This window comes from Methyloversatilis universalis EHg5 (genome assembly GCF_000378945.1).
Classification (GTDB): domain Bacteria; phylum Pseudomonadota; class Gammaproteobacteria; order Burkholderiales; family Rhodocyclaceae; genus Methyloversatilis; species Methyloversatilis universalis_A.
This window is the reverse complement of sequence record NZ_KB900539.1, coordinates 3167425-3223024: the sequence shown is the minus strand read 5'-3', so window position 1 is coordinate 3223024 and position 55600 is coordinate 3167425. Positions and strand designations below refer to the sequence as shown.

At 66.4% G+C, this 55600-nt stretch carries 57 protein-coding genes (2 of these 57 running past the window's edge); 39 read left to right on the top strand and 18 right to left on the bottom strand.

The genetic code is table 11. The annotated features are described in order from the left end of the window. From METUNV2_RS0114800 to ribD, 4 genes are all read left to right on the top strand, one after another. A protein-coding gene (locus METUNV2_RS0114800; protein WP_018230249.1) for a LutB/LldF family L-lactate oxidation iron-sulfur protein crosses the window boundary here: on the top strand, positions 1-247 show its end. Its footprint begins 1208 nt before the window's first position; only the last 247 of its 1455 coding nucleotides appear in the window; the start codon falls outside the window, past its left edge; it ends in the stop codon at positions 245-247. Positions 248-339: 92 nt separating this feature from the next. Beyond that, complete coding sequence (locus METUNV2_RS0114795) at positions 340-1236, top strand: flagellar brake protein (protein WP_018230248.1); 897 nt, start codon at positions 340-342, stop codon at positions 1234-1236. Between the two features lie 94 nt (positions 1237-1330). Continuing rightward, positions 1331-1810 carry a transcriptional regulator NrdR gene (gene nrdR / locus METUNV2_RS0114790; protein WP_008061950.1) on the top strand — a complete coding sequence of 160 codons (480 nt, stop codon included), beginning with the start codon at positions 1331-1333 and terminating at the stop codon, positions 1808-1810. Beyond that, positions 1811-2917 carry a bifunctional diaminohydroxyphosphoribosylaminopyrimidine deaminase/5-amino-6-(5-phosphoribosylamino)uracil reductase RibD gene (gene ribD, locus METUNV2_RS0114785; RefSeq protein ID WP_018230247.1) on the top strand — a complete coding sequence of 369 codons (1107 nt, stop codon included), beginning with the start codon at positions 1811-1813 and terminating at the stop codon, positions 2915-2917. It begins immediately after the preceding gene. Between the two features lie 39 nt (positions 2918-2956). Here the strand turns inward: ribD and METUNV2_RS0114780 are convergent, their stop codons facing one another. Next, a complete protein-coding gene (locus tag METUNV2_RS0114780; protein WP_018230246.1) occupies positions 2957-4462 on the bottom strand; it encodes a DegQ family serine endoprotease in 1506 nt (501 codons plus the stop codon). A gap of 330 nt (positions 4463-4792) precedes the next feature. Between METUNV2_RS0114780 and folE the strand changes: the two genes are divergently transcribed. Together folE and METUNV2_RS0114765 are read left to right on the top strand one after the other, a co-directional pair. Beyond that, a complete protein-coding gene (gene folE, locus METUNV2_RS0114770) occupies positions 4793-5404 on the top strand; it encodes a GTP cyclohydrolase I FolE (protein ID WP_018230244.1) in 612 nt (203 codons plus the stop codon). Between the two features lie 557 nt (positions 5405-5961). Further along, the gene (locus tag METUNV2_RS0114765; protein ID WP_018230243.1) at positions 5962-7098 is read left to right on the top strand and encodes a porin; all 1137 of its coding nucleotides are present in this window, start codon (positions 5962-5964) and stop codon (positions 7096-7098) included. Between the two features lie 380 nt (positions 7099-7478). Here the strand turns inward: METUNV2_RS0114765 and METUNV2_RS0114760 are convergent, their stop codons facing one another. The 12 genes from METUNV2_RS0114760 to METUNV2_RS0114705 form a co-directional block, all read right to left on the bottom strand. Next, positions 7479-8804: an adenylate/guanylate cyclase domain-containing protein gene (locus tag METUNV2_RS0114760; RefSeq protein ID WP_051081936.1), complete on the bottom strand. Its 1326-nt coding sequence runs from the start codon at positions 8802-8804 to the stop codon at positions 7479-7481. Continuing rightward, the gene (locus METUNV2_RS0114755) at positions 8801-9514 is read right to left on the bottom strand and encodes a type II secretion system protein (protein ID WP_018230241.1); all 714 of its coding nucleotides are present in this window, start codon (positions 9512-9514) and stop codon (positions 8801-8803) included. Before METUNV2_RS0114755 ends, METUNV2_RS0114760 begins: the two co-directional genes overlap by 4 nt. A gap of 2 nt (positions 9515-9516) precedes the next feature. Then, complete coding sequence (locus METUNV2_RS0114750) at positions 9517-10449, bottom strand: hypothetical protein (protein ID WP_018230240.1); 933 nt, start codon at positions 10447-10449, stop codon at positions 9517-9519. Then, positions 10446-10907 carry a hypothetical protein gene (locus METUNV2_RS0114745; RefSeq protein ID WP_018230239.1) on the bottom strand — a complete coding sequence of 154 codons (462 nt, stop codon included), beginning with the start codon at positions 10905-10907 and terminating at the stop codon, positions 10446-10448. The genes METUNV2_RS0114750 and METUNV2_RS0114745 overlap by 4 nt, the downstream gene beginning before the upstream one ends. After that, a complete protein-coding gene (locus tag METUNV2_RS0114740; RefSeq protein ID WP_018230238.1) occupies positions 10904-11506 on the bottom strand; it encodes a hypothetical protein in 603 nt (200 codons plus the stop codon). Before METUNV2_RS0114740 ends, METUNV2_RS0114745 begins: the two co-directional genes overlap by 4 nt. Next, complete coding sequence (locus METUNV2_RS0114735; RefSeq protein ID WP_018230237.1) at positions 11503-13047, bottom strand: hypothetical protein; 1545 nt, start codon at positions 13045-13047, stop codon at positions 11503-11505. The genes METUNV2_RS0114740 and METUNV2_RS0114735 overlap by 4 nt, the downstream gene beginning before the upstream one ends. Continuing rightward, entirely contained in the window at positions 13047-14249 is a 1203-nt protein-coding gene (locus tag METUNV2_RS0114730) for a type II secretion system F family protein (RefSeq protein ID WP_018230236.1), read from the bottom strand. The genes METUNV2_RS0114735 and METUNV2_RS0114730 overlap by 1 nt, the downstream gene beginning before the upstream one ends. A gap of 2 nt (positions 14250-14251) precedes the next feature. Beyond that, entirely contained in the window at positions 14252-15988 is a 1737-nt protein-coding gene (locus tag METUNV2_RS0114725) for a GspE/PulE family protein (RefSeq protein WP_442921802.1), read from the bottom strand. A 4-nt stretch (positions 15989-15992) separates the two neighbouring features. Next, positions 15993-17261, bottom strand: a complete 1269-nt coding sequence (locus METUNV2_RS0114720; RefSeq protein ID WP_018230234.1) for a tetratricopeptide repeat protein — start codon at positions 17259-17261, stop codon at positions 15993-15995. Further along, positions 17258-19036 (bottom strand): type II secretion system protein GspD, encoded by a 1779-nt coding sequence (locus METUNV2_RS0114715; protein WP_018230233.1) that lies wholly within the window; start codon positions 19034-19036, stop codon positions 17258-17260. Before METUNV2_RS0114715 ends, METUNV2_RS0114720 begins: the two co-directional genes overlap by 4 nt. A gap of 116 nt (positions 19037-19152) precedes the next feature. Further along, a complete protein-coding gene (locus tag METUNV2_RS0114710) occupies positions 19153-20595 on the bottom strand; it encodes an AAA family ATPase (protein ID WP_018230232.1) in 1443 nt (480 codons plus the stop codon). A 1-nt stretch (position 20596) separates the two neighbouring features. Further along, entirely contained in the window at positions 20597-22039 is a 1443-nt protein-coding gene (locus METUNV2_RS0114705; protein ID WP_036271388.1) for a sigma-54-dependent transcriptional regulator, read from the bottom strand. Positions 22040-22146: 107 nt separating this feature from the next. Here METUNV2_RS0114705 and METUNV2_RS0114700 point away from each other — a divergent pair, with 107 nt between their 5' ends. From METUNV2_RS0114700 to METUNV2_RS0114640, 13 genes are all read left to right on the top strand, one after another. Continuing rightward, entirely contained in the window at positions 22147-22968 is an 822-nt protein-coding gene (locus tag METUNV2_RS0114700; protein WP_018230230.1) for an ABC transporter ATP-binding protein, read from the top strand. After that, on the top strand, positions 22965-23750 hold the full coding sequence (mlaE, locus tag METUNV2_RS0114695; protein ID WP_018230229.1) for a lipid asymmetry maintenance ABC transporter permease subunit MlaE: 786 nt from the start codon (positions 22965-22967) through the stop codon (positions 23748-23750). The genes METUNV2_RS0114700 and mlaE overlap by 4 nt, the downstream gene beginning before the upstream one ends. Beyond that, positions 23747-24223, top strand: coding sequence for an outer membrane lipid asymmetry maintenance protein MlaD (gene mlaD / locus METUNV2_RS0114690; protein ID WP_026188188.1), 477 nt, complete (start codon positions 23747-23749; stop codon positions 24221-24223). Before mlaE ends, mlaD begins: the two co-directional genes overlap by 4 nt. Positions 24224-24255: 32 nt before the next feature. Further along, positions 24256-25131, top strand: coding sequence for an MlaA family lipoprotein (locus tag METUNV2_RS0114685; RefSeq protein ID WP_018230228.1), 876 nt, complete (start codon positions 24256-24258; stop codon positions 25129-25131). An 86-nt stretch (positions 25132-25217) separates the two neighbouring features. Continuing rightward, a complete protein-coding gene (locus METUNV2_RS0114680) occupies positions 25218-25859 on the top strand; it encodes an MlaC/ttg2D family ABC transporter substrate-binding protein (RefSeq protein ID WP_018230227.1) in 642 nt (213 codons plus the stop codon). Next, entirely contained in the window at positions 25856-26155 is a 300-nt protein-coding gene (locus tag METUNV2_RS0114675; protein WP_018230226.1) for an STAS domain-containing protein, read from the top strand. The genes METUNV2_RS0114680 and METUNV2_RS0114675 overlap by 4 nt, the downstream gene beginning before the upstream one ends. Before the next feature lie 49 nt (positions 26156-26204). Beyond that, positions 26205-27119, top strand: a complete 915-nt coding sequence (locus tag METUNV2_RS0114670) for an ABC transporter ATP-binding protein (protein ID WP_036271212.1) — start codon at positions 26205-26207, stop codon at positions 27117-27119. Then, the gene (locus METUNV2_RS0114665; protein ID WP_018230224.1) at positions 27119-27877 is read left to right on the top strand and encodes an ABC transporter permease; all 759 of its coding nucleotides are present in this window, start codon (positions 27119-27121) and stop codon (positions 27875-27877) included. Before METUNV2_RS0114670 ends, METUNV2_RS0114665 begins: the two co-directional genes overlap by 1 nt. A gap of 2 nt (positions 27878-27879) precedes the next feature. Further along, positions 27880-28113: a BolA family protein gene (locus METUNV2_RS0114660; protein ID WP_018230223.1), complete on the top strand. Its 234-nt coding sequence runs from the start codon at positions 27880-27882 to the stop codon at positions 28111-28113. 7 nt (positions 28114-28120) lie between these two features. Then, positions 28121-29383, top strand: coding sequence for a UDP-N-acetylglucosamine 1-carboxyvinyltransferase (gene murA, locus METUNV2_RS0114655; RefSeq protein WP_018230222.1), 1263 nt, complete (start codon positions 28121-28123; stop codon positions 29381-29383). A gap of 25 nt (positions 29384-29408) precedes the next feature. Next, entirely contained in the window at positions 29409-30053 is a 645-nt protein-coding gene (hisG, locus tag METUNV2_RS0114650) for an ATP phosphoribosyltransferase (protein ID WP_018230221.1), read from the top strand. After that, positions 30050-31357: a histidinol dehydrogenase gene (hisD, locus tag METUNV2_RS0114645; RefSeq protein ID WP_018230220.1), complete on the top strand. Its 1308-nt coding sequence runs from the start codon at positions 30050-30052 to the stop codon at positions 31355-31357. The genes hisG and hisD overlap by 4 nt, the downstream gene beginning before the upstream one ends. Before the next feature lie 106 nt (positions 31358-31463). Continuing rightward, the gene (locus METUNV2_RS0114640; protein WP_018230219.1) at positions 31464-32285 is read left to right on the top strand and encodes a DUF2189 domain-containing protein; all 822 of its coding nucleotides are present in this window, start codon (positions 31464-31466) and stop codon (positions 32283-32285) included. Here METUNV2_RS0114640 and METUNV2_RS0114635 read toward each other — a convergent pair. The 3 genes from METUNV2_RS0114635 to hisC form a co-directional block, all read right to left on the bottom strand. After that, positions 32282-33016 (bottom strand): PEP-CTERM sorting domain-containing protein, encoded by a 735-nt coding sequence (locus METUNV2_RS0114635; protein ID WP_232415683.1) that lies wholly within the window; start codon positions 33014-33016, stop codon positions 32282-32284. The two genes, METUNV2_RS0114640 and METUNV2_RS0114635, sit on opposite strands and share 4 nt — an antisense overlap. A 168-nt stretch (positions 33017-33184) precedes the next feature. Further along, on the bottom strand, positions 33185-33751 hold the full coding sequence (locus METUNV2_RS0114630; protein WP_018230217.1) for a hypothetical protein: 567 nt from the start codon (positions 33749-33751) through the stop codon (positions 33185-33187). 92 nt (positions 33752-33843) lie between these two features. Next, positions 33844-34911: a histidinol-phosphate transaminase gene (gene hisC / locus METUNV2_RS0114625; RefSeq protein WP_018230216.1), complete on the bottom strand. Its 1068-nt coding sequence runs from the start codon at positions 34909-34911 to the stop codon at positions 33844-33846. A gap of 166 nt (positions 34912-35077) precedes the next feature. Here hisC and hisB point away from each other — a divergent pair, with 166 nt between their 5' ends. From hisB to tatC, 10 genes are all read left to right on the top strand, one after another. Beyond that, positions 35078-35665, top strand: coding sequence for an imidazoleglycerol-phosphate dehydratase HisB (gene hisB / locus METUNV2_RS0114620; protein ID WP_018230215.1), 588 nt, complete (start codon positions 35078-35080; stop codon positions 35663-35665). Between the two features lie 42 nt (positions 35666-35707). Further along, on the top strand, positions 35708-36343 hold the full coding sequence (hisH, locus tag METUNV2_RS0114615) for an imidazole glycerol phosphate synthase subunit HisH (protein ID WP_018230214.1): 636 nt from the start codon (positions 35708-35710) through the stop codon (positions 36341-36343). 63 nt (positions 36344-36406) lie between these two features. After that, positions 36407-37153, top strand: a complete 747-nt coding sequence (hisA, locus tag METUNV2_RS0114610; RefSeq protein WP_018230213.1) for a 1-(5-phosphoribosyl)-5-[(5-phosphoribosylamino)methylideneamino]imidazole-4-carboxamide isomerase — start codon at positions 36407-36409, stop codon at positions 37151-37153. A gap of 33 nt (positions 37154-37186) precedes the next feature. Continuing rightward, a complete protein-coding gene (gene hisF, locus METUNV2_RS0114605; protein WP_018230212.1) occupies positions 37187-37957 on the top strand; it encodes an imidazole glycerol phosphate synthase subunit HisF in 771 nt (256 codons plus the stop codon). After that, positions 37957-38346 (top strand): phosphoribosyl-AMP cyclohydrolase, encoded by a 390-nt coding sequence (gene hisI, locus METUNV2_RS0114600; protein WP_018230211.1) that lies wholly within the window; start codon positions 37957-37959, stop codon positions 38344-38346. Before hisF ends, hisI begins: the two co-directional genes overlap by 1 nt. After that, on the top strand, positions 38343-38669 hold the full coding sequence (locus METUNV2_RS0114595) for a phosphoribosyl-ATP diphosphatase (RefSeq protein ID WP_008062026.1): 327 nt from the start codon (positions 38343-38345) through the stop codon (positions 38667-38669). The genes hisI and METUNV2_RS0114595 overlap by 4 nt, the downstream gene beginning before the upstream one ends. Before the next feature lie 64 nt (positions 38670-38733). Next, positions 38734-39093: a histidine triad nucleotide-binding protein gene (locus tag METUNV2_RS0114590; protein ID WP_018230210.1), complete on the top strand. Its 360-nt coding sequence runs from the start codon at positions 38734-38736 to the stop codon at positions 39091-39093. A 3-nt stretch (positions 39094-39096) separates the two neighbouring features. Next, positions 39097-39318, top strand: a complete 222-nt coding sequence (tatA, locus tag METUNV2_RS0114585) for a Sec-independent protein translocase subunit TatA (RefSeq protein WP_008062029.1) — start codon at positions 39097-39099, stop codon at positions 39316-39318. 91 nt (positions 39319-39409) lie between these two features. Beyond that, a complete protein-coding gene (gene tatB / locus METUNV2_RS0114580; protein WP_018230209.1) occupies positions 39410-39901 on the top strand; it encodes a Sec-independent protein translocase protein TatB in 492 nt (163 codons plus the stop codon). Then, positions 39898-40653, top strand: coding sequence for a twin-arginine translocase subunit TatC (gene tatC / locus METUNV2_RS0114575; RefSeq protein WP_018230208.1), 756 nt, complete (start codon positions 39898-39900; stop codon positions 40651-40653). The genes tatB and tatC overlap by 4 nt, the downstream gene beginning before the upstream one ends. Positions 40654-40719: 66 nt before the next feature. On the opposite strand, the gene METUNV2_RS0114570 is transcribed toward tatC, so the two are convergent. Beyond that, positions 40720-41919, bottom strand: a complete 1200-nt coding sequence (locus METUNV2_RS0114570; protein ID WP_018230207.1) for a Do family serine endopeptidase — start codon at positions 41917-41919, stop codon at positions 40720-40722. A gap of 36 nt (positions 41920-41955) precedes the next feature. Between METUNV2_RS0114570 and METUNV2_RS0114565 the strand changes: the two genes are divergently transcribed. Further along, positions 41956-42702, top strand: a complete 747-nt coding sequence (locus tag METUNV2_RS0114565; protein WP_018230206.1) for a Nif3-like dinuclear metal center hexameric protein — start codon at positions 41956-41958, stop codon at positions 42700-42702. Positions 42703-42716: 14 nt separating this feature from the next. Here METUNV2_RS0114565 and METUNV2_RS0114560 read toward each other — a convergent pair whose 3' ends face one another. After that, positions 42717-44993, bottom strand: coding sequence for a type IV pilus assembly protein FimV (locus METUNV2_RS0114560; RefSeq protein ID WP_020493373.1), 2277 nt, complete (start codon positions 44991-44993; stop codon positions 42717-42719). Between the two features lie 222 nt (positions 44994-45215). Here METUNV2_RS0114560 and METUNV2_RS0114555 point away from each other — a divergent pair, with 222 nt between their 5' ends. From METUNV2_RS0114555 to METUNV2_RS0114515, 9 genes are all read left to right on the top strand, one after another. Beyond that, positions 45216-45914, top strand: coding sequence for a fumarylacetoacetate hydrolase family protein (locus METUNV2_RS0114555; RefSeq protein ID WP_018230205.1), 699 nt, complete (start codon positions 45216-45218; stop codon positions 45912-45914). Between the two features lie 195 nt (positions 45915-46109). Next, a complete protein-coding gene (gene sucC / locus METUNV2_RS0114550) occupies positions 46110-47276 on the top strand; it encodes an ADP-forming succinate--CoA ligase subunit beta (RefSeq protein WP_018230204.1) in 1167 nt (388 codons plus the stop codon). Between the two features lie 14 nt (positions 47277-47290). Next, complete coding sequence (sucD, locus tag METUNV2_RS0114545; protein ID WP_018230203.1) at positions 47291-48184, top strand: succinate--CoA ligase subunit alpha; 894 nt, start codon at positions 47291-47293, stop codon at positions 48182-48184. Positions 48185-48313: 129 nt separating this feature from the next. Next, positions 48314-49054, top strand: a complete 741-nt coding sequence (locus tag METUNV2_RS0114540; protein WP_018230202.1) for a TerC family protein — start codon at positions 48314-48316, stop codon at positions 49052-49054. Positions 49055-49064: 10 nt separating this feature from the next. Next, positions 49065-50018 carry an ornithine cyclodeaminase family protein gene (locus tag METUNV2_RS0114535; protein WP_018230201.1) on the top strand — a complete coding sequence of 318 codons (954 nt, stop codon included), beginning with the start codon at positions 49065-49067 and terminating at the stop codon, positions 50016-50018. A gap of 219 nt (positions 50019-50237) precedes the next feature. After that, positions 50238-52814, top strand: a complete 2577-nt coding sequence (locus tag METUNV2_RS0114530; RefSeq protein WP_018230200.1) for a CHASE2 domain-containing serine/threonine-protein kinase — start codon at positions 50238-50240, stop codon at positions 52812-52814. A 31-nt stretch (positions 52815-52845) separates the two neighbouring features. Beyond that, positions 52846-53619, top strand: coding sequence for a Stp1/IreP family PP2C-type Ser/Thr phosphatase (locus tag METUNV2_RS0114525; RefSeq protein ID WP_018230199.1), 774 nt, complete (start codon positions 52846-52848; stop codon positions 53617-53619). Between the two features lie 11 nt (positions 53620-53630). Beyond that, on the top strand, positions 53631-54416 hold the full coding sequence (locus tag METUNV2_RS0114520) for an FHA domain-containing protein (RefSeq protein ID WP_018230198.1): 786 nt from the start codon (positions 53631-53633) through the stop codon (positions 54414-54416). A gap of 110 nt (positions 54417-54526) precedes the next feature. Then, positions 54527-55600: the 5' portion of a CHASE2 domain-containing protein gene (locus tag METUNV2_RS0114515; protein WP_018230197.1), read on the top strand. 1164 nt of this gene lie beyond the right edge of the window; the window shows 1074 of its 2238 coding nt (coding positions 1-1074); the start codon lies at positions 54527-54529; its stop codon lies beyond the right edge, outside the window.

The window sequence follows — 55600 nt, the reverse complement described above, 5'->3', positions numbered from 1 at the left end:
GGCGCAGCCGCTGGCCGGGCAGGGGGCATCGTTCAGCCTCGGTCAGAAACTGGTGTGGCGCTTCTGGAGCGGCATCTACGCCAGCCCTGGCCGCTACCGGCTGTTGCGCTGGGCCGCCACCCGGTTGCGCCGGCTGGCGCCGCGCAGCCAGATGGGCTGGACGCAGCACCGCACGCCGCTGGTGCCGGCCGCACGCAGCCTGCACGATCTGATGAAGGCACGCGCACGCGGGCGGCCGGGTGTGTGAGCGAGGGTCGCGCGGCTGGCGCACCCACATCAAGTTCGGCGTCCGCGGGTCGATATCGCAATGGATATCACACGCTGTACGCGAGGCTTTCGATGATTCCCGTCCGCAAGAATGATGTGGTGCTGGGCAAGCCCCTGCCTTATTCGTTGTACGACCAGAACAACAAGCTGCTGATGAAGGCCGGTGTCGTCGTGCAGACGCAGAACCAGCTGGATGTGCTGAGCGAGCGCGGGCTGTATCGCGACCGGGTGGCCGCCAACATGGCGCGGATGAATGTCCGCGCCGGACAGGATGCCGAGCCGAAGACCTCGCCGGAGAAGGAAGGCATCCTGCTCGATCTGGAAGAGATCCGGATGCAGGTGGGCGACGTACTGCAGTTGCAGGCTGCCGGTGAGGACGGGCAGCGTCACGCGGTAAAGCTGCTCGGTTACGCCCGAGGACGCAGCGTGATGGTGACGCCGCCCATGGTGGATGGGGCTTATGCCATCGTGAAGCAGGATGCCGCCTTCGTCGTGCGCTTTTTCTCCGGCAAGAGCGTGTATGCCTTTCCGGCCCACGTGCTGAAGATGTCCAACACGCCCTTTCCCTATCTGCACCTCAGCTATCCGAAGAAGGTGCGCGGCATGCGGGTACGCCGCGCCCAGCGGGCCGGCGTGAAGCTCATTACCTCGGTGACCGACATGTATGGTGCGCTGTACGCCGGCACCATGCTGGACATCAGCAAGGGCGGCACGCTGCTGGCGGCGAAGGCCGCAATCGGCAGCGTGGGCGACCAGATACTGCTCAAGTTCCGTCTGCAGTTCGACGACATCGACCAGTTCGTGCACGTGCGGGCGGCCATACGTTCAGCGCAGAGGAATCCGGACGCCGACGGCGAGTCGCTGGCTTTCATCCACGGGCTGGAATTCGTTGAGGTGCAGGAATCGGACCGGTTGACGCTGTCCGCCTTCACCTACCAGAAACTGATCGAGGCGAGCGAGGCCGCCTGATCCGGCGTCTGCAAGCCGTCGTATTTCGGGCCGGATGCGGCGCAAGGTGGCATCCCGGCGTAACATTCGCGCCGTCCATGCCCGGAGCGACGCCATGAAATGCCCGTTCTGCAGCTCCCCCGATACCCAGGTGGTCGAAACCCGCGAAAGCGAGGACGGCGACATCATCCGTCGCCGGCGCCGCTGCGCACACTGCGACAAGCGCTTCACCACCTATGAGCGGGTCGAGCTGAAGATGCCGCAGATCGTCAAGAAGGACGGTCGGCGCGCCGACTACGATCGCGAAAAACTGCGTGCCAGCATGATGCTGGCGCTGCGCAAGCGGCCGGTCACCACCGAATCGGTCGATCTGGCAATGGACCGCATCGAGGAGCGCCTGCTCACCATGGGTGTGCGCGAACTGGCGACCGACCGTCTCGGCGAACTGGTGATGCGCGAACTGAAGAAGCTGGACAAGATCGGCTACATCCGCTTCGCCAGCGTCTATCGCAATTTCGAGGACGTCGATGAATTTTCCGAAGTGGTGCGCGAAGTGACCAAGCCGCCGCGCGCAACCCGCAAGACCGGAGGCTGAATGGCGCCCGATGTTGCGCTGGACGCGCGCTTCATGGCGCGTGCGCTGAAACTGGCCGCACGCGGACTGTGGACCACGTCTCCGAATCCGCGTGTGGGCTGCGTGCTGGTGAAGGACGGCCGCATCGTCGGCGAAGGCTGGCATGAGCGGGCCGGCGAGCCGCATGCCGAAGTGCATGCGCTGCGCGCCGCCGGCGATTCGGCCCGTGGCGCCACCGCCTACGTGACGCTGGAACCGTGCAGCCACCATGGCCGCACGCCGCCCTGCGCCGACGCGCTGGTGGCCGCGGGCGTCGCCCGCGTGGTCGCCGCGATGCAGGACCCGAATCCGCTGGTCGCCGGCAACGGTCTGGCGCGGCTGCGCGCAGCCGGTATCGCCACCGACTGTGGCGTACTGGAGAACGAGGCGCGCGAACTGAATATCGGTTTCGTGTCGCGCATGACCCGCGGCAGGCCCTGGGTGCGGCTGAAGACCGCCTCCACGCTGGACGGCGTGACCGCGCTGGAAAACGGGGTGAGCCAGTGGATCACCGGCCCGGCTGCGCGGCGCGACGGTCACCGCTGGCGGGCACGTGCCTGTGCGGTGCTGTCCGGCATCGGTACGGTGATGGAGGATGACCCCAGCCTGACCGTGCGCGAGGTCGACACGCCGCGTCAGCCGCTGCGCATCATCGTCGACGCGCGGCTTCAGCTCACGCCGCAGGCGAAGCTGTTCGCTGACATCGAGCGTTCGCCGCTGCTGGTGGTGTGCGCGTCGGACGACACGCCGAAGGCCCGGGCGCTGCGCGACGCCGGCGCCGAACTGCTGGTGCTGCCGAACGAAGGTGGCAAGGTGGATCTGCCGGCCATGTTCCAGGCGCTGGGCGCGCGTGGTCTCAACGAGGTGCATGCCGAATCCGGCCACAAGCTGAACGGCTCGCTGATGCGCGAAGGCTGTGTCGACGAACTGCTGATGTATCTGGCGCCCACTGTGCTCGGTCGCGGCATGGGGCTGTTCAATCTCGGCCCCTTCGACACGCTGGCTCAGCGTATCGATCTCGATATCCACGACCTGCGTGCGGTGGGCAAGGACTGGCGGGTACTGGCCCGGCCGCGGCAGGCCGCCTGAGCGCGGTTCCTGCCGGCGGCCGGAAGGGCAGGCTGACGATCAGCCTATCCGGATCGGTACGAACAGCCGGTTGTCGCCGCGCTGTATCAGCAGCGCCACCCGGCCCTTGGCCTTTTCCACCAGTCGCGCAAGTTCTTCGGCGCTGCCGACCGGCTGACCGTTGACCGCGAGGATCGCGTCACCGGGCTGTATGCCGGCCTGGGCCGCTGCGCCGCCGGCGTCGGCCACCACAACGCCGCGATTCACCCCCAGCTGCTGCGCTTCGGCACCGGTCAGCGGGCGCACCGCCAGGCCGAGACGGTCACGCAGCGGGCTGCTGTCACGGTTGCCTTCACCCTGGGCCACCAGTTCGTTGTCCGACTGTTCGCCCAGCGTGGCGCTCAGTTCGCGTTCTGCGCCCTGACGCCACACTTTCATTTTCACCGCCTTGCCCGGGGCGAGATTGCCGATCACCTTGGGCAGGTCGAAGGAATCGGACACCTCGCGGCCGTCGACCGACAGGATGACGTCGCCGGCTTGCAGGCCGGCCTTGTCCGCCGGACCGCCCTGTTCGATATTGGCCACCAGTGCACCGCGGGCGCGGTCCAGCCCGAAGCTGTCCGCCAGTTCGCGGTTGATCGGCTGGATGCTCACGCCCAGGCGCGCATGTTTGGCGCGACCGTACAGCTTGATCTGGTCCGCCACCCGCATCGCGACATCGATCGGGATGGCGAACGACAAGCCCATGAAGCCGCCGGTGCGCGAATAGATCTGCGAATTGATGCCGATCACCTCGCCATTGAGGTTGAACAGCGGGCCGCCGGAATTGCCCGGGTTGATCGCCACGTCGGTCTGGATGAAGGGCACCAGCGATTCGTCCGGCAGCGCGCGCGACTTGGCGCTGACGATGCCGGCGGTCACCGTGTTTTCGAAGCCGAAAGGCGCGCCGATGGCGGCCACCCATTCGCCGACCCGGGTGGTTTCCGCATTGCCCAGCTTCACCGCCGGCAGGTTTTTCGCTTCGATCTTGATCAGCGCTACGTCGGTGCGCTTGTCGCTGCCGATCACCTTGGCCTTGTACTCGCGTTTGTCGGTGAATTTCACCGTCACTTCGGCCGCTTCGGCGACCACGTGCGCATTGGTCAGGATGTAGCCATCCGGGCTGATGACAAAGCCTGAGCCGATGCCGCGCGGGGCCGGTGCCTCACCGCCGCTGCCCCGTTGCGGGTTCTGCGGCACCGGAATGCCGAAGCGGCGGAAGAATTCGAACATCGGGTCATTCGGATTCATTGCCGCGCGCTGGGGCACCTTGCCGACCACGCTGATATTCACCACCGAGGGCGAGGTCTGTTCGACCAGGGTGCTGAAATCGGGCAGGCCGCTCACCAGCGGTGCCGTGGCCGGTGCGGTCACGGTCGGTGCCGCCTGGGCGACCTGGGTGGCCGGCTTGGACTGGGGCGCCGCTTCGGCGGAGCGCAGCCAGTCCACTGTCGTCGCGGTTGCGCCGAGGCCGAACGCGGTGGCGGTCAGCGCTGCGAGAGCGGTACGAGACAGCTTGATCTTCATCGGATGTCCTCTCCTGACGTGTGTTTGTACGCCTGACGCTATGGTTGAACCGCCGGCGCAATCTGTGGGCGAACGATGGAGCGGGCCGGTCTGAACGCTGTTCCGGCCTCTTGCATCCGGAAACAATCGCTGCGCGCCGGGCCTTGGATACTCAACAACGGTGTGCTCAATCTGGGGAGCAAAAACGCCATATCAAGGGTCACAGTCTGCTCAAGCCTCTTGAAAAGCGCGCGACCCGCCGCCACCATGAATGGTCCGGTCCGCTCCATGCGCACGCTGGGGGGACAAGAGCCGCCCGCCGACCTCCATATATATAAGTACAGGAAGAACATGAAGAGCACAGACACCGCGCGTCCGACCCGTGAAGAAGCCGAGGCGGCCGTCCGCACCCTGATCCGCTGGACCGGCGACGATCCTGCGCGCGAGGGCCTGCTCGATACGCCCAAGCGGGTGGTCAAGGCCTACGAGGAATTCTTTGCCGGCTATGCCGAAGATCCGCGCGAAGTGCTGTCGCGCACCTTCGAGGAAGTCGAGGGTTACGACGAAGTGATCGCGCTGACCGGCATCCGCTTCGAAAGCCACTGCGAACACCATATGGTGCCTATCATCGGTACCGCCCACGTCGCCTATCTGCCGGACCGCCGTGTGGTCGGCATTTCCAAGCTGGCTCGCCTGGTCGAAGTGTTCGCCAAGCGCCTGCAGATCCAGGAAAAGATGACGGTGCAGGTGGCCGACGCACTGTATGAGGTGCTGCAGCCGCGTGGCGTGGCGGTCGTGATCGAAGCCGCCCACGAGTGCATGACCACGCGTGGCGTGCACAAGCCGGGTGTGGCCATGGTGACCAGCCGCATGCTGGGCGCCTTCCGCGAGGATGCCCGCACCCGCCGCGAATTCTTCGACCTGATCGGTCGTTCAGGTGGCAGTGGCAGCTGCGGCGTCTGATTTCGCGACTGCAGCGGTTGCGAACACAAAAGCCCGGACCGGTTCCGGGCTTTTTTGCATCTGCAGCCATCGCGGGGGCTCCTACAAAGTCCGTACATCGGCTTTCCGCTTCTGCATGCTCTGCAAAAGCGATGCGGCCGCAGAGCGCCCGCGTGATCGCACCGGATCCGGGATGCCGCTGGGCGTGACGGTCCGCCCAGGGGCCGGTATTTCCACGACAACGGCGATGCGGAAGAGGGCGGGGGGCGTGAGCCTCTTCGGCCCTGTCGAGGTCGCCAGAGCGGGCCGACGCCATTCCGCGCGATGCAGGGGCGCACTGCCGCTCTGGCATTTCCGGACTCCGGGCGCCTGTTGCGCAAAAACCACAAGACCGCGGTCGCCCGGCTACGTAATTTGACGCATGGCTTGCGGCAGACTTTGCTGCTTCGGTACAGTCCGGCACACCTTCTGAAGCTCGAAGGTGTGTAGCCCGGCAGTCCAGTGGCCATGAAGATCAATAGCTTCATGGCCAAATACGATCCGGGCACCCACTATCATCGCAAGAGGAGATTTGCGTAATGTCCAAGAAACTGCTTGCTGCTGCCATCGCCGCAGCGCTCGCCCCGGCCGCCGTGATGGCCGAAGCTTCCAACGTGACCATCTACGGTCGTATCGACTACGGCTTCATGTCGCGTGGTGGTGACAACGGCGGTGCCTCGCAGGCTACCCGCGTTGGTCGCCTGAACGACTTCGAAGACGGCATCGGCGGCACCAACCGCTTCGGTTTCCGCGGCAACGAAGACCTGGGTAACGGTCTGAAGGCCATCTACGAATTCGAATTCGGTTTCTCCGGCGACAGCGGCACCTCGTTCGGCACCACCACCAACCGTCACAGCTGGGTCGGTCTGGAAGGCTCCTTCGGTACCGTGCTCGGTGGCCGTGTTGATGGCGCCCGCTACTCCTTCGTCGGTCAGTACGACCCGTTCAAGAACCAGACCGTTGGCAACGCCGGTTCGCTGTTCGGCAAGACCTCGGGTCTCGGTCAGGCTGACCGTGCTGACAACGCCATCGTGTACATCACCCCGGAACTGGCCCCCGGCCTGAAGTTCCTGGCTGCCTACACCACGTCGCTGCTGTCGGAAGCCGGTTCGTCGGCCAAGAACACCCAAGCCATCGACATCGGTGACACCCCGCTGTACGCGATCGCCGCTCTGTACAACAACGGCCCGCTGAGCGTCACCCTCGACTACGAAAACCTGCAGATCAAGAAGAGCGGCCTTGGTGCCAGCGACCTCGAGTTCGATCTGTACGTCGCTGGCGCAAGCTACGACTTCGGCGTGGTCAAGCTGTCGGCTTACTACGAAAAGACTCAGGGCGACGACGCTCAGTCGAAGCTGCGCTCGGACGGCGACGGCTGGCTGATCGGCCTGTCGGCTCCGGTTACCTCGGCGATCACCCTGAAGGCTTCGTACGTCAAGGCTAACGACGACCGTGCCGCTCAGAGCGATTGCTCGAAGTGGGCCCTCGGCGGCGAATACGCGTTCTCGAAGCGCACCACCGCCTACGCTGGCTACGCCAAGATCGACAACGACCGCAACGCATCTTGCTCGATCTCGAAGAACGCCTCGGGTACCTCGGGTACCTCGACCGGTGGTTCGAACGGCAACGGCTACGGCGATTCCGGCTTCAACGTCGGTCTGGCCCACACCTTCTAATCGGTTTCCGATCAGAAAGTCGTGCTCAAACGGGCGCCTTCGGGCGCCCGTTTTTCATTTCAGGCGCCGGATTCGACAGAGTGCTTCGCTTTCGCCGACGGCTCATCGCGCTGGACGCAGCTGAAGGCGATCGACACCTCACGCCCTCCTGCTTGCTGAAGGCGGATCAGACTTTCCGGACGGTCGAGGGCAGTGCGGTGCGGCTAAATCCGCCCGAGTGACCTGCTGGCCTCCTCATGCTGATGAGCGGGGATAGCCGAACGGGGAAGGCGCGCGATGCGGCTGTCGCCCGGAGGGATGGCGAACGGTACGGTGGGGGCGGGTTCGCGCAGGACGAAGCGCCACGGTGAGCCGCAGCGCTGGTGGAGGACCGGGCGTGCTCAGTCGAGCACGATGTCCAGATCGGTGGTGCTGATGACCTCCTCCTCCGCACGGTGTCCGATCAGGCGGTACACCACGGTATCGCCCTTGCCCTTCAGATAGAGCGTCTGCGGCGGGTGGAAGTCGTAGCGGCTGCGCAGCCTGAGATAGGTGGCGGTGTCGACCTGCACCATGCCGGGCACGCCTTCGGTGGTGATGCGGCTGGCCAGATTGACGGTATCGCCCCACAGGTCGTAGATGAATTTCTTCTTGCCGACCACACCGGCCACGACCGGACCGGTGCCGACGCCGATGCGCAGATCCAGCAGCACACCGGTGCCGGTGGTTTGATTGCGTAGCCAGTCACGCATTTCCAGTGCCAGATCCGCGATGGCGGCGGTGTAGTCGGCGTTGTCCGAGTTCAGTCCGCCAGCCACCATATAGGCGTCGCCGATGGTCTTGATCTTCTCCAGCCCGCGCGCTTCCGCCTGTTCGTCGAAGCGCGAGAACACGCGGTTCAGCATCGAGAACACCTGTGCCGGCGTCATGCCGGCGGCAACCTGGGTGAAATTGACGATGTCGGCGAACATGACGCTCACGTCGGCGAAACCGTCGGCGATGTTCTTCTCGTTTTCCTTGAGTCGACGTGCGACCGGGCCGGGCAGGATGTTCAGCAGAAGCCGTTCCGACAACGCCTGTTCCTGTTCCAGCAGCGCGTGTGCCTCGGCCAGGCGGCGGGCGATGATCTGTTTCTGTTCGATCGCGAAGCGCAGCAGCATGAATACGATGCTGGATACGGCCAGGAAGTTGAGCGCGAAAAACACCACGCTGGTTTCCACCGGCACCAGTGCGTTACGGTAGGTTGCGGCGTCCGCCAGGTAGTAGTCGAAGAAGCCGGTCAGTGCCACCAGGAAGGCGTAGGCGAAGAACCAGGCCAGCGATTCGCGCGCGCCGATGCACAGGATGGCACCGATCGGCGCCAGCAGACCCCACAGCAGGATGCCGCTGGCGGTGATGAAGTTGCCGATGGCCCATTGCGCGGCGAAGGGCGCGAACAGAAACAGCCCGAGCTGGGTTGCGCGGAAGCTTCCGAAATTGCCGCGGTACAGGAAAACCGCCAGATTGCCCGCCAGCAGCAGCTGATAGACGAAGGGCAGCGTGGCAGACAGCTGCGGTCCCAGGCTCCAGTAGACCGCCAGCCACAGCGTCGAGGCCACGCATACCAGACCGGTCGCCAGCACCAGCAGGGACTTGTTCAGCCGTTCGTCCGCGCTGTCTTCTGGCCGGATGCCGCCGCTGCGCAGACGGGCGAGCAATGAAGCGGGGGCAGGAGTCGGGGGGGTCATGGCAGCTGTCCTGCGGTGATCATGCGGCCGAACAGCACGAAGCGCGACTCCCATTCCACCATGTCGTCGAACTCGCCACCGGGCGTGGCGCTGCTGGTGCTGCCTTCGCGCGCGTAAAGGCGGCGCGGTGCGGAGCCATCCGGCTGCGAGCTGTTGGCGTCCTCGTCACTGTTGGTGGCCGAGTCGTCGGCCACCACGGTGCCGGCTGAGGTGGTCGCGCCGCGGCCATTCTCGCCGTGCGACCACAGCGCGAAGGCGACTGCCGTGGTGGTTGCTGCATTGAATTCGCTGCCTGCAGCATCCCTCAGCAGGATCTGGATGTCGCCCGCGCTGTCCAGCCGGATGCGGTCGGCGGGTGCCTTCACCAGCGCTGGCGACACCATGTAGCCGATGCGGTTGCCCCAGCCGTCGAGCCCGCGCACGCCCAGCGTGGTCCAGGGCAGCAGGCCGCGGCTGGTTGCGCAGCTGCCGCCGCTGCGGCTCTGTTCCAGACCGTCGGCGCTGGATGCGGCCGGGCAGGGTAGCGAGCGGTTGGCCACTGCGTAGGCGGTCACTGCTTCGCGTGCTGCCTGCAGCGCTTCGCGGGTTTCGGCGATGCGGGTGCGCAGCATGGCCATCTGCAGCGCGCCGATGGCGCCGATGCTGAGCAGCGCGATGATGGTGAGCGCTACCGCGATTTCGACCAGCGTGAATCCTCGATGCTTTTTCATGTTCAGGAACAGGGCAGGGCGCAGTCGGGCAGTACGGCCAGTGTGCGCGCGATGATGCGACCGTCGATCAGGGCGATGCGCGCGTCGCTGCCCAGCATGCACAGGCGGCTGCACCACTGGTTGCGCGCCCACCATTCGGCCACCGGCGTGCCGTCGGCGTTGCGGGTACCGTCGTCAGGCATGGTCTGCGGTCGCAGCTCGGCCAGTACACGGGTGCTGGCGGTGGCGAACAGGCGGGGCGTGTCGAGTGCGATCACCCGGTCGTTGAAGTTGGCGTCCGGCAGCAGGCTGACCGCGTTCAGGCCGCTGGTGTGCGGCCGGTCGCTGCCAGCGACCGTCACGTCTTCCAGAAACTGGCCGATGTTGCCGCCCCGGCAGCCGGACACCGGGTCGGCCGCCCCGCGCAGCTGGCCGCCCAGCGCGTAGCCTGGTGCGAACACCGCGGCCGCCAGCAGGCGTCCGCTCGGCCCGGTGCTGCCGACCTCGACGATTTCGCCCGGCGTGGCCGGATTCAGCGCCGGCCGGTCCGGCGACGTTCCGCGGGTGCTGGTCTGTATGTTGTTGCTGTAGGTCGGGCTGCGCGCATACCACAGACATTCGCCGCTGCCGTCGCGGGTCTGTCCCAGACCCAGGGTACGCCAGGGCAGACGCCCGACGTGACCGGCGCAGCTGAAATCGGCCGCGCCGTCGTTGTCGAGATCCGGGCAGGGCAGGGCGCCCGGTGAATTGGCCTGACTGCCCTCGCTGTTGCCCAATGCGGCGAAGCCGACCAGCGCGTCGCGGGCGCGCGCCAGCGCGCGTTCGGTGGCCAGCGTTTCGGCGAGCCCGGGGGGCGCCGACAGCGCACGGCTCAGTGTGGTGAGCGCGAGCAGCCCGAGCAGCACCACGGCGAGGATGAGGGCGGCGCCCCGCTGCTGCTGTGGCGGGCGTTTCACCGCGACCGCCCCGGGCGGATGTCGATGACCGGGCCTTCGGCACTGGCGTGGCCGCCTTCCGAAATGGCGGCGCGCTCGCCCGGCTTCAGGCGAAGCGGCCGTCCGTCCGCGCCCTGGAGCTGCAGCACGCCATGCTCGGCGCGGCCCGGGAGGCGGGCCAGTGCATCAGCGTCGGCAGCCGCACCATTGATGAACCAGGTGCCGCGGCCGGACGAGCGGGTCACCACGCCATCCAGCTTCAGCGCGCCCACGGTGCGCGGAATGTCGTGCTCAGCGACGGCCGCATTGCGGCGTGCGTCCAGCCGGCTGCGCTCCTCTTCGCTGTAGAACAGACGGCCCAGCGCTGCGCGCGGAGCCGCTGCATTGGCCACGGGTGACGCGGATAGGTCCGCCGGCGTCTGTGCGCCAGCTCCGGCGCCGGTCAGGCAGAGCGCACAGGTGAGGGCGAGCCGCTTCATGTCGCGTCTCCATTGCGCGGGCGGAAGGTGATCCAGTCGAGCAGGCAGTCTGCGGCCAGCTGTTCACCACCGGGCGCCGCAGAGGCGGCGCGGCTCACCGTGCATTCGCGCACTCGCACGATGGCCGGCGCGGAGCGGACCAGATCGTCCAGCAGGCCGAGCAGCTGGCCTTCGTGCAGCAGCGGCATGCGGATGCGCAGCGCGCTGCTGGTTGCTTCCAGCTGGCCGGTGTCTGCCGGTGCCAGCGCAGGGTCCAGCGGGCGCTGCGGCGAAAATTCGTAATCGACCGCGCCCAGGCCGTGGCGTGCACGCGCGTCGCGTATCAGTTCGACCCAGGCCAGGCGCTGTTCCGGCCCGACCGCGCCGCGCTCGACCAGATGGCGGAAGCGATCGATCTTGGCGGCGATTTCGGCTTCTTCCGCGCGGGCCGCCGACAGCGCGCGCTGCGCTGTGTCGCGGCCAGCCTGGGCCCGGGCGTGCGACTGCCGCACTTCGGTCGACAGTTCGTTGCTGGCCCAGATGGCCGCACCGCCGGCCAGTACCATGGCCAGCGCGAGCAGTGCGCTGCCGCTGGCCTTGCGCAGGTCTTCACGCTTCATGACGGATTTACCGTGCGGCTGATGCGCAGCGAGAACGGTGGCGGGCTGCCGGCGTCGAGCTGTTCGGCACGGGTGCCGCCACGCAGCACCTGACCGGATTCCAGATCGAAGGGCTGGCGCAGCACCTGCACCTGCACGCCCGGGCGGGCACGCAGCAGCACGCCCAGCGTGTCCACCACTTCCAGCGCGCGCCGCTGCTGGCTGCCGAATTCCTGGGGCAGATGGGCCTGCACCACCAGATCGGCCCGCATGTTTCCGCCGGCGGTCATCCCGTTTCCGTTGCTTGTGCCGCTGCCGCCACTGTCGCTCACCATGCGCCATTCCAGCCGGTCCAGCGCCACCTGCGGCATCTGTTCCAGTACCTGACCGAGATCAGTCAGCAGCGTGGCAGGGTGGGCGCTGCGCTGTTCGATCTGCAGACTGCGTTCGTGCACCGCGCGCAGCGTGTCCAGCGGCACCGGCGTCGGCGGCAGCCGCTGGATGATGTCCTGGCGCTGGCGCTGGGCGCGCAGCGTATCGTCGGCCAGACGTTGCGTGTCCTGCCGAAGTTCGAGGCTGTCGAGCGCACTGTGGGTGGCGTACAGCAGGCACGCGGCCAGGGCCACCGAACCTGCGGCGCGCAGCGCGAAACGGGTAAGCCAGATGCGGTGGAAGCGCCGTTCGGTGGCGGGCGCGAACTGTTCGGCCGGTGTGCGCCGCATCAGCGCCTGCACGAACAGCGTTTCGCTGTCGGCGTCCGGCGGTGCCGGGCGCAGGCCAAGACGGGCGGCCGCCAGGCTGCTGTCTATCAGTTCGAAGCGCAGCGCGTCGTTCGAACGGCAGGCGAGCGCGAAATCGTCCACCCGTGCCGGCGGTACCAGCACCCGTACCGTGAGCGGCTCGCTGCGCGAAATCAGACGCTGGCCGAGCAGATAGGGATGCAGCCGGCGCGCCTCTTCGGCGCAGGCGCGCGGCAGGTCGTTGCTGGACAGCGCAGTCAGCGGTGTCAGGCGCGAGAAGCGCAGCCGGCCGCCCTCGAAGAAGCTCTGCCGCACGCCGGCCGGGCTGATGCCCAGCAGCAGGGTCTGGCCTTCGGTCAGACGCAGGCGTTCGAGTATGGTTTCGCCGGCCAGCGGCAGGCTGTGGATGCCGCTCAGCGCAACCTCGGCACCGCGCAGCGCGCTCAGCCAGGGTTCCAGCACCGCCGGTCGGGTCAGTGCGCAGAACAGCAGCTGTTCGTCGCGCCGGCCGGTGCGCTGGCGGCCCAGCGAGCGGGCGCAGGTGTAGGGCGTGCCGAAGAAATGCTGCGCGAGCTTGCGACGTATCAGTGCCGCCCGGTCGGCGCCGCTCACATGCGGCACGCTTTCCGCGACGAAGGCTTCGTCCACCAGATCGCACAGCATCAGGTAGAGGCTGTCGCGGCGCTGGCGCAGGAATTCACCGAACTGCGCGTGGCCGTCGGCGTCGTTGGCGAAACGTGCGCGCAGCGTCACCTCGCCGGCGCGCCATCCATAGGCGGCCAGGTGGGTGGCGTCGACATAGAGCACGTGGCGGCGCGGCATCAGATCCTCAGCTTGGTCAGCATGTCGTACACCGGGCCGAGCACCGCGAAGGCCACGCTCATCAGCAGCAGGCCGAGCACCAGCGTGAGCGCCGGCTCCATCGCGGTCTGCGCGCGCGCGATCGATTCGCGCACATCACGGGTGTAGAAATAGGACACCTCGCGCAGCGCGCGGTCGAGGGCACCGGTGCTTTCGCCGACCCGCAGCATGCGCACCACCAGCGGCGGGAACAGGCCGACGCTCTGGAAGGCGGCGGTCACGTTCTGGCCCTGGCCGATCAGCAGGCCGGCACGCATCAGCGCGTCGCGTACCGCCGCGTTGCCGACCACGTCTTCCGAGGTGCGCACCGCGTCGATGATGGGAATGCCGGCGCCGTACATCATTGCGAACATGCTGGCGAAGCGCGACAGCACCACCTTGTGCAGGATGGGCCCGATCACCGGCAGGTTGAGCTTGATCCAGTCCAGGCGCTGGCGCAGCGCCGGGTTCACGCGCAGAGCCGTCGCCAGGCCGATGACCGCAGCCAGCACCAGCACGATGAGCGCCGGCCACCAGGCCTGAAGGAATTCGGAGGTGCCCATCAGGATGCGGGTCTGCAGCGGCAGTTCCAGCCCGGTGTTGCGGAAGAAGCGGGCGAGGTCGGGCACCACCACCAGCATGAGCACTGCGATCACGAACAGCAGGAAGGTGCCGACGATGGCCGGATAGGTGAGCAGGCGGCGCGTCTGCGACACCAGTTCGTCCTCCCACTTGAAGGCCTCGACCTGTTCGCGCAGCACCTCCGGCAGGTTGCCGGTCAGTTCGCCGGCGCGCACCAGCGCGCAGAACACCTTGCTGAACGCGGCCGGGTGTTCCGCCATGGCCTGCGACAGCGAACGGCCGCCCTCGATGCTTTCGACCAGCGAGGCGACGATTTCGCGCATGCGCGGGTGTTCGGTCGAATCGCGCAGGTCGGTCAGCGCCTCGATCAGCGGCACGCCTGAGCGCACCAGCTGTTCCAGATGGAAACTGAAATTGATCAGTTCGATGCGCGGCAGGCTGTGGCCGAACAGCGGCTGCGCGTGCTTCATCGGCTGGCCGTTGATGAAGTCCAGCTGCATGCGCTTCAGGCGCATCTCGAGGTCGACCAGATTGGCCGCGTCCATGCGGCCGAACACCATGCGGCCCTGCGCGTTCATCGCCTTGTACGAAAAGATGGCCACCGCTATCTCGCGTACCAGTCGGGCCCGCCCTGGCTCATGCGCTCGGTCAGGTCGACCACGCGCGCCAGTTCCTCCAGCGAGGTCGCGCCCTCGAGCACGCGCCGCAGGCCGTCTTCGGCCAGCGTGCGGAAGCCTTTGGCGCGGGCGGCGTTGCGCAGTTCGCGCGCGGTGGCGCGGCGGGCCACCAGCTCGTCGAGGTCGGAATCCATGCGCAGCAGTTCCATCACCGCCAGCCGGCCACGGTAGCCGGTGAATTCGCAGGCCGGGCAGCCGACCGCGTCGTGGATGTCCGGCGGCGTGCCTTCGCGCACGCCCAGAAGATGCACTTCGTGCGGCTCGGCCGGCCGGGCGCGGCGGCAGTACACGCACAGCCGGCGCAGCAGGCGCTGGGCGATCACGCCGATGATGTTGCCGGCCATGATGTCCGGCAGGATGCCGATGTCCAGCAGACGCGGAATCGCGCCCAGCGCGGAATTGGTGTGCAGCGTCGAATACACCTGGTGGCCGGTCATCGCTGCACGGAAGGCCATTTCGGCCGTGTCGGCGTCGCGGATTTCGCCGACCAGGATGATGTCCGGATCCTGCCGCATCATCGAGCGCACGCCGTTGGCGAAATCGAGCTTGACCGACTCGGCGACCGAGGTCTGGCGGATCAGCGCCATCGGGTACTCGACCGGGTCCTCCAGCGTCATGATGTTCACGCCTTCGGTATTGATGTGGTTCAGCACCGAATACAGCGTGGTGGTCTTGCCGCTGCCGGTTGGGCCGGTGGCGAGGATGATGCCCTCCGGCCGCGCGATCATCAGTTTCAGCTGGTCGAGCTGCGACTCGGCCAGACCGAGCGCGTCCAGCGGCACGATGCCGCGCGCGCGGTCGAGAATGCGCAGCACGATGTTTTCGCCGTGCAGCGTGGGCTGCGACGACACCCGGAAATCGACCGGCCGGCCGCTGATGGTGAGCGAAATGCGGCCGTCCTGCGGCGCGCGCATTTCAGCGATGTTCATGCCCGCCATCACCTTGATGCGCACCGCCATCGCCGGCCAGTAGGAGCGGTGCAGCGAGCGGATTTGCCGCAGCAGGCCGTCGATGCGGTAGCGCACGCGCAGGAAGCCGGCTTCCGGCTCGAAGTGGATGTCGGACGCTTCGCGCTTGACCGCGTCGGTCAGCAGCGCGTCGATCAGCCGCACCACCGGCTGGCTGTATTCGTCGGCCGAGGCGGCCAGCGCACGGTAATCGACCTCGCCGGTTTCCAGTTCGGTCAGGATGCCTTCAATCGACAGCTCGTGCCCGTAGGCCTGGTCGATCGCGTGCGCCAGTTCGGTTTCGCCGGCCAGCACCGTGTCCAGCTCGATGCCTTCCGGCAGCAGTGCGCGCAACTGGTCGAGCGCGACGATGTCGTTCACGTCCGACACCGCCACCGTGAGGCGGCGGGCGCTGGCGGCGTAGTTCAGCGGCAGCAGGCGGTGGCGCTTGGCCAGCGCCTGCGGCACCAGACGCAGCGCGTCCGGGTCGATCAGCGCATGGGCCAGATCGACCGTGCGCTTGCCCAGCGTGACACCGAGCGCATCGCGCAGCGTGGCTTCGCTGACGAAGCCGAGCTGCACCAGCAGCCGGCCCATGGGCAGGTTCTGCCGCTGCTGTTCCTGCAGCGCGATGCGCAGCTGGTCCTCCGTCACCAGGCCCTGCGACAGCAGCAGCTGACCCAGCGGCTTGTGCGGCCGCGTGCCGGGGGCGTTCATCGTTTCACCGGCCATCCTGCGCCTGCAGTGCCTGGATGCGGCTGGCGACCGCGTCGGCGTCGAAACTGGCCGCGTGTCGTTCGCGCTGCGCCAGCGCTTCGCGGTAGTACTGAAGGGCCAGCCGAGGCTGGCGCAACTGATCGAGGCTGACCGCGAGGTTGTAGGCGTTGTCCGGCTGTTCAGGCGCCAGCGTGTAGGCGGTGAACCAGGCCTGCTGCGCCTCGCGCCAGCGGCCTTGCGAGGCGTACAGCGAGCCGAGCGCCAGCGCTGCCGCGGACGATTTCGGCTGGGCGGCGGCGATGTCGAGCAGCCGTGCTTCCTGCGTGGCCGGATCGCTGTGGTCGCTCAGCGCGACCCGGGCCGCGGTGTCCGACGGATCGACTTCGGCGATGCGGCGCATCAGCTGCCGTGCGCGTGCTTCGTCATTGTTGCGCTGGGCCAGTGCGGACAGACCGTGCAGCGCGTCCGGGTTGCGCGGGTCGGCCCGCAGTGCGCGCTCGTACGCCAGCCGGGCGCGGTCGAATTCGCCGGCCTGGAAGGCGGCGTAGCCGTCGGCCACGTCCTGCGGCACCACTGGCGCGTTGCGGGTGATGCGTATCGGCGCAGTTGCCGGTGCGCTGGGGGCCGGAGCCGGCGCCGCAGCGGGCGCGCTGAGCTGACCGGACAGGAAGCGCGAGGACTCGGCACTGGCCGGGGACGGGGCTGGCGGCGACGCCACCGGGGGCGGGACAACCGGCGCTTGGGCGGTCGAGACCGGGGCCGCTGTGGGAGCAGCCGCGGCGGGCGCGTCCGCGGGCTGCGGGTGCGGGGTGACGGTTGCGGGGGCTTCCGCGCCACCCGCGACCGGTGTCGCCGGCTGGGCCTGAGCGAGCGGTGGCTGATGAGCGGTCGGCACGGTCTGCGCCGATCCTTCCAGCGATCTGACCTGCCACACTACCCAGGCGCCGACCGCAAGCAGCAGCAGTGCGCCGCCGCCCAGCAGCCATACCAGCGAGGACGAGCGCGAAGGCTGAGGCTGCTTCGCCTCGAACAGCAGGCGGGCGGCTTCCGCGCCGGGTACCGCGGCGGGCGCCGGCGCGGGGGTTGGCTCCGGAACGTCCAGCCCGGCGAAACGGGCGGCTTGGGCGATTTCGTCGTCGATCAGTTCCAGCTCGTGGGCCGGCGTGATGCGCGGGGCCGGTGGTGGCTCCGGCGGGCGGACTTCGGCGCCGCCGTCCTCGTCGCGGCGCTTGGCCGCTTCGGCCTTCTTCAGCGCTTCCAGCAGCAGGCTCACCGCGCCGGCTCCTGAACGGGCCGGGCTGACGGCAACGTGTGGGGCGGGAAGGCCGGCGCCAGGAAGTCGCGGCCGGGCAGCGCGCCGGTGAGCGGCGCGTAGTCGCCGTCCAGACTGGCGTCGTTGATCACCACCGGGCGGATGAGCACCACCAGTTCGGTCTTGCGCGACGTTTCGTTGCGCGCCGACAGCAGCGGACCGAGGATGGGCAGGGCCGATACACCGGGCAGGCTGTCGCGGCGGTAGTTGATTTCGTCCTGCATCAGGCCGCCCAGCACCGCGGTTTCGCCGCTGGCCACGCGCATCACCGATTCCAGTTCGCGGGTCTGGATCACCGGCACCAGATTGGGTGCGCTGAGGTCGGGTGTCGGGTCCTGCGCGTCACCGACCTTGCGTGAAATGGTCGGCCGCACGTTGAGCAGCACGAAGCCGTCGCCGCTGATCTGCGGCGTCACCGCCATCACCAGACCGACCGACACCGAACGCGGCGTCGCGGTGAAGCTGCGCACCGCCTGCTGGTTGGTGTTGGCGACCACGTCCGACTTGATTTCGAAGTAGACGATGTTGTTGACCACCTTGAGCAGCGCGGTCTGGTTGTTCAGCACCGACAGCTTGGGGCTGGACAGCACTTTCACGTCGCCATAGGTTTCCAGCAGCTTGATGCTGTCGGTCAGCGTGCCGTTGCGGCCGAGGCCGATGGCGACCGGATTGTTGCTGGTGAAGTCGGTCGACGACGTGAGCAGCTGCATGTCGACGCCGCCGCGCCGGCCGCCCATCGAGAACGCGCGCCAGTCTATGCCTTGCTGATAGTTGTCGGTCAGCTGCACTTCGGCGATGGTCGCCTCGATCATGACCTGACGGCGTGCGATGCGGGTGACCTGGGTGATGAACTCCTGCACCTTCTCGTGCTGGCGCGAGGTGGCGCGCACATTGATCACGCCGGTTTCCGGATTCAGGATGACCGACGCGGCTTCGCGGAAGGTGGTGCGGCGCTCGGCAACCGGCGCCGGCTGCGCGCTGCCGCCAGCGGCCGGGGTGGCGGCTGGCGCGACGGCCGTGCCGCCATCGCCGTCGGCCGGCAGCAGCTTGTCGGTTTCACGCAGCAGGTCGCGCAGGTTGCGCTCCAGCGATTCCCAGAAACGGTTCTTCGCCACGTTGTCGATGCGCGTGCTGGAACTGTTGCCGGCGCCGCCACCGGTGGTGCTTACCGTGGCGCCGCCGGCCGAACTGCTGACCGCGGCCGAGGTGGTCGAGGCGATCTGGGTGTTGATCGACACCGCGCCGCTCACGTCGCGCGACATGTTCACGTAGTCCACCCGGTAGCTGCGCAGGAAGGGCGTGTCCGGCATCACCACCAGATTGGGACCGTCCAGCTCGAAGCGCATGTCCACCTGATTGGCGATGCGGGTCAGCAGCTGCGGCAGGGTCTGGTCGATGGCGTTCAGCGTGACCGCGCCCTCGATGCCCGGATGGATGTCCACATTCACCCGTGCGTCGCGCGCGAGAGCGAACAGCAGTTCGCGCACCGGCACCTGATTCACCACCACGCTGTAGGTTTCGGTCTTGTGCCGGGGCTGCGGCTGCGGCGGTGCGGCCGTCCGGGCAACTGGCGGCGGAATGTCACCGGCAGGTTGCGGCGCTGTTTTCCGGGCCAGCACGTGGCCTTCCGACATTGGCTGCGGTGCGTGCATGGCGCAGCCGCCGGCGACAGCCAGCAGGCCTGCGAGCAGCAGCGGACGCAGTGCGTGATGGCGTTCTTCTTGGGCGTGACGCATGGGTGCGGTCATGGGCGCGGGAACGTTCGGTATTCGGTGACGGATGGTACGCGCAATCCTCGGCGGATCAAGATCATGCTCTTCTGTTGATGCGTTTGGCATCAGAGGGGCGGGCGTCACGTCGACTCGCCGCGCAGGCTGCGTACCGAGCGGGCCATGGGCCGGCTGGCGGCAATCCAGTCCGGCAGCGCAGCGATCGCCTGCAGTGCGCTGCGCTGATCCGGGAAGTCGCCGTAGATCACCGCGATCTGGCTGCCGGCCGGAGTTTCGGTGCGGTAGGCGCGCAGCAGGGCCGGATCGACCGCGCGACTGGCGCGCCGCACGTAGTCGAGCACGTAAGGCCCTTTGCCGGCCGGTACCGACATGAGCTGTATGAACCAGCGCTCGGCCGGCGCCGAGGTGGTCCAGTCGCGGCTCCCGGCCAGCAGCGCTTCCAGCGGATCGCCGGCGGTGCCCGGCTGAGCGCCGCTGTTTGCGGCGGGCTCGGCCGACGGCGTGGCCACCGGTGCTGCAACCGGTTGAGCGGTAACGGCCGGGGCGGTGGCGGCCGGTACCGCGGGCTCCGCCTGCGGTGAAGCCGGTGCCGACGGCACAGCGGAGGGGGCCGTGCTGCCGGCTGCTGCCGTAACCGGAGTGATCTCCGGCAGCAGCCGTCCGATCGCGATGCCCAGGCCCAGCAGCGCGGCGGCCGCCAGCGCGAACAGTGCCGGCCGTACGAAGGCTGGTCTGCCGGCGGTGCGTACCGGCTCGGCCCGGGTGCGGGTGTCGGCGACCGCGCGTTCGGCATCGGCGTTGTTCACACCGTGGGCGCCGCGGGCGAAAGCGGCCAGAAGGGCCTTGTCCGCGAGCACGTTGATGCGTCGGGTGAGCCCGCCGGATTCGCGCGCGATGCGGGCGGTGGCAGCGTCGTCGAACACCGCCGGGCCGCGGTAGCCGGCCGCGCGCATCCGGAAATCGATGTAGGTGGCGACGTCGGCCGGCGACAGCGGATCCAGCCTGAAGTGCTGGGTGATGCGGTCCTTCAGCTGCCGCATGTCGGCGCGGTCGAGCAGATCGTCCAGTTCGGGCTGGCCGAACAGCGCGATCTTGACCAGCTTGTGCCGCTCGGATTCCAGATTGGACAGCAGGCGTATCTGTTCCAGCGTGTCGGCCGGCATCGCGTGCGCTTCATCGATCAGCAGCACGACCTGGCGGCCTACGCTGAACTCGGCCACCAGCGTGGCCTGCACTGCACGCAGCAGCCGGTGCGGGCTGCCATCGGCAAGATCGGTACAGCCCAGCTCGTCTGCCAGCACCGCCAGCAGTTCAGCGCGGTCCATCAGCGGGTCAGCCAGATAGATGGCGCGCAGACTGGCCGGCAGCCGGTTCATCAGCACCCGCGCCAGCATGGTCTTGCCGGTGCCGACCTCGCCACTCACCTTGACCAGGCCTTCTTCACGACCCAGCGCGTACACGAGTGCGTCGAGCAGCGCGCTGCGGTTGGCGCCGCCGAAGAAGAAGTCCGCGTGCGGGGTGATCAGGAAGGGCGGCTCGCGCAGGCCGAAGTGGTCGAGATACATGTCAATCGCCGGCGCTGTCGTCGCGTTCCTGCGCATCCATGCGGTGATACAGCGTGGTGCGCGCGATGCCGAGCAGGCGGGCGGCCGCACTCACGTTGCCGCGTGCCATGCGCATTGCCGCTTCTATATAGGCGGATTCCCACTCGTGCAGCCTGGCGTCGAGCCGGAAGCCGCCTGAGCGCAGATGACCGGTGGCGACCGCGACCAGATCGCCTTCGCCCGGCAGGGCGTGGGCCGCGGCCGTAACGCCTGCCGTGGGGTCGAATTCGGCCAGCAGGTCGGCCCGGTCGATTTCGCGGCCCGGGTGTTTGGTGGCGAGCCGGATGACGATGTTGCGCAGTTCGCGCACATTGCCCGGGAAACCGTAGGCCAGCCAGGCTTCGCGCGCGGTGGCGTCCAGCCCGAAAGGCGGGCGGCCCAGCTGGGCACAGAACTGGGCGCGGAAGTGTTCGAGCAGGCACAGCCTGTCGTCGCCCATGTCGCGCAGCGGCGGCAGCGTGATGGTGAATACGCTGAGCCGGTGGTAGAGGTCGGAGCGGAAGCGGCCGGCGCGCACTTCGGCACCGAGGTCGCGATTGGTGGCAGCGATGATGCGGGCGCTGGAACGCCGCAGCTGGGTTTCGCCCACCCGCTGGAACTCGCCGTTCTCCAGCACCCGCAGCAGCTTGGCCTGCAGGTCCAGCGGCAGTTCGCCGATCTCGTCCAGAAACAGCGTGCCCTGCGCGGCTTCCTCGAAATAGCCGGCACGCGCGCTCTGCGCACCGGTGAAGGCGCCGCGGGCGTGGCCGAACAGCGTGGGTTCGACCAGGCTGGGCGAGATTGCGGCGCAGTTCAGTGCGAGGAAAGGGTGGCTGCCACCGACCACCGCGTGCAGCCGGTTGGCTACGATGTCCTTGCCGGTGCCGGATTCGCCTTCGATCAGCACCGGATAGGGCAGGCCTGCGTACTGTTCGATCTGGGCGCGCAGCCGCACCATCTGTTCGCTGTCGCCGATCAGTGCCGGCAGCGCAGGTGCGGCGGCAGTGCGTGTCTGTGCGAGCTGGCGCAGCAGGCTGTTCAGCGCCTGCGGCCGGGCCGGCTTGGCGACGAATTCGGTGGCACCCAGCGCGCGGGCGTGGCGGGCGACCGTGTCCTCGCCCTGGCCGGACAGCACGACGATGCGGGTGTCTGGCGAATGCGCGAGCAGGTCGGCGATCAGCGCATAGCCTTCGTCCGGGCGGTGCGGGCTGGGCGGCAGGCCGAGGTCGATCAGCGCCAGTGCCGGCGGCGTGGCCTGTTCGCGCAACCAGGTGACCGCGGCCGGCCGCGAAGCGTGGCTCACCACGTCGAAATCCGCTTCGAGCAGAAAGGACAGCGAATCGGCGATCAGCGGATCGTCGTCGACGATGAGCAGACCGGGGCGGCTGGCGGCGCGCGCTGCGGAGGTTCGGGCGGTATTCGGCATGGGTGCGGGCATCATAGCTCAGCGCGCTATCGTGGATTCCGCCCGCCGGGCGCCGGAAGCGCATCTGCTACAATCCGCCGCCTTTATCACAAGACCGTTCAGCGCTCGTGTCCGCACCTCTTCCGGCCGAAGACATTCTGGTCGACGTGTCCAATGTCGACTTCGCGTACGACAAGCGGCCCATCCTGTCCGGCATCAATCTGCGCATTCCGCGCGGCAAGCTCGTGGCCATCATGGGCGGCAGCGGCTGTGGCAAAACCACGCTGCTGCGGCTGATAGGCGGCCAGCTGCGGCCCACCGGCGGTCAGATCCGCGTCGCCGAGCACGATCTTGCCTCGCTGTCGCGGCGGGACATGTACCGGTTGCGACGCCGCGTCGGCATGCTGTTTCAGTTCGGCGCGCTGTTCACCGATCTGAGCGTGTTCGACAACGTGGCTTTCCCGCTGCGCGAGCACACCGATCTGCCGGAAGACATGATCCGCGACCTGGTGCTGATGAAGCTGCACGCGGTCGGTCTGCGCGGCGCCCACAAGCTGATGCCGAACGAGCTGTCCGGCGGCATGGCGCGCCGGGTGGCACTGGCCCGTGCGGTGGCGCTGGACCCGATGCTCATCATGTACGACGAGCCTTTCGCCGGTCTGGATCCGATTTCGCTGGCGGTGGTCGGTCAGCTCATCCGCAGGCTCAACGACGCGCTGGGCGCCAGTTCCATCATGGTGACCCACGACGTGCACGAGTCGCTGGAAATCGTCGATTACATCTACTTCCTGTCGGGCGGCAAGGTGGTGGCCCAGGGCACGCCGGACGAAATCCGCGCCTCGACCGACCCCTTCGTGAAGCAGTTCGTCAATGCCGAAACCGATGGGCCGCTGCCCTTCCATTTCCCGTCCGACGACTACCGGAAAACCCTGATGGAGGCCCGTCCGTGACCCGTCTGCTGCGCGCCATGGGGGCTCGCACGGTCGATGGCATCTGGCGCCTCGGCTTCGCGACCCGCTTCTTCCTGGCCATCCTGGCCCGTTCCGGCACCTCGTTCGCCCGCTTCCAGCTCACCATCCGGGAAATATTCTCGACCGGCGTGCTGTCGCTCATCATCATCCTGGTGTCCGGCTTCTTCGTCGGTCTTGTGCTGGGCCTGCAGGGGTACGAAACGCTGCAGCGCTACGGCTCCAGCGAAGCGCTGGGCATTCTGGTGGCGCTGTCGCTGGTGCGCGAACTGGGCCCGGTGGTGGCCGGCCTGCTGTTCGCCAGCCGCGCTGGCTCCGCACTGACCGCCGAAATCGGCCTGATGAAGACGACCGAACAGCTCAAGGCCATGGACATGATGGCGGTCGATCCGATCGCCCGCGTGGTGGCGCCGCGCTTCTGGGGCGGCGTGATCTCGATGCCGCTGCTGGCCGCGCTGTTCTCGACCATGGGCGTGTTCGGCGCCTGGTTCATCGGCGTTGTGTTCATCGGCGTGGACGACGGTGCCTTCTGGTCGCAGATGCAGGCGTCGGTCGATTTCCGCTACGACATCGTGAATGGCGTGATCAAGAGCGTGGTGTTCGGCTTTGCCGTCGCGCTGATCGCGGTGTTCGAAGGCTATGACTCGGCGCCCACCGCCGAAGGCGTGTCGCGGGCCATCACCCGCACCGTCGTCAATTCCGCGCTGGCCATTCTGGCGCTGGATTTCGTGCTTACCTCCTTCATGTTCAGGGGCAATGGATGAACCGTACCGTTCTCGACCTTTGGGTCGGTGTTTTCGTCGCAGTCGGCGTCGCGGCAGTGTTGTTTCTGGCACTAAAGGTGGGCAACCTCGCGTCCGCTAACATCGGGGAGACATACAGGCTCCAGGCCAACTTTGATAACATCGGCGGCCTGAAACCGCGTGCACCCGTCAAAAGTTCGGGTGTAGTCGTCGGACGGGTGACGGAAATCACCTTTGACCCGAATCTGTATGTCGCTGTGGTCAAAATGGACGTGGACAAGCGCTACAGTTTCCCGCGCGACACCTTCGCCACCATTCTGACCTCGGGCCTGCTGGGTGAGCAGTACATCGGTTTCGAAGTCGGTGGTGACACCGAAATGCTGAAGCCGGATGCCACCATCACCAAGACTCAGTCAGCGGTGGTGCTGGAGAAGCTGATCAGCCAGTTCATGTTCAACAAGGCTGCCGAGAGCCCGAAAGCTCCCGAGCAGTGATGAATAGAGTGCGTAGCCGGAAAGCCCGACAGATGACCAAGACCAACAAGCAGTCGAACCTGAATCTCCGTGCGGTGCTCGCCGCGACCGCCGCCGCGACCGTGCTCGCCGGCTGTGCGACCTCGGGCAATCCCAAGGATCCGATCGAAGGCTATAACCGCGCCATGTTCTCGTTCAACGAGACGGTGGACAAGGCGGTCATCAAGCCGGTGGCCCAGGGCTACAACTATGTGACGCCGCAGCCGGTGCAGACCGGCGTGTCGAATTTCTTCGGCAACCTGGCGGACATCTGGACCAGCGTGAACAACCTGCTGCAGGGCAAGCCGGGCGACGCGCTGTCGGACGCTGGCCGCGTGCTGGTCAATTCGACTGTCGGCATCCTCGGCATTTTCGACGTGGCAACGCCGATGGGTCTGGAAAAGCATGAAGAGGACTTCGGCCAGACTCTGGGTCGCTGGGGTGTGGGCGATGGCGCTTACGTGGTGCTGCCCATTCTCGGTCCGCGCACGGTGCGTGATACCGTGGGTTTCGCTGCGGATTTCTACGTGGATCCGGTGCGTGACCACGACAACATCGGCCGTCGCAACGCTGCGATCGCATTGCGTGCGATCGACACCCGCGCCGATCTGCTGAAGGCGGAAGATGCGCTGGAAGCGGCTGCGCTCGACAAGTACGCCTATGTGCGCGACGCCTATCTGCAGCACCGTCGCAGCGCGATTTATGATGGCAATCCGCCCCGTCAGGCGGACGACGCCGCACTGCCGTCGCTGCCGGCTGACAGCCTGACCAGCACCGAACCGGTCGAATCGACCTGGAACCTGCTGCTTGTCGGCCAGTCGGACATGTTGGACGTTAAGGCTCTGGAAACGCCCGAGCCGGCTGACGCTGCGGCCCCTGCCGCAGAGTGATCGATTCCCGCCCGGACGTGTCCGGGCGCAGCGGTCGCCACGGCCTGTCGCGTCCCGACAGGCCTCTTTCTTTTCTGGGAGTTCATATGTTCAAGCGCTGTGTCCAGTTTCTGATGATCGCCTTCACGGCGAGCGCCTTCGCCCAGGCGACGGCGGTCAAAGCGCCGGACGTGCTGGTCAAGGACGTGACCGAAGAGGTGCTCACCACGTTGCGCACCGACCCGGCGATCAAGTCCGGCGACGTGGTCAAGACCGCCGAACTGGTGGAAAGCCGCGTGCTGCCGCACTTCAACTTCACCCGCATGACCGCTCTGGCACTCGGCAAGGAGTGGCGCGCCACCACGCCGGAACAGAAGAAGCTGCTGACCGACGAGTTCCGCACCCTGCTGGTGCGCACTTATTCGAATGCGCTGACCAGCTACAAGAGCCAGACCATCGACTACAAGCCGTTCAAGATGGGCGCTGCCGATACCGATGTGACCGTGCGCACCCAGATCAATCAGCCCAACGGCCGTCCGATTCCGCTCGATTACGCGCTGGAGAAGCAGGAAAACGGCTGGAAGGTGTACGACGTGATGGTGGCCGGCGTCAGCCTGGTGACCAATTACCGTGAAACCTTCGCGGCGGAAATCCGCTCTGGCGGTGTCGATGGTCTGGTCAAGGCCCTGCGCGCCAAGAACGCCTCCACCGCACCCGTGCCGGCGCCGTCTGCCGCGGCTGCCAAATGATTGCGCTGGATGGCGACGTCCTGCGGGTGAGCGGTGCCATGCGCCTGCCCGAAGCCGGCGTGCTGCGCGATGCCGGTCTGGCACTGCTGAAGTCCGCGCGTTCCATCGACCTGTCCGGCGTGGATGACGTCGATTCGTCGGCCATCGGTGTGCTGCTGGCCTGGGAGCGCGCGAGCATCGGCCCCGGTGGCCCGCTGCCGGTGACCGGCGCCCCGGCCGGCCTCACCAGCCTGGCTCACCTGTACGAGGTGTCGTCCTTCTGCGGTCTCGACGCCGAAGCGCCCACCGCATCCTGATGCATGACCGCAGCGACCCGGCTTGCCGGGCGCTGCCGAAGTTTTTCCGATGGCTGATTCCTCCCCTGCCTTGATGATCGAAGGCGTCTGCAAGCGATTCGGTTCGCTGCAGGCGCTGGACCACGTGTCGCTGCAGGTCGCGCAGGGCGAGTTCTTCGGTCTGCTGGGCCCGAACGGCGCCGGCAAGACCACGCTGATTTCGGCCATGGCCGGTCTCAGTCGGCCGGATGCCGGCACCGTCCGCGTGATGGGGCACGACACAGTGGCTGATTACCGCGCCGCCCGCCGCAATCTGGGCGTGGTGCCGCAGGAACTGGTATTTGACCCCTTCTTCACGGTGCGGGAAACGCTGCGCATCCAGGCCGGCTATTACGGACTGCGTGGCAACGATGACTGGATAGACGAAATCCTCGCCCGCCTCGACCTGACCGCCAAGGCCGACAGCAATATGCGCGCACTGTCTGGCGGCATGAAGCGCCGGGTGCTGGTGGCGCAGGCGCTGGTCCACCGGCCGCCGGTCATCGTGCTGGACGAGCCGACCGCCGGCGTCGACGTCGAACTGCGCCAGGGGTTGTGGGCTTTCGTGCGTGACCTGAACCGGCAGGGGCACACTATCGTGCTGACGACCCACTATCTGGAAGAGGCGGAAAGCCTGTGCGGCCGCATCGCCATGCTCAAGCAGGGGCGAGTGATCGCGCTCGAACCTACCGCCGACCTGCTGGCGCGGCGTGTGCAGCAGACGCTGCGATTGCGTCTTGGTGCGGGTGCGGCGCTGCCGGCTGAACTGCGCGCGCGGGCGCGGGCCACGCCGGACGGCCGCATCGCCCTCACGGTGGACAGCGCCGACGAGGTGGCCGCCTGTCTGGCCCGGCTGCACGCCGAGGGTGTGCTGTTCGACGACATCGAACTGGCCAAGCCGGCGCTCGAGGACGTGTTCATCGCCATGATGCAGGAGGCGTCCTGATGAGTCCGGCGCTGCGCACCCTGCTGTACAAGGAATTGCTGCGTTTCTGGAAAGTGGGTTTCCAGACCGTGGCGGCACCGGTGCTGACCGCGCTGCTCTACCTGATGGTGTTCTCGCACGTGCTGGACCGTACGGTCGAGGTCTATGGCGGAGTGAGCTACACCGCCTTCCTGGTGCCCGGTCTGGTCATGATGAGCCTGCTGCAGAACGCCTTTGCCAACAGTTCGTCTTCGCTCATCCAGTCCAAGGTGACCGGCAACATCGTGTTCGTGCTGCTGCCGCCGATTTCCTACCGCGAGTTCTTTGCCGCCTACGTGCTGGCCGCGGTCATCCGCGGGCTGGTGGTGGGCGCCGGCGTCTGGGCAGTCACGCTGTTCTTCGTCGACCTGCCTTACGCGCATCCGGGCTGGATCCTGCTGTTTGCGGTGCTGGGTGGCGCGCTGCTGGCCAGCCTGGGCATCATCGCCGGCATCTGGGCGGACAAGTTCGACCAGTTGGCGGCTTTCCAGAATTTCATCGTGATGCCGCTCACCTTCCTGTCCGGCGTGTTCTACTCCATTCACACGCTGCCGGATTTCTGGCTGGCGGTGTCTCACCTGAATCCTTTCTTTTACATGATCGACGGCTTCCGCTATGGCTTCTTCGGCCAGTCGGACGTGTCGCCGTGGGTCAGCGCCCTGGTCGCGGGCGGCAGTTTTGCGGTGCTTGCGGGCATCACGCTGAACATGCTGTCGCGCGGCTACAAACTGAGAAGTTGAATATGGTCACTCCCGAAAGCATCCAGGCATCCATCACCGCAGGCATAGACTGCACCCACTGCACGGTCGTCGGTGACGGTCATCATTTCGAGGCCCTCGTGGTGGCGCAGGCTTTCGAAGGCCTGCGCAGCGTGCGCCGTCACCAGCTGGTGTATGCCGCGCTGGGCGACCGCATGCGGGAGGAAATCCACGCGCTGTCGATGAAGACGCTTACGCCGGACGAGTGGAAGGCCTGAGCGCACCATGGACAAGCTGTTGATCGAAGGTGGTCACCGCCTGTGCGGCGAGGCCGAAATGTCGGGTGCCAAGAACGCGGCGCTGCCCATTCTGTGTGCCGCGCTGCTCACCCGCGAGCCGCTCACGCTGACCAATGTGCCGCAGCTGAACGACATCGGCACCATGCTCAAGCTGCTCGCGCAGATGGGCGTGGCGGTGCAGCGTGAAGGTTCGACTGTCACGCTGGATGCGTCCGGCCTGAACAATCCGCTGGCGCCGTACGAAATGGTGAAAACCATGCGCGCCTCCATCCTGGTGCTCGGCCCGCTGGTTGCCCGTTGCGGCGAGGCCCGCGTGTCGCTGCCCGGTGGCTGCGCCATTGGTGCGCGTCCGGTGGACCAGCACATCAAGGGCCTGACCGCGATGGGCGCCGACATTTCGGTCGAGCAGGGCTATGTGGTCGCACGCACCACGCGGCTCAAGGGCGCCCGGCTGTTCACCGACATGGTGACCGTCACCGGCACCGAAAACCTGATGATGGCGGCGGTACTGGCCGACGGCGAAACCGTGATCGAGAACGCCGCGCGCGAGCCTGAGGTGGTCGATCTGGCCAACTGTCTGGTGTCCATGGGCGCACGCATTTCCGGCGCCGGCACCGATGTGATCCGCATCCAGGGCGTCGACCGTCTGCAAGGCGCCACCCACCGCATCATGCCGGACCGCATCGAAACCGGTACCTATCTGTGCGCGGCGGCGGTCACCGGCGGCGAAATCCGCCTGACCGGTACTTCGGCCGGCTATCTGGACGCGGTGATCGACAAGCTGATGGACGCCGGCTGCGACATCCGCACCGAAAAATCGCCCTCCTTCGAAGCCATCGTGCTGAAGGCGCCGGAAAAACTGAAAGCGGTATCGATCCGCACCGCGCCCTATCCGGCCTTCCCGACCGACATGCAGGCGCAGTTCATGGCGGTCAATACGGTGGCCGAAGGCACCGCGGTCATCCGCGAAACGATTTTCGAGAACCGCTTCATGCACGCGGTTGAACTGGCCCGCCTGGGCGCAGATATCCGTATCGACGGCAACACCGCGGTGGTGACCGGCGTCGCCCGCCTCGACGGCGCCACCGTCATGGCCACCGACCTGCGCGCCTCCGCCGGCCTCATCATCGCCGGCCTGGTCGCCCGCGGTGAAACGCTGATCGAACGCATCTATCATCTGGATCGTGGCTACGAACGCATCGAGCAGAAGCTCACCGCGCTCGGCGCCACCGTCCGCCGCGTGTCCTGAGGCACGCCACCGAGAAAGGCACACCGTGCAAGGCATCACCCTCGCGCTGTCCAAGGGACGCATTTTCGAAGAAACGCTGCCGCTGCTGGCGGCGGCCGGCATCGTGCCGACCGACGACCCGGAGTCGTCGCGCAAGCTCATCATCGGCACCAACCGGCCGGACGTGCGCCTGGTCATCGTGCGCGCATCCGACACGCCCACCTATGTGCAGTACGGCGCGGCCGATCTGGGCATCGCCGGCAAGGACGTGCTGCTCGAGCATGGCGGTGCCGGTCTGTACCAGCCCATCGACCTGAACATCGCGCGTTGCCGGCTGAGCGTCGCGGTGCCCAACGGTTTCGACTACGAACAGGCGGTGCGCCGCGGCGCGCGCCTGAAGGTGGCGACCAAGTATGTGCACACCGCGCGCGAACATTTCGCCGCCAAGGGCGTCCACGTCGACCTGATCAAGCTGTACGGCTCGATGGAACTGGCGCCGCTGGTCGGGCTGGCGGATGCCATCGTCGATCTGGTAAGCAGCGGCGGCACGCTGCGCGCGAACAATCTGGTCGAGGTCGAACACATCATGGACATCAGCTCGCGTCTGGTCATCAACCAGGCAGCGCTGAAGGTGAAGCACGATCTGCTCAAGCCGATTCTTGCAGCGATCGAAGGTGCGGTGAAGCAATGAGCAACACGAAAATCAGCCGGCTCGATTCCGGCGCCCCGGATTTCCTGCAGACGCTGGACGCGCTGCTCGCGTTCGAAAGCAGCACCGATGACGCGATCGAGCACGCGGTGGCCGACATCCTGCGTGACGTGCGTGCGCGCGGCGACGCCGCGGTGATCGACTGCACCCGCCGCTTCGACCGCATGGACTGCGCGTCCATGGTAGAGCTGGAACTGCCGCGCAGCGTGCTGGACGACGCCTACGCCAGCCTGAACGACGCGCAGCGCGCGGCACTGGCCGAGGCGGCCGACCGGGTCCGGCTGTACCACGAGCGCCAGAAGCAGGATTCGTGGGAGTACGCGGAAGCGGACGGTACCCGGCTGGGACAGAAAGTGACGCCGCTGGACCGCGTCGGCCTCTATGTGCCGGGCGGGCGGGCCTCCTACCCCAGTTCAGTGCTGATGAACGCGATTCCGGCCAAGGTGGCCGGCGTCAAGGAACTGATCATGGTGGTGCCGACGCCGGGCGGCGAACGCAACCCGCTGGTGCTGGCCGCAGCCGCCATCACCGGCGTGGACCGTGTGTTCACCATCGGTGGCGCACAGGCAGTGGCCGCACTGGCCTATGGCACGCAGACCATCCCGCAGGTGGACAAGATCGTCGGCCCGGGCAACGCCTATGTGGCCAGCGCCAAGCGCAGGGTGTTCGGCACCGTCGGCATCGACATGGTGGCCGGTCCGTCCGAGGTGCTGGTTATTTCCGACGGCCACGGCAATCCGGACTGGGTGGCGATGGACCTGTTCGCCCAGGCCGAGCACGACGAACTGGCGCAGTCCATCCTGTTGTGCACCGACGCCGACTTCCTCGACCGGGTGCACGCGTCCATCGACCGGCTGCTGGGCGAGATGCCGCGGCGCGACACCATCGCCATTTCGCTCGCCAACCGTGGTGCGCTGATCAAGGTGCGCGATCTGGCCGAGGCCTGCGACATCGCCAACCGGATCGCGCCCGAACACCTGGAAATCTGCACCGAAGATCCGCGCGCGCTGGTAGACAGCATCCGCCACGCCGGCGCCATGTTCCTCGGCCACTATTCGGTCGAGGCGCTGGGCGACTACTGCGCCGGCCCGAACCACGTGCTGCCGACCATGCGCAGCGCGCGCTTTTCAAGCCCCTTGGGCGTGTACGACTTCCAGAAGCGCACCTCCATCCTCGACATTTCGGAAGAGGGGGCGCAGAAACTGGGCCGCATCGCGTCGGTGCTGGCCCATGGCGAAGGCCTGCAGGCGCACGCCCGCTCGGCTGAAATGCGTCTGAAGAACTGATTTCCACAAGCGCACCGACCCGGCGTACAGTGGCGCCCGGGTCGTGTGCGGGCCAGCGCCGGTCATGCACACGTCGTTGCGATGTGTGAACCGATCAGGAGCAGGCATGCAGCAGTCCGAGCACCCGGAAGTCCCCCAGGCAGGCAGCGACGCGCTGGACCTTCCGTTTCCCGTCGTCCGTGAAGTGGGCCTGTTCGCCTGTTTCGGCTGGCTCGCTGCCGCTGTACGCGACATGCGGGCGAGTCCGGGGGGCAGTCTGTTCTACGGCAGCTGTTTCGCCTTCATGGGGCTGGTGCTGACCACGGTCTTCCGCCACGCCTACCACCTCACATCCGCGCTGGTGTGTGGCTTTCTGCTGCTCGGCCCCTTCCTGTCGCTGGGTCTGTATGACCTGTCGCGGCAGCGGGAAGCCGGAAAGTCGCCAGTGCTGGCGCACTCGCTGACCGCCGGCAGCCACAACGCCGGGGCGATCGGCGTGTTCGCGGTCATCCTCATCATCATCTTCCTGGTGTGGGCGCGCGCCTCGCTGGTGGTGTTCGCGCTGTTCTACACCACCCAGATGCCGTCAGTGGACCACTTCCTCGAACAGGTGCTCACGCTGCAGAACGCGGAATTCCTGCTGGCCTATGCGGTGGTCGGCTTCATTTTCGCGTCGCTGGTGTTCGGTGCCAGCGTGGTGGCCATTCCGCTGATGCTGGACCGGCGGCAGGACGCGGTCACCTCCATTCTGGCCAGCCTCATTTCGCTCGGGCGCAATCCGGCGCCGCTGCTGCTGTGGGCGGCCATCATCGCCTGTTTCGCGGTGGTCGGTTTCGCCACCTTCATGCTGGGTCTCATCGTGCTGATGCCGCTGGTGGGCCATGCCACCTGGCACGCCTACCGGGCGCTGATCGAACCGCTGCAGCACCCGGTGGCGGCGACCGCTTAAACCGGCAGCGCCCGGCGGCGCAGGCCGAGTACGCTCAGACCGGCCAGCAACATCCATGCGCTCGACGCCTCGGGCACCGTACTGACCACTGAAAAGGCGGTGGTGTCCGGTATCGCGTCGGCGTGGTTGCCGTCGATCGCGGCCGACCAGTTCGCCGCATTGTTCAGTGCGCTGCGGTAGCCGGACATGCTGGCCTGGCCGCTGTGCGGACCCGAGTAATAGGCATAGTCGGTGCTGGCCGGCAGGACCAGCGCGTTGATGCCGGCGGACAACCCGGCGTTGGCAAGCGCCGTGGCCGCCGCCGACGCGCTTTCAGACGACACCGCCGCGAGAAAGGTCTGGGGTGCGGATACGCTGCTGCCGACATAGGCGAACAGCGTGTCGCCGCTGCTGCTCAGGCCGGCGTTGCCGCTGGTGCTGAGGCTGCCGATGCTGACCGAACGCGCGGCCTGATCGATGTCGCTGAAGCGGATCACGGTGCCGGCTGCGATGATCGAGGCGCCGGTGTTCCAGGTGTGCATGCCTTCCGCACTGCCGAAGCCGCTGCCGTTCCAGTTGCTGTCACTGAAATAGATCGTGCTGCCGGCGGCCAGATCGGTCAGGGCCACGATGGCCCAGCCATCCTCATCGGCATTGAACGCGCTGAACGCGATATCGCCGGCCATCAGTGCGTGGGCGCCCGGTGCAGCCAGGCACAGCGACGCGATGCACAGCATTCTTGCTGAAGACATGAACACCTCCTCCTGTGGGTTGCGCCGTTCCGAACGGAACGGTCGCGAGGGTGGTGTGTCTCCGGCAGCGGTGAAACCGCTTCGGTCTGTCGTGATTGTGATGTGTGCGAGGCCACCCGCCATCAATCTATGACAGCGGCCCAAATTATTCAAATGGAATATTCTGCGTCAGCGCAAAGCCAGGCCGGTCCAGCCCTGGCGTCGCAGGCAGTCGTACAGGCCGCGGGTGACGGTGCCGGCGGTCGTGTCCGGTGCATGGGCATCGCCCAGCGTGCTCAGGCACTGTTTCTGATCGGCGATCAGATCGTCGGCGCCGGCGCCCATCTTCGACCACATGGCGATGCGCAGACGGGACAGCGGGTCTCGCGGTGCGGTGGCTGCGGGCGTGACTGTTTGCGGACGGCTATCGGCGGGGGCGCCAGGGGCGACAGCCGCCGCATTCGCGGTGGCGCCAGCCGGGGTTGCGGGGCTGGCGGTCGAGACCGCTTCGGCCGCGTCACCGTCGTCGACCGGCACCAGCGCGATCTGCGACAGTTCGTCGGTCGAGCGGGTCCACCACCCGCGGGCTTCCATGCACTGCAGAAAGGCGGTGCGCTCCGCGGTGGTGCCGAGACAGGCGCGTTCATCGCCCTTGTAGTCGCTGCCGCCCGCCCCCTGCTTGAAGGACACGCTGGTGCAGGCGGACAGCAGGAGGACGCCCAGCAGGGCGGGCAGTGCGGTGCGGGATCGAAGCATGGCGGGCCGGGTGACGGATGACGATGCATCCGGCGCAGCAAGAAGCGATCCACGGCCGGGCGGCGTTACGCCGCCCGCTCAATCGGGGTGGTTCAGACCAGTTCCTGCAATGCCTCGACCAGCGCGTCGCACTGCGGGTTGGTGCCCACCGTGATGCGCAGGAACTGGTCGATGCGCGGAGCGCGGAAGTGGCGCACCAGAATGCGCCGCTCGCGCAGCCCGGCGGACAGCGTGGCCGCGTCGTGCTGCGGATGGCGTACGAACAGGAAGTTGGCGGCGGACGGCAGCACCTCGAAGCCGAGGCTGGCCAGTTCGCCAGCCAGCCGTTCGCGGCTGGCCATCACCCGGCGCCGGGTCTGGTCGAACCACTCGCGGTCGCGTACCGCGGCGGTGGCGCCTACCAGCGCCAAACGGTCCAGCGGATAGGAGTTGAAACTGTCCTTCACCCGGCTCAGGCCTTCGATCAGTGCCGGCTGGCCGACCGCGAAGCCGACCCGCAGGCCGGCCAGCGAGCGCGACTTCGACAGCGTCTGCGTCACCAGCACATTCGGATGGGCGTCGATCAGCGCGACCGCCGACTCGCCGCCGAAGTCGATATAGGCCTCGTCGATCACCACCGGCGCATCCGGCAGCGCGGCGGCCAGGCGCGCGATGTCGGCCAGCGGCAGCAGGCGGCCGGTGGGCGCGTTCGGATTGGGGAAGATGACGGCACCGGGCTGGCGCTCGATGTAGTCATCGACACGGATGGCAAACCGGTCGTCCAGCGGCACGCGTTCGAAGGCGATGCCGTACAGCCCGCAATAGACCGGGTAGAAGCTGTAAGTGATGTCCGGGAACAGCAGCGGCCGCTCGTGCTTCAGCAGGCCGATGAAGGTATGGGCCAGTACCTCGTCCGAACTGTTGCCGACGAACACCCGGTCGGTCGCGATGCCGAAATGGTCGGCCACCGCTTCGCGCAGCATCAGCCCGGTCGGTTCCGGGTAGAGCTTGAGCCGGTCGCCATCCACGCCCAGTTCGGCCTGCATGGCGGCCACCGCGTGCGGGCTGGGCGGGTAGGGGTTCTCGTTGGTGTTCAGCTTGATCAGACCGTCGATCTTCGGCTGCTCGCCCGGCGTGTAGGGCGAGAGGGTGTGGACGACGGGGCTCCAGAACTGGCTCATGGCGGTGCGGGAAGGCGAACGGGGTTGATTCGTTGAAGGATGCGCTGTCAGCGCCGGCCGGCAATGGCCGCAGCAAGTCGATGTTATCATCCGGCCATCCTCCGCTTCGGTCCGTGGCCGGGCCGGATCACCGAATCACCCTTCTGCATCTTCTTCGTTCCCTTTCATGCGGCAAGCCGACATCACGCGCAACACTCTGGAAACCCAGATCACGGTGCGCATCAATCTCGACGGTACCGGTCAGGGCAAGCTCGACACCGGCGTACCCTTCCTCGACCACATGCTGGACCAGATCGTCCGCCACGGCCTGTTCGATCTCGACGTGCAGGCCAAGGGTGACCTGCATATCGACGCGCACCATACGGTGGAAGACGTGGGCATCACGCTGGGCCAGGCCTATGCGAAGGCGCTTGGCGACAAGAAGGGCCTGCGCCGCTACGGCCACGCCTACGTGCCGCTGGACGAGGCGCTGTCGCGCGTGGTGGTGGACCTGTCCGGTCGTCCCGGCCTGGAATTCAATGTCGAGTTCACCCGTGCCCGCATCGGCGATTTCGACGTGGACCTGACGCGCGAGTTCTTCCAGGGCTTCGTCAATCACGCGCTCTGCACGCTGCACATTGACAATCTGCGCGGCATCAACGCCCATCACCAGTGCGAAACCGTGTTCAAGGCCTTTGCCCGCGCACTGCGCGCCGCCACCGAGCGCGACGAGCGTGCGGCTGGCCAGATGCCGTCGACCAAGGGTTCGCTCTGATCCGCTCCGGATTCATCCTTTACCGCTGATTTTCGCCGTCTCATGACTCGCGTTGCCATCATCGACTACGGCATGGGCAATCTGCGTTCGGTCGCCAAGGCGATTGAACACGTAGCCCCCGACGCCGAAGTCATCGTCAGCAGCGACCCTTCGGTGGTCGCCGCTGCCGACCGCGTCGTTTTCCCCGGTCAGGGCGCCATGCCCGACTGTACCCGCGAGCTGGATGCGCGCGGCCTGCGTTCGGTCGTGCTCGACGCGGCTGCCCGCAAGCCCTTCCTGGGCATCTGCATCGGTCTGCAGATGCTGTTCGAACACAGCGAAGAAGGCGATGTGCCCGGGCTTGGCCTGTTCGCGGGCGAGGTGAAGCGTTTCGCTGACCCGGTCGATCCGGTCAGCGGCACACGGCTCAAGGTGCCGCACATGGGCTGGAACGGTGTGAAGCAGACCCGCGCCCATCCGATGTGGGCCGGCATTCCGGACGACGAGCGCTTCTATTTCGTGCACAGCTATTACGTGCGCCCGTCGGATGCGACGCTTGCCGTGGGCGAAACCGGCTACGGCGCAGCCTTTACCAGTGCGGTAGCCCGCGATAATATTTTTGCGGTGCAGTTCCACCCGGAAAAGAGCGCGCAAGCGGGCTTGCGCCTGCTTTCCAACTTCATCGGCTGGATCCCCTGATTACACGGGCCTGACGCTGCCGTCCGGCTCTTCCTTTCCTTCACCCCTGACACGACTCGCGCCATGCTGCTCATTCCCGCCATCGACCTCAAGGACGGCCACTGCGTACGCCTGAAGCAAGGTGATATGGATGTGGTGACCGTATTTTCGGAAGACCCGGCTGCCATGGCCCGCCACTGGCTCGACGCCGGTGCCCGCCGCCTGCACCTCGTCGACCTCAATGGTGCCGTGGCCGGCAAGCCGAAGAACGAGGCCGCGATCAAGGCCATCGTGAAAGAGCTGGGCGACGAAATCCCGATCCAGCTCGGCGGCGGCATCCGCGACCTCGACACCATCGAACGCTATCTCGACGACGGCATCAGCTACGTCATCATCGGCACCGCGGCGGTCAAGAGCCCCGGCTTCGTGCATGACGCCTGTGGTGCCTTTCCTGGCCACATCATCGTCGGCCTCGATGCCAAGGACGGCAAGGTGGCGGTCGACGGCTGGTCCAAGATGACCGGCCACGACGTGATCGACCTGGCCAAGAAGTTCGAGGACCAGGGCGTCGAAGCCATCGTCTATACCGACATCGGTCGCGACGGCATGCTGAGCGGCGTGAACATCGACGCGACGGTGAAGCTGGCCCAGGCGCTGCGCATTCCGGTCATCGCCTCCGGTGGCGTCACCAATCTGGATGACATCCGCGGCCTGTGCGCGGTCGAGGATGAAGGCGTGATCGGCGCCATCACCGGCCGTGCCATCTACGAAGGCACGCTGGACTTCGCTGCGGCCCAGGCGGAAGCCGACCGGCTCAACGGCAAGGGCTGAACCACTTTTGCTCGCGCTCGGCGCGGAACACACATGCTAGCCAAGCGCATCATTCCCTGTCTGGACGTCAACGCCGGCCGCGTGGTCAAGGGCGTTAATTTCGTGTCGCTGAAGGACGCTGGCGACCCGGTCGAGATCGCCCGTCGCTACGACGAGCAGGGCGCGGACGAACTGACCTTTCTCGACATCACCGCCAGCTCCGACGCGCGCGACATCATCCTGCACGTGGTGCAGCAGGTGGCCGAGCAGGTGTTCATTCCGCTCACCGTCGGTGGTGGCGTGCGCACCGTGGACGATGTGCGCCGGCTGCTCAATGCCGGTGCCGACAAGGTGAGCATGAACACCGCCGCGATCACCGATCCGGAGCTGGTGGCTCGCGCTTCCGGCAAGGTCGGCTCGCAGGCCATCGTGGTCGCGATCGACGCCAAGCGGGTCGATGACCGTGACGGCCAGCCGCGCTGGGAAGTGTTTACCCACGGCGGTCGCAAGGCCACCGGCCTTGATGCCATCGAATGGGCGCAGCGGGTGGCGGCGCTGGGCGCCGGCGAAATCCTGCTCACCAGCATGGACCGGGACGGCACCAAGAGCGGTTTCGACCTCGCGCTCACGCGCGCGGTGTCTGATGCGGTGCCCATTCCGGTCATCGCGTCGGGTGGCGTCGGCAACCTCGACCATCTGGTCGATGGCGTGCTTGAAGGCGGCGCCGACGCGGTGCTGGCGGCCAGCATCTTCCACTTCGGCGAGCACACGGTGCGCGAAGCCAAGGAGCGCATGAAGGCGCGCGGCATCGAGGTCCGTCTGTGATGAGCATGCCGGACTGGATCAAGGACATCGCCTGGGACGACAACGGTCTGCTGCCGGTCATCGTGCAGGAAGCATCGACCGGCGACGTGCTCATGTTCGCCTGGATGAACCGTGACGCACTGGCGCGCACCGCAGAACTGCGCGAGGCGGTGTTCTGGTCGCGCTCGCGCCGCAAGCTGTGGCACAAGGGCGAGGAATCCGGCCACACGCAGAAGGTGCTGGACATCCGGCTCGACTGCGACCGCGACGTGCTGCTGCTCAAGGTCGAACAGACCGGCGGCATCGCCTGCCACACCGGCCGCCACAGCTGCTTCTTCCATTCGCTCACCGATGGCCACTGGGATGAGGTCGACCCGGTCATCAAGAACCCGGACGACATCTACAAATGATCGATATCGAAGTGCTGCGCCGCGTTGCGCAGACCATTGCCGAGCGCAAGGGTGCCGACCCGTCGTCGAGCTACGTGTCCTCGCTGTTCCACAAGGGCACCGACGCGATCTGCAAAAAGGTGGCGGAAGAGGCGGCTGAAACCATCATGGCGTCCAAGGACGGCGACGTCGGCCACGTGGTGCGCGAGGTGTGCGATCTGTGGTTCCACTCCATGGTGCTGCTGGCCCATCACGGCCTGACCGTGGAAGACGTGCTGCACGAGTTCCGCCGCCGCGAGGGCATTTCCGGCATCGACGAGAAGCGTTCGCGCACCGGGGGCTGAGGTCCGCTCGCAATACGGTAATACGCGTATTTGAAACTTTCGGCCTCAGGGACAGACTGACACCATGCACGACCCCAACTGCATCTTCTGCAAGATCATCGAAGGCAAGATTCCGTCGCGCAAGCTGTACGAGGACGACCTGATCTACGCCTTCCACGACATCAATCCGCAGGCGCCGGTGCACTTCCTGATCATTCCGAAGGCGCATGTCGCGACGCTCTACGATGCCGACGGCAGCCATGAAGCCATCCTTGGCCGCATGCTGGCGAAGGCCGGTGAGCTGGCCCGCGCAGCGGGCGCGGGTGACGGTTTCCGCACCATCATCAACTGCGGAAAGGTGGGTCGGCAGGAGGTGTATCATCTTCACATGCATGTTCTGGGCGGTGACCACCCGCTGCCGCCCATGATCGTTTCCGAGAGGTAATCCATGGGTTCGCTCAGCATCACGCACTGGCTCATCGTGCTCGTCATCGTGCTTCTCGTGTTCGGCACCAAGAAGCTGCGCAACATCGGCTCCGATCTCGGCGGCGCGGTGAAGGGTTTCAAGGAAGGCATGAAGGGCGCTGAATCCGGTGCTCCGTCCGACCAGCCGACCCAGAGCGTCGGTCACACGATAGACGTGAAGGCCGAAGAGAAGGTCAAGTCCTGACCGGCAGAGCCGCGATCTTCGCGGCTCGCGCCGCGATTCCGTCCACGCAGGTCAGGCCGCGGTCTGACCTGCGCATCACGCCTCCCGTCCCATGTTCGACATCGGTTTCTCCGAACTTTTCGTAATCGGCGTCGTGGCGCTGCTGGTGCTCGGTCCCGAGCGCCTGCCGCGTGTCGCGCGTACTGCCGGCCATCTGCTGGGCCGCCTGCAGCGCTATGTCAGCGATGTGAAGGCGGACATTTCGCGTGAAATGCAGCTTGAGGAACTGCGCAAGCTGCAGGCCCAGGTCGAGCAGCAAGTGCGTGATGTCGAGCGTCAGGCCAGTGAGGCGGTGTCCACCGCGAACAAGGAAGTGGATGGTCTGAGCGATCAGATGAAGGCGGCCATGGCCGAGCAGGAAAAGTACGCGGCCATCGAGCAGCAGGCTGCCGAGCAGGACCTCTCCGCTGCGTCGCCTGACGTGCCGCAGGAGGTGGTCGCAGCATCTGCCCGCCCGCAGCCCGAATCCGCCCAGCTGTCCCTCGACATTCCGCTGCCCGAAGCCACACCGGCAACGCCGGCCGCCCCGGCCGACAAGACATGAGCGAGCAGACCGAAAGCTTCATTTCCCATCTGGTTGAACTGCGCGACCGCCTGCTGCGCGCGGTGGCCGCCATCGTCATCGTGTTCATCTGCCTGATGCCGTGGGCGGCTGATATCTACGACATGCTGGCCCGTCCGCTGATGATCGCGCTGCCGGAAGGCACCAAGATGATTGCCACCGGCGTGGTGACGCCCTTCTTCGTGCCGATCAAGGTGACCATGATGGTGGCCTTCCTGATCGCGCTGCCCTATGTGCTCTATCAGGCCTGGGCCTTCGTTGCGCCCGGCCTGTATGCGCACGAAAAGCGGCTTGGCCTGCCGCTCATCATCGCCAGTACAGTGCTGTTCGTGCTCGGCATGGCCTTCTGCTACACCTTCGTGTTCGGCGTGGTATTTCACTTCATCGCCGAATTCGCACCGAAGAGCATCACCCCGGCGCCGGATATCGAGCAGTACCTCAGCTTCGTACTCACCATGTTCACCGCCTTCGGCGTCACTTTCGAGGTGCCGGTGGTCGTGATCGTGCTGGTGCGCTTCGGCCTGGTCACCATCGAAAAGCTGAAGGAAGCCCGTCCTTACGTCATCGTTGGTGCCTTCGTGGTGGCGGCAGTGGTCACGCCGCCCGATGTGGTGTCCCAGCTGATGCTGGCGATTCCGCTGTGCCTGCTGTACGAACTGGGCATTCTGGCCGCCCGTTTCATCGGTGGCCCGGTGTCGCGGCGCGACAGCGATACATCGGATACCGCAGCCTGAACGGCTGTTCCGTGAGCAGGGCGGTCGGCTGACCGCCCGCCGCTCATTCCGCTCACGTCATCCAGGTCATTCGCGGTTCTTGGCAGCCACGCCGTTGAGCGGGCGCTTGCCCACGGTGACCGCGATGTCCCGCTCGCCGCCGCTGCGATACAGCTTCAGCGTGGCCTGCTGACCCGGCACCAGGGCCGCGATCAGCTGCAGCATGCCCGACGCGTCCTTCACCTTGCGGCCTTCCACCTCCAGCAGCACGTCGCCCGGGCGCACGCCGCCGCGATCGGCCGGGCTGCCGCGCATCACGCCGGCGATCAGCGCTCCGCCGGTCAGCGGGTACTTGAAGCTTTCCGCCAGCTCGGGCGTCAGTTCCTGCACCTCGACGCCGACCCAGCCGCGGGTGACCGAGCCGCTGGCGACGATCTGTTCCATCACGCTGCGCGCGGTGCTGGCCGGGATCGCGAAACCGATACCCAGCGAACCGCCGCTGCGTGAATAGATGGCGGTATTGATGCCGACCAGATTGCCGTTGGCGTCGACCAGCGCGCCGCCTGAATTGCCCGGATTGATGGCGGCGTCGGTCTGGATGAAGTTCTCGAAGGTGTTGATGCCCAGCTGCGAACGGCCGAGCGCTGACACGATGCCCATGGTGACGGTCTGGCCCACGTCGAAGGGGTTGCCGATGGCCAGCACCACATCGCCGATGCGCAGGCTGTCGCTGCCGGCGAAGCTGACCGCCGGCAGCTTGCCCGGCGCCTTCACCCGCAGCACCGCCAGATCGGATTCCGGGTCGCTGCCGATCAGTACCGCCGGATACTTGCCGCCATCGTTCAGCGACACCTCGATCTCGTCCGCCGCCTCTACCACATGGTTATTGGTCAGCACCACGCCGTCCTCGCTGACGATGACGCCGGAACCCAGACCCATCTGGCGCTGCGGCTGATTGCCCAGGCGATCGCCGAAGAAGTGGCGGAATACCGGATCGTTCATCAGCGGATGCTGCGGCGTGCGCACCGCCTTGGTGGTGAAGACGTGCACCACCGACGGCAGGGCCTTCTGAGCCGCATCGGAATAGCTCACCACCTTGGCCGCCTCGACCCGGGTGGTGACCGGCGGAGGCGCGGGCAGCAGATGTTCTATCGACGGCAGCGGGCTACCGCCGGACGGGGTGCCGTTGCGCACCGGCAGCCATTCGGGCTTCAGCGTGACCACGACGAACAGCACGGCCAGAGCGGCAGTGACCGATTGAGCAAAGACCAGCCACAGACGCTGCATAATTCGGGAGCCAGAACGGGGAAAAAGTGATCGGGAATGGACAGAAAGCAGCTGCAACGACATCTGGATGACCTGCTGGAAGCCGCGCGCTTCAAGGATTATTGCCCAAACGGCCTGCAAGTGGAAGGCGCGCCCGAGGTGCATAAGGTGGTGTGCGGCGTGACCGCCAGCCAGGCGCTGATCGAAGCTGCCATAGAGCGCGGTGCCCAGGCACTGCTGGTACATCACGGCTGGTTCTGGCGCGGTGAGGACGGCCGCATCACTGGCATGAAGAGGGCCAGACTGGCCCGGCTGCTGGCGCACGATATCAATCTGTTCGCCTACCACCTGCCGCTGGATGCGCACGCCGAACTGGGCAACAACGCCCAGCTGGGCCGCGTACTCGGCCTGACGCCCACCGGCGTGGCCGGCGATCAGGGGCTGCTGTGGCTGGGTGAAACCGCGCAGCCTGTGCCGGCGTCAGTGCTGGCGCAGCAGGTCGGTGCCGCACTGGGGCGCGAAGCGCTGCTGGTGGGCGATACCGCGCGTAGCGTACGCCGGGTGGCCTGGTGCACCGGCGGTGCCCAGGGCTATTTCGAGCAGGCGATCGCCGAAGGGGTTGATCTGTATCTGTCCGGCGAGATTTCGGAACAGACCACGCATCTGGCGCGCGAATCCGGCGTGCCTTACATCGCGGCCGGCCACCACGCGACCGAGCGCTACGGCGTGCGCGCGCTCGGCGCACATGTCGCCGCGCAGTTCGGTCTGCAGGTGGATTTCGTCGATATCGACAACCCGGCCTGACGCGCGCCGGCGCGTCAGAGCAGGGCGAGGCGGGACGCGCTGGTGTTGGTGAGCGGCGGGTTGGCGATCAGCCATTCCAGCATGCTCTTGAGCAGCAGGATGTCGTCGATCACGCCCAGCGGAAAGCCGATGCGGGTGCCGGCGCGATTGTCGCGCAGCAGTTCGGTCAGGTAATCGAGGCAGTCCTGACCCGGCCAGGTCGCATTGACCCGGGCCATGATGTGGGCGAACTGTTCCACCGATTCCGAAGTGATCGGGCCGGTGAACTCTTCCCACTGCGGCACTTTCACATTGAAGGCCCGGTTCAGCTTGGGCGCCAGATCGTCGTACTCGCCGCGGCGTCCGCCCTTGTGATACAGGTCGAGCAGCTTGAGCCAGGGCACGAGCGACTCCTTCGGGTAGTCGCGCAGGAAATCGGACAAGGTCTGGGCGGCGCCTTCGGCGCGGCCGAAGGACATCATGATCTCCGCCAGTTCCAGCACGTGTTCGTGCGAGGGCGCCTCTTCCTCATTGGCCGACTGGGCGGACTGGTCGATCGGAATGCTGGCCTGACTGCTCACCAGACGCGGGCCTTGTGCCGGCGCGGTATCGCCGGCGCTGCCGGTTGAACTGGCGCTGCCGACGAATGTATCGAATTCCAGATCCAGCCGTGCCGGTGCGCTTGTCGCCGCGCCGCCGACGTCGCTGTCGGTACCCAGTTCGAAATCCACGCTGGATACAGCGGCCGGCGTGAATTCAAGGTCCGGCACCGTGGCGCTCACGGACGGCGGCTCGGCCGCCGGCGTGTCAGGCGGCGGCGCCGCGATGGCCATGTTTTCCATGTGCTCAGCCGGCGCCTCGCCAGGGAAGTGCTCGATCGAAGCCACTTCGTCGACCGCATTTGAGTGCGAGCTGACCGTCGCGGTGTTCGTCGGTGCGGGCGGCGGAGTCAGCTGGACCGCGGGCGTGAAAGGGCTGGTGCGGGCGGCTTCTGTGCGGGCGCCGGGAAACGGCGTCCTGGCCTCGAAGGAGGGCTCGTCGTCACCCTGTGCGTATGCGTTGTCGGCCGCGCGCTGTTCGCGGCGGCGTGTCGTCTGCTGCTGTTCGGCCAGACGCGCTTCAAGCTCCTGCTGGCGCCGCGCCCGTGCTTCAGCCAGGCGGGCGGTCCGGCGACGCCAGAGCATGCCTCCGCCCAGCACTGCGCCGGCGGCGGCCAGTCCCAGCCCCGCCACCATCCAGTCCACGCCGCCGGTCTGCACCACCGGTTCTTCCTGGGGAGCACTGTCCGGCGGCAGTTTGGTGACGATCTTGGCGGGTTCGTTGGTCAGGCCGGGCGCGGGCGGTGGCGGCTCTGCTGCGGGCGCGTTTGCTTCCGGTGTCGGTGGTGCGGCGGGTTCGGCCGGAGGGGTAGAGGTGTCTGCCGTGGTCGGAGCCTGCTCTGCGGCAGGTGCTGCCGTGGGCGTGGCCTGAACTGGCGGAGGTGCTGCGGCAGCCGGGGCGCGGGTGGCGTCGAGCACTGCACCGCTGCGGTCCAGCTGTTTCTGCAGTTCGGTCAGACGGGCTTCGAGGTGCTTCACCTTGTCTGCGATCGCCAGATGAGTGGCGATCTGCTCGTCCAGCGCGGCCAGCAGCTTCTGCTCGCTGCGCAGCGCTTCCCGCTGTGCTTCGGTGGCTTCGGGCCGGTTGCCCATGCCGCCGGACATCTTCAGTGCGCCGCTGTCCAGACCGGGGGCCACGAACAGGCGGTCGCCGCTGCCGTCACTGCGTTTCGGTTTCGCCTTGCGGGCAGGGCGTGCCGGTTCGGCCTGAGCGGATTGTGCTGCGGCCTCGTCCGTACGGGCGCTTGCCTCTGCCCGTGGCGTGCGCGCGGCGCCGGCCGGACGCGCTGCGTCGGCCGGCGTCGCAGCGGCAAGCGGCGTGGCGGCGACCGCTGCTTCTTCCGGTGCCGAGCCTTCGGGTTGCAGCAGCACGGTGTAGTCACGGGATACTTCGAAGCCGCAGCCCACCCTCAGGCCAACCATCAGGATGGGTTCGTTGACTGCGGTGCTGCTGATGTACAGCGTGTGGCCCTGAATGCGGATGCGGCCGCTGCCCAGCCACGGGAGATCGTCTGCGCCTATCGACGGCGGTGTGCCCACCGAGAAGCATGTGCTGGCAGGAGTGCTTTCGCCGCTGCCGATCAGCGATACCTCGGCCCGGAACGGTTCTCCCAGCGCAGAACGTACGCGCAGGCCACCGAGCCCGAGTGCCTGGGCATCAGTAGCCTGAAGGCCGATGGCGAGCAGGGCGGCGGCCAGCAGCGTCGGACGCATGCGGGCACGCGAGCGTCTGAGCGTTCGTGCGTGCGCGGTGCCTAGCGTGTGCAATTGATGAAACTCCGAGCCGGTGAGCAATAGGCGATACCCGATTGTGGGTTCTTTCGGCCTGCAAAGGGGAAACTTTACTTTAGTGGCGCACGCTTTCGTGAGCCGCCTCAGGCAAGGCGATCCGGGAACAGGCAAAATTGTGTATCGGACAACCTTCATGGAGGCCGCATGCCGGCGACGCTTTTCGAACTTTCACCCGTGCAGCTGCCGGTCCGCGGCGAAAACGCCTGTTTTCCGGTGCGCCGCATCTACTGCGTCGGCCGCAACTACGCCGATCACGCGCGCGAGATGGGTCATGACCCGGCGCTGGAACAGCCTTTCTTCTTTTCCAAGCCCGGTGACGCCGCGGTGCCGCTGCCAGACAGCGTGCCCTATCCGTCACAGACGGCCGACCTGCAGCATGAAGTGGAACTGGTGGTGGCGCTGAACGGTGGCGGGCGCAATCTTGACGCTGCGCAGGCCCGGGCCTGCATCTACGGTTACGGTGTCGGGCTGGACCTGACCCGCCGGGATCTGCAGCGCGCCGCGCGTGACAAGGGCCAGCCCTGGGACATGGGCAAGGGTTTTGATTTCAGCGCGCCGATGTCGGACCTGGTGCCGGCGGCGGTGTGCGGTCACCCGCGCAGCGGCCGCATCGAACTGTCGGTGAATGGCCGGCCGCGCCAGCAGGGCGATCTGTCGGACATGATTCTCGATGTCGAATCCTTGCTGGTCCGGCTGTCGGCGCTGGTTGAACTGCGCGCTGGCGATCTGCTGTTTACCGGCACGCCGGCCGGCGTTTCCGCACTGCAACCGGGCGACCGGATCGAAGCATCGGTGGCGGGTGTGGGCAGGCTCGATCTGATGATAGGCCCCATGCTGGATTGAGGATTTCTTATCCTGCTGTTCGCTGCGGTGCAGCGAAGCGAGCGTATAATTATGGATTACGCCACCGGGCACTGCGCGCCTGGCGGCCGGCACCGACCGCCGACCGGCGTCGCGGTGCCTGACAAGATCCGTGAGGGCTACAACCCGAAGCGGGCGTTTCACCATCCTGTGCAGACAACAAGGCGAGGAATACGCATGAAGATCCATGAGTATCAGGCGAAGGAGGTATTGCGCCGTTTCGGTGTGGTCACGCCGCGCGGAGTACCGGTTTTCGAGGTTGACCAGGCTGTGGCCGCGGCGGAATCGCTCGGCGGCAAGGTCTGGGTTGTCAAGGCGCAGATCCACGCCGGCGGCCGCGGCAAGGGTGGCGGCGTGAAGGTGGCGAAGTCGCTCGACGAAGTGCGCGAGTTCGCGAAGCAGATCATGGGCATGCAGCTGGTCACGCATCAGACCGGCCCGGAAGGCCAGAAGGTCCGTCGCCTGCTGATCGAGGAAGGCGCCGACATCCGCAAGGAATACTACGTCGCCGCGCTGACCGACCGTGCGACGCAGAAGGTGGCGATGATGGCCTCGTCGGAAGGCGGCATGGACATCGAGGAAGTCGCCCACAACACCCCGGAAAAAATCATCAAGGTGTTCGTCGACCCGCTGGTCGGCATGACCGACGCGCAGGGCAAGGAACTGGCCGACGGCATTGGCGTTCCCGAAGCATCGCAGGCGCAGGCGATCGACACCTTCAAGAAGCTCTACACCTGCTACATGGACACCGATGCCTCGCTGGCGGAAATCAATCCGCTGATTCTCGAGGGTAACGGCAACATCAAGGCGCTGGACGCCAAGTTCGACTTCGATTCGAACGCGCTCTACCGCCATGAAGACATCGTGGCCTTCCGCGACCTCGACGAAGAGGACGCGGCCGAAATCGAGGCGTCGAAGTTCGACCTCAGCTACGTGTCGCTGGACGGCAACATCGGCTGCCTGGTGAACGGTGCCGGTCTGGCCATGGCCACCATGGACGTGATCAAGCTGTACGGCGCAGAGCCGGCCAACTTCCTCGACGTGGGCGGCGGTGCCACCACCGAGAAGGTGACCGAGGCGTTCAAGATCATGCTGCGCAACCCGAACGTGCGCGGCATCCTGGTGAACATCTTCGGCGGCATCATGCGCTGCGACACCATCGCCACCGGCGTCGTCGCCGCGGCACGCGAAGTGCACCTGACGGTGCCGCTGGTGGTGCGCATGAAGGGCACCAACGAACAGCTTGGCAAGCAGATTCTGGCGGACTCGGGTCTGCCCATCATTTCGGCCGACAGCATGGCGGATGCGGCACAGAAGATCGTGGCCGCCGTGGCCGGACACTGAGGGGAGAACCAGACATGTCGATTCTGATCAACAAGGACACCAAGGTCATCACCCAGGGCATCACCGGGAAGACAGGCCAGTTCCACACCCGCATGTGCCGCGACTACGCCAATGGCGCGAACTGTTTCGTCGCCGGCGTGAATCCGAAGAAGGCGGGCGAAGACTTCGAAGGCATCCCCATCCACGCCACCGTGGCTGAAGCGAAGGCTGCCACCGGCGCCACCGTGTCGGTCATCTACGTGCCGCCTCCGGGCGCTGCGGCAGCGATCTGGGAAGCGGTCGAAGCCGACCTCGATCTGGTCATCTGCATCACCGAAGGCATTCCGGTGCGCGACATGCTGATGGTGCGCAACAAGATGAAGGCCAAGGAAGCGGCCGGCGGCAAGAAGACGCTGCTGCTGGGCCCGAACTGCCCGGGCCTGATTACGCCGGACGAAATCAAGATCGGCATCATGCCGGGCCACATCCACAAGAAGGGCCGCATCGGCGTGGTCAGCCGCTCCGGCACGCTGACCTACGAAGCGGTTGGCCAGCTGAGCGAAATCGGTCTCGGCCAGTCGAGCGCGGTCGGCATCGGTGGCGACCCGATCAACGGGCTCAAGCATATAGACGTGATGCGCATGTTCAACGATGATCCGGACACCGACGCGGTGATCATGATCGGCGAGATCGGCGGTCCGGACGAAGCCGAAGCGGCGCAGTGGTGCAAGGCCAATATGAAGAAGCCCATCGTCGGCTTCATCGCTGGCGTCACCGCGCCCCCGGGCAAGCGCATGGGCCACGCCGGCGCGCTGATCTCGGGCGGTGCCGATACCGCCGACGCCAAGCTTTCCATCATGGAAGAGTGCGGCTTCACCGTGACGCGCAATCCGTCGGAAATGGCCAAGCTGCTGAAGGCCAAGCTCTGACCGGGTGATCCGTATCCGGTACGGACGCGGCTGAAAAGGCCACCGCGCAGGCGGTGGCCTTTTCATTTGTGCCCTTCATAAAGCTCTGTCGGTAGAATCCGCGCTTTCGCAATCCGGGCGCAACACACGATGGACTTCACTTCTCCCGAGTTCTGGCTCGCCGTCGGCCAGATCATCATGATCGACATCCTGCTGGGCGGCGACAACGCGGTCGTGATCGCGCTGGCTTGCCGCAAGCTGCCGCCGGCGCAACGCAAGCTGGGCATCATGTGGGGCACGGCCGGCGCGGTATTGCTGCGCGTCATCCTCATCATGTTCGCGCTCACGCTGCTCAAGGTGCCTTTCCTGAAGGTGGTCGGCGCACTGCTGCTGCTGTGGATCGGCATCAAACTGCTGATGCCGGAGGACGAGGACGAACACGCCAACATCGCCTCCAGCGACAAGCTGTGGGGTGCGGTCAAGACGGTCATCGTGGCTGATCTGGTCATGAGCGTGGACAACGTGATCGCGATTGCCGGCGCGGCCGAAGGGGCCGGTGCTGGCCATCAGCTGCCGCTGGTGGTGTTCGGCCTGCTGGTGTCCATCCCCATCATCGTGTGGGGCAGCCAGATCGTGCTCGGCCTGATGACCCGTTTCCCCTTCATCGTCACGCTGGGTGCCATGTTGCTCGGCTGGATCGCCGGCACCATGCTGGTGACCGATCCGGGCGTGCTGCCCTATATGCCGCTCGACCCGGCGAGCACCGAAGCACGGCCGGAAGTGACCGATCTGGTGCGCTACGCGGCCGGCGTGATCGGCGCGCTGTTCGTGCTGGCGGTCGGCAAGATCGTCGCCGCGCGCCAGAAGCCGGTCGATTTCCCGATCCAGTAATCGCCTGGCCATGGCGCTCTACCTCACTGAGGACGAAGTCCGGCAGGTGCTCACGCTGCCGGACGCGCTGGCGGCGGTCGAGCAGGCCCACCGCTGGCACGCGACCGGCGAGGCCATCGATACGCCGCGGGCACGCAGCCGCACACCGACCTCGGCGCTGCACATGCTGCACGGCGCGGTGCTGCCGCTCGGCGTCATGGGCTACAAGAGCTACACCACCAGCCGCGAGGCGGCGCGTTTCTGGGTGCATCTGTTCGACGCCGGCAACGGTCGTCCGCTGGCGGTGATCGAAGCTGACTACCTGGGCATGATGCGCACCGGCGCCACCGGCGGGCTGTCGGCGCGCGTGCTGGCCAGGGCCGATGCCCGCGAGGCGCTGGTGTTCGGTGCCGGCTGGCAGGCGCGCAGCCAGATCGCGGCGCTGTGCGCGGTGCGCGACATCGCCCGGGTGAGGGTGGTCGCCCGCCGGCGTGACCGGCTGGAAGCCTTCTGCGCCGAGCAGTCCGCGCTGCTCGGCCGGCCGGTCGAGGCGGTGGATGACGTCGAGGCGGCGGTCCGGGCCGCGGATGTGGTGGTCACCATCACCACCGCAACCGAACCGCTGTTCGACGGCCGCTGGCTGGCTAACGGCGCCCATGTCACCGCGGCGGGCTCGAATGCGCTCATCCGCCGCGAAATCGACGAAGCCACGATCCGCCGCGCCGCCCTGGTGGCCGTCGATGCCCGCGCCACCGCACTGGGTGAATCCGGCGACCTGCTGCCGGCGCTTGAGAAGGGGCGCCTGTCCGAATACGGCATGGCAGAACTGGGCGAACTGCTGACCGGCATGCGACCGGGGCGCGTGAGCGAAGCCGACGTGACGCTGTTCGAGTCGCAGGGTATGGCGATCCAGGATCTGGTACTGGCGCACCGGGTGCTGGACAAGGCGCGCGCGGCCGGTCTGGGGCGCGAACTGCCGTACTGAGCCGTACCGGCCAGGCCGGAGGGTAATTCGGCACCGCAAGCGTGAAATTCCACCGCCCGCGCGCAGTGGCTGTTTGACTGTGTTGAGGCGGAACTGCAAGAATATGTGACAGACGCCTGTTTTTCCGCGTGACTTGGCGCGTGAAAGGCCGGATGGCATCCATACAACAAGCTGACAGGCGCCGTCACCCTCTGGCGAGGGCGCCATGACTTTGCGGGGGTGAGCGTGACCAAGGCCGCTATCTGGAAGACCGACTGGTTTCTTGGCGCCGCCATCAGCCTCCTGTTCCTGTTTTCCGCGCAGTCCGACCTGATCCAGAGCCTGGAGCGCAAGGCCTACGATGTCGGGGTTGGCGCCACCCAGCGCAGTCCCAGTTCCCGTATCGCCATCATCGCGATCGACCAGCAGAGCATCGACAACATCGGTCGCTGGCCCTGGTCGCGTGACGTGCATGCGCGCATGATCGACCGGCTGGCCCAGGCGCAGGCCAAGGTGGTCGGCACCACCATCTTCTTCGCCGAACCGCAGATCGACCCGGGGCTGGCCTACATCAACAAGCTGCTGGCGATCGAAAGCCAGAGCCGCGCTGCCCCGGCCGAAGGGGAGGCGCAGCCAACCCCGCCGGGCGACCCGCTGCAGGCGTTTTCTGCGGTGCTGCACGAGGCGGAATCCGCGCTGAACACCGACCGCCTGCTGGCAGCCAGCATCGGCAAGGCTGGCAATGTTGCGCTGCCCATGCTGTTCCAGGACGGTGAGCCGCAGGGTCGGCCGGACCGCCCGCTGCCCGATTTCGTGCGCGCGATGGCGCTGAAGAATGTGGCCGGTACCGAACCGCTGCCGCCGCTGACGCTGGATGTCGCGGCCGGCGTGATCGAGCCGCTGGGCAAGGTGGCGGCCGCAGTCGGTCACCTGAACCCGTCGATCGATCGCGACGGCGGCCTGCGCTTGCAGCCGCTGGTGATGACCCACTTTGATCAGTTCTACCCGTCGCTGCCGCTGCTGATTGCCGCGAAAAGCCTGAATCTGGGTGTGGACGACATTCGCGTAAAGCTGGGCGAGGCGGTGTCGCTGGGCAGGCTCAATATCGCGACCGACCCCGGGCTGGGCATGTACAGCTTCTATTACCGGGGCGAGGGCGGAAAACCGGCCTTCCCGGTCGATTCCTTCTTCGACGTGATGAGCGGCAAGATTCCGCTCGACAAGTACCGCGACAAGATCGTGCTGATCGGCCAGACCGCGCCCGGCATCGGCAATTTCTACGCGACGCCGGTGTCGCCGGCGATGTCGTCGGTGGAGGTGATGGCGCACGGACTGTCCAGCATCCTGCAGGAGCATTTCTTCGTGACGCCATCCTGGGGCTGGGCGGCCGAATTCGGCATTTTCCTGCTGGTGGCGCTCTACCTCATCGTGCTGCTGCCGCGCCTGAAGGCCGGTCTGGGCGCCGGCGTCACCGCCGGCCTGTTCGTCGCGCTGCTGGTCGCGCATTTCGTGCTGATGACCGGTCAGCTCATCTGGCTGCAGCTCATGCTGCCGGCCACGCTGCTGCTGGTCGGCCACCTGCTGCTCACCACCAAGCGCTTCCTGGTGACCGAGCGCGGCAAGGTGAAGTCGGACGAACAGTCCGCCGAATCCAACCGCATGCTGGCGCTGGCCTTCCAGGGCCAGGGCCAGCTGGACATGGCGTGGGACAAGTTCCGCCTGGTGCCGCTGTCCGACGCGGTGATGGAAAACCTGTACAACCTCGCGCTGGATTTCGAGCGCAAGCGTCAGTTCAACAAGGCGGAAACCGTGTTCCGCCACATGGCCGAGTTCAATCCGAAGTTCAAGGATCTGGAAACCCGGGTCAAGCGTGCGAAGGCGATGTCTGAAACCGTCATGCTGGGTGGCGCCGGCGCGGGGCGCACCAATACCAGCATTCTGGAGGACGGCACGGTCGAGAAGCCGATGCTGGGTCGCTACCAGGTCGAGAAGGAGCTCGGCAAGGGCGCCATGGGCGTGGTCTATCTGGGCCGGGATCCGAAGATCAACCGCGTGGTTGCGATCAAGACCATGGCGCTGTCGCAGGAATTTGACGAGGAAGAGCTGGCGGACGTGAAGGAGCGCTTCTTCCGCGAGGCGGAAACCGCCGGCCGGCTCAATCACCCGCACATCGTCACCATCTTCGATGCGGGCGAGGAGCACGATCTCGCCTACATCGCGATGGAGTTCCTGAAGGGTCGTGACCTGGTGCCGCAGACCAAGCCGGGTCATCTGCTGCCGCTGCCCAGGGTGATGGACATCGTTGCCCGGGTGGCCGATGCGCTGGCCTACGCCCACGGCAACAACGTGGTGCATCGCGACGTGAAGCCGGCCAACATCATGTACGAAGCCGAGTCCGATCAGGTGAAGGTGACCGATTTCGGCATCGCCCGAATCACCGATTCGTCGCGCACCAAGACTGGCATGGTGCTCGGTACGCCGTCCTACATGTCGCCGGAACAGCTGGCCGGCAAGAAGATTGATGGCCGCTCCGACCTGTTCTCGCTGGGCGTGATGTTGTTCCAGCTGGTGTGCGGCAAGCTGCCGTTCGAGGGCGATTCGATGGCACAGCTCATGTTCCGCATCGCCAACGAACAGCATCCGGACATCCGCGACCTGCGTCCGGACGTGCCGGACTGTCTGTCCGCCATCATCGACCGTGCGCTGGCCAAGGACGCGGATGCGCGCTACCAGTCGGGCAACGACATGGCGGCCGATCTGCGCGCCTGCGCCGGCACCCTTTCACAATCTCTCTCCCAGGTCGATTTCAGCCTCTGACATGACACCGGATCTCAGCCCCGCTCTTCAGATGGTCAGCCGTACCGACCCGGGCATGGTACGTACCCACAACGAGGACGCGGTTGCCGTCCAGCCTGCGCTCGGCCTGGCCATACTGGCCGATGGCATGGGCGGCTACAACGCCGGCGAGGTGGCCAGCGGCATGGCCACCGCGGTCATCGGTACAGAACTCGAACAGGGTCTGCGCGAAGGCGGCCGCAATGTGTCGGAGCTGCTGGAGGCGGTGATCGGCCATGCCAACGAATCCATCTACCGCGCGGCGGAGAGCCAGCCCCAGTATTCGGGCATGGGCACCACGCTGGTGATGGCGGCCTTTCACGATGACCGTATATCCGTCGCGCATATCGGCGATTCGCGCATGTACCGGCTGCGCGGCGGCGTTTTCGAATGCGTCACCCGCGATCACTCGCTGTTGCAGGAGCAAATCGACAGCGGCATGATTACGGAAGAAGAGGCGCGCCGTTCCCAGAACAAGAATCTGGTCACCCGTGCGCTCGGCGTCGATCCGGTGGTGGAACCGGAAATCCATACCTATGAAGTCGAACCCGGCGATGTCTATCTGTTCTGTTCGGACGGTCTGAACGACATGGTCGAGAACGACGACATCGCGCTCACCCTGCAGGCCCTGTCCGCCAATCTGGATCTTGCCGCCGAACAGCTGGTGCAGATGGCCAACGACAACGGCGGGCGCGACAACGTTTCGGTAATCCTGGTCAAGGTATTGCAGCCCTTTCCTGCCGCGCCCCGCGGCTGGCTGGCGCGTCTGCTCGCATGGTTGAAGTGAAGGACTGGAAAATGGCAAAACTCATACTCAGCATGGATGGTCTGGTCCTCAAGGAACTGCCGCTCGCGAAGGAGCGCACGACCATCGGCCGCAAGCCGCACAACGACATCCAGATCGACAATCTCGCGATCAGCGGCGAGCATGCGGTGATCGTGACCATCCTCAACGATTCCTTTCTCGAGGATCTGAACAGCACCAACGGCACCTATGTGAACGGGCAGCCGATCAAGAAGCATTTCCTGCAGAACAACGATGTGGTTGAACTGGGCAAGTACCGCCTGAAGTACATCAACGAAACGCCGGTGCAGGCGCAATCGCCGGATTTTGAAAAGACCATGGTTCTGCGGCCCGACATGATGCGCAAGCCGCCGGCCGAGGCGCCGACTGCGCCGCCGGTGGTGCCTGTGCGGGCGCCGACTGAAACCCAGGCCGGCTTCCGGGCATCGGTGCCGGCAGGCACGTCGATGGGCGGCGCCATTCCGCCGGCACCGGTTTCCGCTCCGGCACCTGCACCGGCTGCGGCTCCGCCGAGCCAGATCGGTGCCATCCAGATCCTGAACGGCGCCAATGCCGGCCGCGAGCTGGAACTGACCAAGACCCTGACCACGCTGGGCAAGCCCGGCCTGCAGGTCGCGGTGATCACCCGTCGTCCGCAGGGTTACTTCATCACCCATGTCGAAGGGGCGAATTTCCCGGTCGTGAACGGCAGTCAGCTCGACGCGCAGGCGCATCCGCTGAACGATCACGACGTGATCGAGATTGCCGGCGTGAAGATGGAGTTCTTCCTGAAGCGCTGACCGGTTTTCATTTCCTTTCCGCTCATGCTGCGGCTCCTGATGCCCCGCGCTGCCGGACCCGCAAGGGCCCGGCCGTGTATTGACGGTTCTGCGTGCTGCGGAGGTGGCCGGTGAATTCACATCTGCTGCGTTACGGTCTCGGCCTGATGCTGATGGCCGTGCTGCTCGGCCATGCCGCCCGGCTTTACCAGATTCCGGTGCTCGGCAATCTGGACCACATTGCCTACGACACCAAGCTGCAGCTCACCATGCCGCAGGTGCGCGACGAGCGGGTAGTCATCCTCGACATCGACGAGCGTTCGCTGGCAGAGATCGGCCGCTGGCCCTGGGGCCGCGAGCGGCTGGCCGGCCTGATGGATACGCTGTTCGATCACTACGGCGTGATGCTGCTCGGTGTGGACGTGGTGTTCGCCGAGCCGGACACCAGTTCCGGGCTGGGTACGCTGGAAGGGCTGGCCAAGGGTGCGCTGGCCGATAACGCCGGTTTCCGCTCGGCACTCGATGAACTGCGCCCGAAGCTGGATTACGACAGTCTGTTCGCCACGTCGCTGAACAAGCGCCCGGTGCTGCTCGGTTACTATTTCAGCGATCGCAGCGACGGTCAGAGCAGCGGTGCCTTGCCCGATCCCGTGCTGCCGGCCGGCACCTTCCGCGGTCGCAATATCGCCTTCGCCAGCTTCAACAGCTACGGTGCCAACCTCCCTCGCTTTCAGTCGGCTGCGATGGGTGCCGGGCATTTCAACCCGATGCCGGACTTCGATGGTCTTAACCGCCGGGTACCCATGCTGGTCGAACACAAGGGCGCCTATTACGAATCGCTGTCGCTGGCCATCGTGCGAACCCTGCTGGGCAGCCCGCGTCTGGTGCCCGGTTATGCCGAGGGCGGCTTGTTCGGCGTGTCCGCCCGGGATTACGGCGGCCTGGAATGGCTCGAACTGCCGTCGGCGCGCGGCACGCTGCGCATTCCGGTGGACGAGAACGTGGCGGCGCTGATTCCCTACCGCGGTCCGCAGGGCAGCTTCGCCTATTACTCGCTGGCCGATGTGCTGGCCGGCAAGACACCGGTCGAGGCATTGAAGGGCAAGGTGGCGTTGCTCGGCACCACAGCGCCCGGTCTGCTTGATCTGCGCGCCACGCCGGTCGGCAGCACCTATCCGGGGGTCGAAATCCACGCCAACCTGATC

Bases quoted from the DNA above. Each gene is read 5' to 3' on its own strand.
- METUNV2_RS0114640 (WP_018230219.1), top strand. From the start codon at position 31,464: ATGCAGCAGTCCGAGCACCCGGAAGTCCCCCAGGCAGGCAGCGACGCG.
- METUNV2_RS0114765 (WP_018230243.1), top strand. From the start codon at position 5,962: ATGTCCAAGAAACTGCTTGCTGCTGCCATCGCCGCAGCGCTCGCCCCG.
- METUNV2_RS0114555 (WP_018230205.1), top strand. From the start codon at position 45,216: ATGCCGGCGACGCTTTTCGAACTTTCACCCGTGCAGCTGCCGGTCCGC.
- mlaD (WP_026188188.1), top strand. From the start codon at position 23,747: ATGAACCGTACCGTTCTCGACCTTTGGGTCGGTGTTTTCGTCGCAGTC.
- nrdR (WP_008061950.1), top strand. From the start codon at position 1,331: ATGAAATGCCCGTTCTGCAGCTCCCCCGATACCCAGGTGGTCGAAACC.
- METUNV2_RS0114570 (WP_018230207.1), bottom strand. From the start codon at position 41,919: ATGCAGCGTCTGTGGCTGGTCTTTGCTCAATCGGTCACTGCCGCTCTG.
- METUNV2_RS0114675 (WP_018230226.1), top strand. From the start codon at position 25,856: ATGATTGCGCTGGATGGCGACGTCCTGCGGGTGAGCGGTGCCATGCGC.
- hisD (WP_018230220.1), top strand. From the start codon at position 30,050: ATGAGCAACACGAAAATCAGCCGGCTCGATTCCGGCGCCCCGGATTTC.
- METUNV2_RS0114745 (WP_018230239.1), bottom strand. From the start codon at position 10,907: ATGAAGCGGCTCGCCCTCACCTGTGCGCTCTGCCTGACCGGCGCCGGA.
- hisH (WP_018230214.1), top strand. From the start codon at position 35,708: ATGACTCGCGTTGCCATCATCGACTACGGCATGGGCAATCTGCGTTCG.
- METUNV2_RS0114670 (WP_036271212.1), top strand. From the start codon at position 26,205: ATGGCTGATTCCTCCCCTGCCTTGATGATCGAAGGCGTCTGCAAGCGA.
- METUNV2_RS0114595 (WP_008062026.1), top strand. From the start codon at position 38,343: ATGATCGATATCGAAGTGCTGCGCCGCGTTGCGCAGACCATTGCCGAG.
- METUNV2_RS0114780 (WP_018230246.1), bottom strand. From the start codon at position 4,462: ATGAAGATCAAGCTGTCTCGTACCGCTCTCGCAGCGCTGACCGCCACC.
- hisC (WP_018230216.1), bottom strand. From the start codon at position 34,911: ATGAGCCAGTTCTGGAGCCCCGTCGTCCACACCCTCTCGCCCTACACG.
- METUNV2_RS0114520 (WP_018230198.1), top strand. From the start codon at position 53,631: ATGGCAAAACTCATACTCAGCATGGATGGTCTGGTCCTCAAGGAACTG.
- METUNV2_RS0114565 (WP_018230206.1), top strand. From the start codon at position 41,956: ATGGACAGAAAGCAGCTGCAACGACATCTGGATGACCTGCTGGAAGCC.
- tatA (WP_008062029.1), top strand. From the start codon at position 39,097: ATGGGTTCGCTCAGCATCACGCACTGGCTCATCGTGCTCGTCATCGTG.
- ribD (WP_018230247.1), top strand. From the start codon at position 1,811: ATGGCGCCCGATGTTGCGCTGGACGCGCGCTTCATGGCGCGTGCGCTG.
- METUNV2_RS0114635 (WP_232415683.1), bottom strand. From the start codon at position 33,016: ATGTCTTCAGCAAGAATGCTGTGCATCGCGTCGCTGTGCCTGGCTGCA.
- METUNV2_RS0114535 (WP_018230201.1), top strand. From the start codon at position 49,065: ATGGCGCTCTACCTCACTGAGGACGAAGTCCGGCAGGTGCTCACGCTG.
- sucD (WP_018230203.1), top strand. From the start codon at position 47,291: ATGTCGATTCTGATCAACAAGGACACCAAGGTCATCACCCAGGGCATC.
- METUNV2_RS0114590 (WP_018230210.1), top strand. From the start codon at position 38,734: ATGCACGACCCCAACTGCATCTTCTGCAAGATCATCGAAGGCAAGATT.
- METUNV2_RS0114710 (WP_018230232.1), bottom strand. From the start codon at position 20,595: ATGTATCTCGACCACTTCGGCCTGCGCGAGCCGCCCTTCCTGATCACC.
- METUNV2_RS0114665 (WP_018230224.1), top strand. From the start codon at position 27,119: ATGAGTCCGGCGCTGCGCACCCTGCTGTACAAGGAATTGCTGCGTTTC.
- METUNV2_RS0114540 (WP_018230202.1), top strand. From the start codon at position 48,314: ATGGACTTCACTTCTCCCGAGTTCTGGCTCGCCGTCGGCCAGATCATC.
- hisI (WP_018230211.1), top strand. From the start codon at position 37,957: ATGAGCATGCCGGACTGGATCAAGGACATCGCCTGGGACGACAACGGT.
- METUNV2_RS0114560 (WP_020493373.1), bottom strand. From the start codon at position 44,993: ATGCGTCCGACGCTGCTGGCCGCCGCCCTGCTCGCCATCGGCCTTCAG.
- METUNV2_RS0114725 (WP_442921802.1), bottom strand. From the start codon at position 15,988: ATGAACGCCCCCGGCACGCGGCCGCACAAGCCGCTGGGTCAGCTGCTG.
- folE (WP_018230244.1), top strand. From the start codon at position 4,793: ATGAAGAGCACAGACACCGCGCGTCCGACCCGTGAAGAAGCCGAGGCG.
- METUNV2_RS0114715 (WP_018230233.1), bottom strand. From the start codon at position 19,036: ATGCGTCACGCCCAAGAAGAACGCCATCACGCACTGCGTCCGCTGCTG.
- METUNV2_RS0114680 (WP_018230227.1), top strand. From the start codon at position 25,218: ATGTTCAAGCGCTGTGTCCAGTTTCTGATGATCGCCTTCACGGCGAGC.
- METUNV2_RS0114755 (WP_018230241.1), bottom strand. From the start codon at position 9,514: ATGAAAAAGCATCGAGGATTCACGCTGGTCGAAATCGCGGTAGCGCTC.
- METUNV2_RS0114795 (WP_018230248.1), top strand. From the start codon at position 340: ATGATTCCCGTCCGCAAGAATGATGTGGTGCTGGGCAAGCCCCTGCCT.
- METUNV2_RS0114705 (WP_036271388.1), bottom strand. From the start codon at position 22,039: ATGCCGAATACCGCCCGAACCTCCGCAGCGCGCGCCGCCAGCCGCCCC.
- murA (WP_018230222.1), top strand. From the start codon at position 28,121: ATGGACAAGCTGTTGATCGAAGGTGGTCACCGCCTGTGCGGCGAGGCC.
- METUNV2_RS0114735 (WP_018230237.1), bottom strand. From the start codon at position 13,047: ATGCCGCGCCGCCACGTGCTCTATGTCGACGCCACCCACCTGGCCGCC.
- METUNV2_RS0114740 (WP_018230238.1), bottom strand. From the start codon at position 11,506: ATGAAGCGTGAAGACCTGCGCAAGGCCAGCGGCAGCGCACTGCTCGCG.
- sucC (WP_018230204.1), top strand. From the start codon at position 46,110: ATGAAGATCCATGAGTATCAGGCGAAGGAGGTATTGCGCCGTTTCGGT.
- hisF (WP_018230212.1), top strand. From the start codon at position 37,187: ATGCTAGCCAAGCGCATCATTCCCTGTCTGGACGTCAACGCCGGCCGC.
- tatB (WP_018230209.1), top strand. From the start codon at position 39,410: ATGTTCGACATCGGTTTCTCCGAACTTTTCGTAATCGGCGTCGTGGCG.
- tatC (WP_018230208.1), top strand. From the start codon at position 39,898: ATGAGCGAGCAGACCGAAAGCTTCATTTCCCATCTGGTTGAACTGCGC.
- hisA (WP_018230213.1), top strand. From the start codon at position 36,407: ATGCTGCTCATTCCCGCCATCGACCTCAAGGACGGCCACTGCGTACGC.
- METUNV2_RS0114630 (WP_018230217.1), bottom strand. From the start codon at position 33,751: ATGCTTCGATCCCGCACCGCACTGCCCGCCCTGCTGGGCGTCCTCCTG.
- METUNV2_RS0114685 (WP_018230228.1), top strand. From the start codon at position 24,256: ATGACCAAGACCAACAAGCAGTCGAACCTGAATCTCCGTGCGGTGCTC.
- hisB (WP_018230215.1), top strand. From the start codon at position 35,078: ATGCGGCAAGCCGACATCACGCGCAACACTCTGGAAACCCAGATCACG.
- METUNV2_RS0114760 (WP_051081936.1), bottom strand. From the start codon at position 8,804: ATGACCCCCCCGACTCCTGCCCCCGCTTCATTGCTCGCCCGTCTGCGC.
- METUNV2_RS0114525 (WP_018230199.1), top strand. From the start codon at position 52,846: ATGGTCAGCCGTACCGACCCGGGCATGGTACGTACCCACAACGAGGAC.
- METUNV2_RS0114660 (WP_018230223.1), top strand. From the start codon at position 27,880: ATGGTCACTCCCGAAAGCATCCAGGCATCCATCACCGCAGGCATAGAC.